Genomic DNA, 56787 nt, shown 5'->3' on the forward strand with positions numbered 1-56787 from the left:
CTGCGAGACCAGGAGCGCGTGCCGCACGAGCGCATTGTGGTCGTCCGCGAGCTCGTCCCGGAGTGCTTGCGGCAGGTCAGGGTTGCCTGCCACGCCGGCGCGCACCTCCTCTTCGGGATCACGAGCGAGTTCCAGGGCGATCGCGGGTGTGAGGGTGATGTGCTGCGCCACGAACGGCCGTGTCTCCGGCACCGCGAGCAGCGCGAGATGAAGGTCCGCGGGCGGGACCGGATGCCAGGGAGAGCAGACGGCTTTGCGGACCGCAGGATCGGGATCCGTGAGCAAGGTCCGGTGGACCTCGGAAGGCGGTGCTTTCCACCAAGTGGCCACGGCGACGCGCACCTTCACAACGGCATCGGCAGCCAGCCGAGTACGGACCTCGTCCGGTGTCCGCGAATGCGCGGCCACCTCGGAACGGACCCGTGGATCGGGATCACCCGCCAATTCGGTCAGCAGGCCGACGGGTGTCTCGTAGCCCGGCTCGATCAGTGTCCTGGCGAAGCGCCTGGCCGCTGTCGCGCGCACTTCGGCGTCGGTGTGCGCGGCAAGCCGGCGTCGCACCGAAACGGGGAGGCGCGCGTTCCGGCCGAGCGCGACCGCCGACTCGCGGCCGCCCGTCTCCAGGAGCACGGTCGCGAGTTCCTCGGTCATCTGCTCGCGGCGTCGGGCGATTTCCTCGGCTCCCCATGGTGCACGGGCGAGGCGGTGCACCATCCGGTCCGGCGCCGCCGGATTGCGCGCCAGCCCCTTGAGGACGCGCCGACGGACGAGCGTGGTGACTGCCCGCAACTCTTCCATGTGCACTCGTTCCTTTGACTCGCGACCGATGAGTGACCGCCCCTTCGAGGGCGGCCCTCGGGATCTGCCTCGTCCGGCGCGGGGTGGGCGGCAGGTGGGCGACGAGGAGGCGGTAGTAAAAGGCACCGTAGACCAGGTAGATCCACGTGTCGGCATCGGTTCCGCTCGCGGTCGCGCTACTCACCGGCGCTTTTCGTCTTGCGGGCGACGGGGCGCCCTCCCAGGCCACTGGTCTGGTCACCCTCGTCGCCTCGGTCGCCGGCATGTGGCCCCGCGTGTCCCTGCCTGCCATCGCATCCGGTCTCGCCCTGACCGGTCCCGGACTGCCGCAGGGCGGCCTCGCCCGCGGCGTCGCCTCGCTGGGCACCCTACCTGGGGCTCGCCGGGGCCGGAAAGGACGGCGCCCTGACAGCCTTCGTCATTGCGGCCTACATCCAGACGGCGGTGGCACTGGTGCTGTCGGCCGGGTCCCGCGCCGCGCCCGCTTCCGCACGTCCGGGTGCCGCAGTTGTGGCAGTGGAAGCCGCACGTAGCCACGAGGCAGGGTTCCGCCACTTCACATAATGCAGGGTCCTACATCAAAACAGGGATCTCATTCAGGAATGGACACTGGCTATAGCCTGTTAGCATCCTCAAATACAGGATCCTTCAATAATGCCGGATCCGACATCACATCTCCCCGAAGGAAAGAATGATCATGGGTATGTCCGGACGTACGGCCCTCGTCACCGGCGCCACCGCAGGCATCGGACGTGCGGTCGCTGTGCAGCTCGCGCAGGAGGGCGCCGACGTCATCGTGCACGGCCGTGATGCCGAGCGCGGTGCGGCGGTGGTCGCGGAGATCGAGGCCGGCGGGGGCTCCGCACGGTTCCTCCAGGCCGACCTCGGCAGCACCGAGGACGTGCTGCGTCTGGCCGAACAGGCCGGTGACGTGGATGTGCTGGTGAACAACGCCGGCATCTACAAGTTCCAGTCGACCGCCGAAATGACCGCGGAGCTGTTCGACCTGCAGGTGAACCTGAACACCAAGGCGCCCTACCTGCTGGTACGGGCCCTGGTCCCCGGCATGGCCGCGCGGGGCTGGGGGTCGGTGGTGAACATCGGCACCGTCGCCGCCTCGGTGGCCACCAGCCACACCGGCATCTATGCCGCGTCCAAGGCCGCGATCGAGCAGCTCACCCGCATCTGGGGGGCCGAGTACGCCACGCAGGGCGTGCGGATCAACACCGTCTCGCCCGGCCCGGTGCGCACGCCGGGCACGGATGCCGACCCGGCCACGTTGAAGGCGATCGCCGACGGCATGTCGGCCATGGGGCGTGTCGGTGAGCCCGAGGAGATCGCCGAGGCCGTCCTCTTCCTGGCTTCCGACCGCGCCAGCTACATCACCGGCGCCACCCTCGAGGTGACCGGCGGCCGGCCCGCCATCGGGCCCAAGGCCGCCTGAGCCCCGGCCCGGGGCGGGACGGATGGTCATCCCGCACCGCCCCGGGCCCCTCACCCAGCAGGATCAGCCGACTGAAGGTGATCATCGTGGGCAGCCACGCGGAGCGGCTCACCGCGCCGCACAGCACATCGCCGGGGGCCGACCGCGTCGCATGCGGCCGGCCGGGCGAGCACTCCCCGGCATCCGCCGCGCAGCTCTTCACCCGTGACACCTGCGCGGTGCGCCGGGCGCGTCGATTCGTCGCCCGCACCCTGGACGACTGGGGTGTGACCGAACGCGCCGGCGACGTCGTCCTGTGTGCCGCGGAACTCGCCGCCAATGCCTGTGAGCACACGCGGCCCGGAGCCGAGCAATTCCTGGTGAGGGTGCTGCTGTGCGAGGGCGCTGTCCGCGTGGAGGTGCACGACAGGGACCCGCGGCGGCCCGAGCCGGGGAATCCGGATGCCGGAACACCGTCCGGGCGCGGTTTGATCATCGTCAACGACCTTGCCGACGGATACGGAGTCGACGACAAACCGGCACACGGCAAAGCCGTTTGGGACCGCTTCGCCATGACGGGCCACGAGAACGTGCAGCCCTCCCGCGCTACTCCGCGACGTCGGCGGTGACTTCCGGGGCGAGGTCGGCGACACGGTCGAGGAGTTTGATCAGCTGGGCGTACTCCTCCCCGGACATCGCCTCCTGCAGTCCACGCTCCACGCTCGCGGCGAATCCGCTCGCGGCAGCTGCCCGCTCGACCCCGGCCGGGGTGAGGGAGACGAGCATGACGCGGCCGTGATCCGGTGAGGCGTGCCGCTCGACCAGCCCCTTCAGCTCCAGGTTCTTCACGATCCCGGTCATGGTCTGCGAGGTGACCAGTGCCTCGCGGGCGAGCTGGGTGCACGACTTCGCGGCACCGCCGGTCAGGTAGCCCAGCGCCGTGCACTGCGGGGAGGTCAGGTCCAGCTCTCGGATCCCGACGAACTTGCGTGCGCTCAGCGCCTGCTCCGCGCGCTTGAGGTGAAAACTCAGCATGCTCGCAGGATCGGTCGGTGCGGCCAGGGCGTCGGACGCCGCGCGCGCCTTCTTCTTCGCTGCCATCGCCGACCGCCCTGCCTCTCCTGGAGTTTTCGCCAAGCATAACGCTGAGCCAGTGTAGGAACCTCAATGGGAACAGGTCCCACCACCGCCTGCGGGCCGGCCCGGCCGCACTCCGCGGGCGAGTGGTGGGCTTCCCCCGCCCGGTCCCACAGGCCCGGCGTGCGCGCGGTCGGGCCGCGCACACGCCGGGCGCCTCACCGCCTCGCCGCCTCGCCGCCCCGCTCTCCGGCGCGCCCCGGGACCTGGGAGGCGAGTTCCGCGACGCGGTCGAGGAGCCTGACCAACTGGGCGTAGTCCTCCTCGGGTATCGCCTCGCGCAGACCGTGCTCGACCCGCTCGGCGAACCCGCCGACGGCTGCCGCCCGTTCCTTCCCCGCGGGAGTGAGTGTGACGAGCATGACCCTGCCGTGGTCGGGCGAAGGGTTCCGCTCGACCAGACCCTTCAGCTCCAGGTTCCGCACGATCCCGGTCATGGTCTGCGGGGTGACCAGGGCCTCGCGGGCCAGCTGAGTGCACGACTTCGCGGCGCCGCAGTTCAGGGAGTTCAGGACCTTGCACTGCGGGCCGGTGAGGTCCAGTTCACGCACCCCGCGGGCTTTGCGTGCCACGATCGCCTGCTCGGCGCGCTTCAGGTGGACGCTCAGCGCACCCCCGGTCGCCGCCGGCCGGACCGCGTCTCCCGGCCTCTCGCGTGGCTTCTTCGTCGGTGCCATGGCCGATCGGACCGCCTCTCTCATCTCCGCGCCCACTCGGCGCACTTCGTCGTCCCGGGACGGGTCTGCCCACGCCCCGCGCCGAGCGCCCCTCGGCTCGCACAGGACACCCACTCGTCACAGGATCCTTATCTGTTGTAGAGTCCTGTGATTATGAAATACACGACTCGACACAAGCGTACTCATACCAAGCAGCGCCCTGCATGGCTCACGCTGCTGATCGTCTCCCTGGCCGTCTTCAACGTCCCCGAGGCCCTGACCGGCGCGGGTGTCGCCCTCCCGGGCGTGGCCGCGCAGATGCACTCCAGCGCGCAGGCACTGCAATGGGTGGTGGTCGGCTTCAACGTGACCTTCGCGTCGCTGATGCTGGCCTTCGGCACCCTCGCGGACCGCGTCGGGCGCCGCCGCATCTTCCTCATAGGCATCACCGTGTTCGGTGTCGCCGCCGCGGTGTGCACCTTCGCCGGGTCGATCCTGGTCCTGGACATCGCACGGGCCGTCGGCGGAATCGGCGCGAGCGCCACCCTGACGGCCGGGTCCGCCCTCATCGCCTCCCGTTTCCACGGGGCCGAGCGGGTCCGCGCCTTCGGGATCTTCGGCACCGCCATCGGGGCGGGACTGGCCTTCGGCCCGCTCATCTCCGGCGCGGTGGACTCCGCGACGGGCTGGCGCGGCGTGTTCGCCATCCCCGCGGCCCTGGGACTGCTCGTCGCCCTCGTGGCCCGCCCCATGCTCGACGAGTCCCGCAACGCCGCGGCCCACCGGCTGGACTGGCCGGGCACCATCACCTTCACCGCCGGCCTGTTCCTGTTCATCTTCGCCCTGGTGGAGGCTCCCGCCTTCGGCTGGATCTCCCCCGTCGTCCTGGGCTCCCTGGCCGCGTTCGTCGCGCTGATGCTGGTCTTCCACGCCGTGGAGAAGCGGCACCCCACCCCCATGTTCGACCTGTCCCTGCTCCGCCATGCCCGCTTCATGGGCGTCAGCCTCGCCGCGATGGCCCTGGCCTTCAGCCTGCTGCCGCTCCTGGTGCTGCTGCCCACGTACTTCAGCGCCGTCGAGGGCTACAGCGCGCTGCACGCGGGAGGAGTTCTGCTGCTGTTCACCGCGCCCATGGTGCTCATGCCGATGTTCGCCGGCCTCGTCAACCGCGTGCTGTCGATGCGGGCCCAGCTGACCGTCGCCATGGTGCTCGTGGCCGGCGGCATGACCTGGCTGACCGTGATCGGCCCCGGCGTCGGCATCGGCACGCTGGCGGGCCCCCTCCTGGTGACGGGCATCGGCTACGGCGGCACCTTGGCGGTGCTGGACGGCGCGGCCATCTCCAGCGTGGAACTGCCCAAGGCCGGCATGGCGACGGGGATGTTCAACGCCTTCCGCCTGACCGGGGACACCGCCGCGGCGGCCGTGGGCGGATCCCTGCTCGTGAGCGTCACGGCGGCCCGGCTCACGGGCAAGGTGCCCGATCCCGACGCCGTCACCGAGCGGCTCAACGGCGGCATTCACACCACATTGCCGGCGGCGACCGACGCCTTCACCAGCGCGCTGCACGTCGTGCTCTGGCTCGGCGCCGCCCTCGCCCTGATCACCGTCCCCGTCCTGCTGCGCACCATGCGCCCTCAGTCGTCGCCCTCGCTCGTGGTGGCCCGCTCCGAAGGCGTCGCCGCCGAGGAGCCCGTGGCTGAGCAGGTGCACTGACACTCACGGAGGAACCGTGCGCACCGTCGCACCAGAACTCTCGGGCGGCGTCCTGGACGTCCAACCGCCGCACCCCGTCCGCGCCGCAACGCCGCGGCCCGGCCTGCACCGGCTCGCCACTCCCACGCGGCCGGCGCTGCTGTACGTACCGGACCGGCTCCCGCTCCAGCCACGGCCCCTGCTGGTCGCCTTCCACCAAGCCGGCGGTGCGCCCCGCGACATGCTCACGCTGCTGCGTACCGAGGCCGAGCGACGCGGGGTCCTGCTCCTGGCCCCCGGCGCCGCCCGGCTGACCTGGGACGCCGTCAGGGACGACACCTACGGCGCCGACGCCGCAGCCCTGCGCCGTACCCTGGCCGCTGTTCTCGGCCGCCTCCCCGTCGATCCCGACCGCATCGCCGTCGCCGGTTGCGCCGACGGCGCCTCGTACGCGCTCGGTCTCGGCCTGGCCAACGGCGATCTGTTCACCCGCGTCCTGGCCTACTCCCCCGGCCGCATCCCCGCGGGCCGCAGAACCGGCCGGCCCACCGTGTTCATCTCCCACGGAATCCGCGACACCCTTCCGCCCGCGGCCTTCACCGGTCGTCGCACGGCGGCCGAACTCGAGGAGGACGGGTACCACGTCGACTATGTCGAACATCCCCACGGCCACGGCACCCCCGCGGACGTCGTGAGGACGTCGGCCGAACTCCTCGACTGATCCGCCGGCGCGGGCCCGGAGGCACCGCACCCAGGTGCCTCCGGGCCGGACCGGCCACACCACCCGGGCATCCCACGGGCCCCGCGCACACCGTCCCCCGCACGCGGAACCTGGTTCCCGACTGTTAGCGTGCGCCCGTGTCCTCAGCCATAGCGCGCCTGGTCGGCGAACTCGTCACGCACATGGAGTCGGGTTCCGCGCGCGGATATCAGGCCGCGTTGCGGGAACTCGCGGAGACCGCACGCGCGGGTGGGCCCGAGAGCCTGACCGCCACTGTGGAAGCGCTCGCACCATTGCTGCCGGGCCTGAGCGGTGACTTCGCCAAGACCGCTGTCCTGGCGGGCGCCTGCGTCGAATGGGGCGCGTCTCCCATGGCCCTCGTCGACGTCCTCCCGCGACGAGCCTCAGAGGCCATGATGCTCAACGCGGTGGTACCGGAATTCTGGGAAAAAGCCGCCCCCCGCCGGAGGCCGCTGCCCGAACCGGTCAGCGCCGGTACCGCGGAATTGCTGCGGACATTGACCCGGCTCACCCGAGGGCGCCGCGGTCTGGACAAGGACACCGTGGTTCGGATCGCCATGTCCTGGTTCGACATGGAGGACTGGCTCAAGGCCCTGATCACCGTCCTGGCCCGGACGGACTTCCGCGCAGCAGTGCCCGAGGACGTCAAAGCCGAGTTGCGGGAGCATGCTGCCGCGGTCGCCCACCGCTCCCAACGTGCCGGCTGGGCAGGCGCTCTGGCCGCCGTTCTCGATGACGAGCCCCTTGTTGTCCTGGACCCTCGCGCCCGGCGGGGATACGCCCTCACGATGGGGGGCGTCGGCGACAACGGGCAGTTGCACATCCTGCTGGCGGACCGCCTCATCGGGGATCCCGGACGAGGCATGGTCACCGGGGATCGTCCCGAACGGTCCTGGGTCGACGCGGCCACCGACGGCGATCCCCGTCTCGGGCCCCACGCTCATGCGATCCGTGCCTTCCGGCTCTTCGACGGCAAGGGCAATTACGTCAGCCCGGAAGGGATCCCGGCCGACATCGAGCCTCTGGACGGCACGCGTGTTCTCGTCCTGCACCCTGCCAACGGGACGTACGGGTTCGGTGCGGGCCGGGTGTTCGAGCACATGACGCCGGCCCTCCGACTCGAACGAATCCTGGAGGCGTCCGAGGCCGAGCGCCGGCTCGGCCGTCTGTCCCCTGCAGTTGAGGACGATTTCATGGCCCGCGGATAAGGCCCCCTCGCGCAAGCCGGCCCCAACGCGATCGACGGGTGAGGTGGATAGCCTGGCTCTTATGGTTGCAGCTGAGGAGACCGGTAGCGAGCGCCGGGGCTGGGGTGCGACGCGCTCCTGGGTGGAGAAGGGGCTCGCCGAGGCAGAGCACATCGAGGACGTCGCGCGGTTGCGCGGTGGCTGGACGTCGGAGATGCGAGGTTTGACCATCTGCGGGCCCGACGGCCGACGCTCGTTGGTCCTGCGGTCCTTCGACAAGCCCTTCTTCGTTCGTCACGCGGAGGGCCTGCTCACCCGCGAAGCAGCCGTTCTGCGCCTGCTCGGCGGCACTGATGTGCCCGCGGCCACGCTGGTGGCCGTGGACGCGACAGCGGAGTACTGCGACCACCCGTCCCTGCTGATGTCCCTGTTGCCCGGGACCGTACGTCTGGGCGACCAAGGGGCCGACCGCCGCGCCGAATTGCTGGCCCGGCAGTTGCTGCGCATCCACCGGCTGCCAGTGAGCCCGGAGGCACGGCCGCGCGTGTATCAGGCATGGACCTCCCCCACGCGTGTGAGCCCGCCCGAAGACACCGCTCGGCCTGAGCTGTGGCAGCGGGCCGTCGACGTGATCCGCCAAGAGCCCCCACCGCACCAGGCCTGCTTCCTGCACCGCGACTTCCATCCCGGCAATGTCCTCTTCACGGGCGACGGCGACAGTCTGCGGATCAGCGGCGTCGTCGACTGGGTGGAGACCTCCTGGGGGCCGGCGGACCTGGACGTGGCCCACTGCTCGACGGCCCTGGCCCTGCTGCACGGGGTAACCGCGGGTATGCGGTTCGCCGACAGCTACGTTGCGGCCGGAGGGACACTGGCCGAAGACCGCGCCGCCCACCTCTACTGGCGTGTGCTCGACGCGTTGGCTTTCGCTCCGGACGCCGAGAAGGTCGCCGTCCCCTGGCGCGAGGTGGGCCGCGCCGATCTGACCCCCCTCCTGCTGACCAGGCGGCTGGAGGAGTACCTCCAGGCCCTTTTCGCGCGCTACAGCTGAAGCCCGATCGCGACCCTGCCAGAGGCGGCAGGGCCTTGCCCGCAAGGTTCTCGTCCCGCTCGGCGCATCGACCCTTCCCGAAGCCGGAACCGACGCGGCCCGGCCCCCTCCCCGTGTGCGGTCGGAGCGCCTTGCGGGGAGAGGAATTCGCTGGGCTGGTGAAGGAAGGTCTGCCACGATCAGCGGATGGGTGCATTGGACGCATGGGCAAACAGGGTTGCCGGTGGGGCCACCGTGGCGTTCCGGCCGAGCGGCTCGTCAATGGTCCCGCTGATACGCAGTCGGCAGCAGGTGGTCGTCGCTCCGGTCGATCCGTCGAAGGTGGAAGTCGGGGACATCGTCCTCGCCCGTGTCGCCGGGACGGTCTACTTGCACTTGGTGTCGTCTGTGGACCCCGCCGGGAAGCGGGTCCAGATCAGCAACAACCGCGGCCGAGTGAACGGCTGGACCAGCCACGAGCGGGTCTTCGGGATCTGTGTGGCGGTCGACGGAGTCTCCCGGTCGGGCGTTGCGGGCAAGACGCGGGCGGGCAACCCCGAAGAGTCCTCCTGAACCCGGCACTTCATTTGCACGCTTCGCGAGAAGGCCGCTTCGGAACGCACGATCCGGCGCAGCCCGGAGGCTCGGGCGCCGCCCCTGTCCGCCCATCAGGGCCTGGCTTTAAGGGGAGTTGGGGCTGAGGCAGCCGGCTGGGGCGGGAGGCGGTGCCCGGCCGGTGAGTTGGATCTGGTAGATCTACCGCGGGCGTTTGTCGGTCCTGCGCGAAGGGTTCAGTGTGGACGTTGTCATCGATGCGGCGGAGGCGAATGCCTGCTCGGCCTGGGTGGTCATCGACTGGTTCTCGGATGCCCTCGACAAGACGTACTTCCAGGACGCGTTCGTGGGGAACCTGTCGGCTCTGGCCCTCGACCCCGATGGCAACATCGCCGCCCTCTCCGACCGTTCGACGCTCTTCACCCTGGACGCGGCGACTCGCGCGCCCGTGCGTGTCATCAGGCTGCTGGACGAGAACGGCGGCGAAGCCGACTTCGAGGCCCTGGTCTTCGACCACGACGGCTCGCTGCTCATCGCCTCCGAGGGGTCGGACGTCCGGCGCTACACGCGGGACGGCACGTTCGTCCGCATACTGCCGGCCAACGACGGCCTCCGGGTCGCCCCGGCGGGACGGGCCAGGGTCAACGAGACGTTCGAGGGACTCGCGCTCCAGCCCGGCGGCCTCACGCTGGTGGCCTCCATGGAGGGCCCACTGCTGGGGGACGATCCCCGGCTCCTGCGCTTCCAGACCTGGGAACGCGACCGACTCGACGCCGAGTTCCGCATCGCGGGGCAGTACGGATACGAACGCGACACGGGTCTGGCGATATCGGACATCAACGCGACCGGCGACGGCAGGCTGCTGGTCGTGGAGCGCGGATTCGACCGGAGTGTCGGCAACATCATCCGCCTCTACCTCGCCGACCCGCGCGGTGTGAGCGACGTGAGCGGTGTCGAGAACCTGACCCGCCAGGACGACGTGCGGCTCATGGAGAAGGTTCTTCTGGTCGACATGGCCGACTGTCCGCCGCTCGGTGCGACGAACCCGCAGCCGCAGGCCAACCCGCTGCTGGGCAACATCGAGGGCATGACCGTCACGGGGCACACCCGGGACGGCCGCCTCAAGCTGCTGATGGTGACGGACGACAACCAGAGCGCGCACCAGACCACCCGGCTGTACGGGCTGACCGTCCGCCTGCCCAGCCTCTGAGACACACTCCCCCGTCCCACCCCGACCGGAGGTCCTCCGCATGTCCCCCGCACGATTACTCGCCGGTGCTCCGTCGGCCCTGGCGGTCCTCGCCCTGTCCGGCTGCTCCTCCGTCCTGGGCTGCTCCGACACGACGACGGAGCGCGGGGAGGCCGGTGTCAGTGTGCAGGTCGTGAACCTCTACGGGCAGTCCCTGCACGTCACGGCCGAGGTCGTGGACTGGCGCCTCGAGCCCCATCCGCAGGAGCCCTCCAAGGGTGATCAGGTCCACTTCCACTTCCGCTTCGACGGCGCCGACGACGGGACCGACCCCGTGGTGGACGCCTGCGCGGTCGACAAGAAGCGCCTGGTCCTGGGATGTCGGACGGTGTCCTCGTCCGAGGCCTTCGGGCCCGGCGGTGTCCCGACGGGTGATGCCTGGATCGCCGTCGAGCACCCTGAGCAGGTTGCCGGAGTGCTGGTGATCCCCAACGACCAGTCCTACGGGGGACGAACCTGCGACCAGGACCCCAAGGACGGTGGCGGTCCGCACCCTCCGAAGCCGCCCGGCGTGGGGGACCGGCTCCAGTGAGCCGGCGGGCCGGGCGCCTTGCCGTCCGGCCCCGGAGTACGGCGCGCCGGGGTCGGCCCGTGGTGGACGCCGGCTGCCGCCTGCCTTGCCGGCACGGCACCGTGACGCGGGCGGCGGCGCGGCAGCGTGGAGTGTCCGTGGCGTGTGGTGTGATGTGGCCCTGGTCGGGCTGAGGGGGAGGACATGACGCGCACAACACCGCCGCGCCCGTTGGACATCACCGCGGAGTTCCCGGAACTGGCGGCGCTCGCCAGAACGGCCTTCCGGCTGCACCCCGTCCCGGGGAAGCCGACCGTCCATGACAGCTCCGTGGGCGGGCCGCTGCTGTGGCCGGCGGACGAGCCCTGGCCGGAGTACGAGTTGCCGCGGCTACCTGACGAACCCGTCACCGCGCTTGCGGACGTCCACCTGCTGCGCGCCCTCGTGGCCCAGGCGGACGCACGGCCCCCCAGCCCCTGATCCCGCTCGCCCAGCTCTACGCCCGCGATGTGCCCGGGCTCGCCTTCCCACCGGGCACGGACCTGCTGCAGGTGCTCTGGGTGCCGTCCGACCAGGTGGTGAGCGGTTCCGACGCCGTTCAGCTCAGGTGGCGACGGTCCTCCGAGGTACGGGACCTCCTGCTCGCTCCCCCTGAGCCCGCCTATGTCCCGGCCGCCTACTGCGTGCCCGTGCCGTGCGTACTGCACCCCGAACCGGTCCGCGAGTTCCCCTCCCGCCACCATCTCGACGAGGACCTCGCCGCGCGCCTCACGGCCTGGGACAAGCAGCGGGCCAAAGCCCCCTACTGGCACGACCTGTCCGTCGCCCCCGGCTGGAAAGCGGGGGGATGGCCCGCGCACTTCACCTTCCGCGGGCCGCCGGAGCCGGATTCGGACGAACTGCGCTGCGGCGAGTGCGGCAGTCCGGTCGACGCACTGCTCACCATGACCGGCAGCGAATGGGACGCAAGCACCACCAGCTGGATTCCGGTCGAATGCGGCGACGAGGCGGAGAAGCCGGTCGGCCTTCCGTACCGGAACCCCAGGGACCCCACCCAGGTGGAGATCGGCCGCGGCTGCACCCTGCAGATGTACCACTGCGTGGGTACGCCGTCCCATCCCCCGCGGTTCGTCATGCAGTGACGCTCGAGCCGGGGGCCGGGGGCCGGGCCCACGCAGGGTGCGCTCGTCGCAGCTCAGGCGCCGTCGCGCGTGCGGGTGATGGCCAGCAGCGCCATGTCGTCGGCCCTCCGGCCACCGGTGTGCCGGTGGCAGTCGGCGAGCAGGGCGTCGAGGAGGGCGTCCGGGCCGGCGGACCGGTGTTTCGCGCACCCGTCGGCCGGGTCGTAGAAGGTGCCCTCCTCGTCACGGGCCTCGCTGAGTCCGTCGGTGTAGAGCAGCAGGGTGGCCCCATCGGGGAAGACCACCGTGTCCACGCATTCCGGTTCGTCCCGCAGGGCCGCCATGCCGAGTGGCACCATGGGCCGGCTGGGTTCGAGGTAGCGGACCGTGTCCCCCGACATCAGAAGAGGCGCCGGGTGACCGCGGTTGACGATCCGTATCTCGTTCCCCGGCCCGGGGAACTCCACCAGGACACCGGTGACGAACCCTTCCAGCTCGATCAGGCTGCCCGACTGCCGGGCCTCGAGGACAAGGGCCCGCTCCAGGCGTTCCACCAGGGCGGTCAGACTGGGCTCCTGCAACGCCGCTTCGCGGAAGGTGCCGACGCCGACCGCGACCGCCCTGACCGCCCCCGTCCCCTTGCCGCGCACGTCGCCGATGACACAACGCACGCCGAACGGCGTGTCGACCACGGAGTAGAGGTCCCCGCCGATCTGCGCGTCCGTCTCGGCCGCCTCGTAGCGTCCCGCGAAGCACAGCGGACCGATCCGCTCCGGCGGCGACGGCATGACCGCGCGCTGAACGGCGCCGGCGATGTCCCGTACGGACTGAAGTTGTGTCTTTCGGTGCTGCAGCAGCCGGTTGAGGAAGACCGCGACACCGGTCACCGTGGCGACCATGACCAGTTCGCTGTACGCGATCGCACTCCGGCGGTAGCCGAAGTACCGGAACATGAACCAGTCGACCAGGAGGGCGATCACCCCGGTGAGGATCGTGCCGCGCAGGGACAGCAAGGCCGCGGCCGTCAGGACCGCGGCGGCGTAGAGGGCGGAGGCGCTGACGGTGCGCGGCGTACTGAAGTCGATCACCGCGGCAAGGAGGATCAGCGCGGCCGGCAGCAGACGGCTCCGCTTCGCCACCCACTCCCATGCACCCGGCCTCGTCACGCGTTGCTCACCGGCTGCTTTCCGCCTTCCTCTCCGCACTTCCTCGAACGGGCGGTCACCACCGGATGACCATGTACCCGGGCCCGCCGGGCCCGCCGGGCTTGCCGGCGGGCCCGGCCGTGGTCCCGCCGTCGCCCGGTACGGCCGGTCCGGCAGGCTGCGCGCCCTCCGTCACGGCGGCGGACGTCAGGGCGACGCTCGCGGCCGTGGACCGGACCGCTCGGCCGACTCGGGGCATCACCGCGTCACCTCCTGGACGGGCCCGCGGCAGCGGACAGCTGCGAACCCAAGAATCACCCGGGGTGACACCTGACGCACCCTCAGCGGCCGACCGGGTGAGGGCAGGCCCCCCGAGGGGCGTGGCACGCCATGTAGCCTGGGCCGACCTGGCCCTGCTGGAAGAACGGGACTGACGCCGTGGAGCTCGTTTTCGCCGGCCGTGTCATCGAGTGGCGTGGGCCGGCACCGTATTACTTCGCCGTCGTGCCGGACGACGAGTGCGGGCACATCCGTGAGGTGGCGGCGATGGCCAGCTACGGCTGGGGCGTGATCCCGGTCGAGGCGCGCATCGGCGAGGTCACCTTCACTACCTCTCTGTTTCCCAGGGACGGCGGCTACCTGCTGCCCCTCAAGCTCGCCGTGCGCAAGCCTGAGGGCATTGTGGCCGGCGACGACGTGGCCGTGGAGATGACCGTCCGGCTCTAGCCCCGGCAGGTCCGAGCACAGGAGAGGTGCGCGACGCATGGGACGGTCGTTCAGCCGCGGCGCGGTTTGGCGCTGGATCGCCGTGGTGGCCGCGGTGGCGGTGGCCGGTGGGTTCGTGGTCCACGAGACACGCACGCACCGCGAGTCCGCCGCCGTCGACGCGCGGCTCACCCAGTTGCAGGCGGACCGGATCACCTCCGCGCTGGACGCGGAGGTGGGCCGGCACACGTCGCTCCACCGCTATCGCACCTGTACGGACGAGGAAACGCCCTCCGTGGAGCTGCATTACAAGGTGCCCGCCACCGCCTCGGTCCGCACCGAGGTGGCGCGGACCGCACGGCTCGCGGGGTGGAATGCCGCATCGTGGGACGGTCTGGGCTCCGGCTACTTCGCCCTGAACATCGACAAGCGGTTCAAGGGCTGGCACAGCACCCAGTCGTTCATGAACCTCCACAGTGGCGACCTCATGGTGAGCCTGGAGACCGCCGACCACGACGGGTGCCTGTAGCCGCGCCGTACCCCCGTCACCAGGGGCCGTGCTGGAGCAGGCCGAGGGTCAGGGCGGCCGCGGCGGTGGCGAGGAACACGATGCCGCCCACGATGTTGCGGGAGCCCACCCGCAGGTGGGCGATGATCGCGCCGACGAAGTAGAGCACGAGGCCCGAGGCGGCGAGGGTTCCCAGGAGAGGCACGGCGAGCCCGGCGAGCAGCCCGGCGGTGCCGGCCGCCAGCAGCATGCCCAGTACCGGGACCCACTTGCGGTCCAGGCCCTTCATGTCCGCCTGTGTTTTGGGGTATTCGTGGCCGATCAGGTAGGTGACGGCGGCGGCGCCGTTGAAGACCGCGCCGAGGACGGTGACCGTGACGTAGGCGGCGAGCACGATTCTCCGCTTCTGTGGGGGCACGGCCGCCGCGCGCCTCTCCTCAAGGGTGTCTGGCACGACAACGCAACGGCGGTCGATGCCCGGCATCGATGGCCCACCGAGTGTGCCACCGATCGCCAACGCCCGGTAGGCACCGCGGAACACCGCGCGACAGCGCCCGCCGGGCCGGAGCCCGGCGGGCGCGTGGCCCGGCGTCAGGGCTGGAGCCACCAGGGGCTCGAGTAGGCGACGCCCAGGTCGTTGCAGGCGTGGCCGGACGGGCCGGGCTGGGCGTTGGGCTGGGAGGGGTCGGAGATGCGCAGCACGACCCAGTTGCCGTCGGCGGCGTTGAGCGGGACGGTGAACTCGGCCAGGCTGCCGGAGGTGGTCGGGACGACGTCCACCACGGTCGGCGCGTTGGAACCGGGCCGCAGGACTTGGACGTTGAGGGGCTTGCCGGCCCAGTCGGGGCCGCGGTCGAGGTCGACGGCGAAGCGGACGTCGCCCGAGGCGAGCGACAGGACGCCGCCCATCCGGACGCCGTTCGCGGTCGCGTCGAGGCGCAGTCCGGAGTAGCGGGTGGCGAAGAAGCGGCGGGCGCGCATGGCTTCGAGCACACCGGCGCGGGTGTTCTCCGTGACCCAGAGCCCGGCGCGGCCGACGCCCTCGACCTTGCCCCACTCGGTGCCGTGGTGGTCGCTGACGCCGGTGATGCCGGTGCGCCAGCCCGCGTTGAGAACGGCGTTGAGGTGGGAGGACTTGCGGTCGGACCAGCCGTCGAAGAGGTAGTCGTCGCCGCGGTTGAACATCTCGACGCTGACCATCTTGTCGCGGACGGCGGCGGAGTAGGAGAAGTCGTTGAAACGGCCGATCTCGCGGCCCGGGTGGTTGAAGCCCGCGACGGCGTCGCGGCCGCCGATCCAGTTGTAGAGGGAGCCCATGGAGCTCGCGCCGCCGAGGTCGACGAACTGGTCGGTGAACCAGACGTTGGCGTGACCCAGCAGCGGGTGCGACCACTCGAAGCCGCGGATCGCGGTGTAGTTGCCGGGATCGTTGGCCGCGTCGGCGAGCTGCCGGGTGCGGTCCCACTCACCCTTGGACAGGCCGTTGATCGCGAGGAGGGTGGTGTGGTCGGTGAGGGCGGCCACGTCGAGGCCCGCGTCGCGCATGGAGGCGAAGGCGAGGGCGGGGTCTCCGTCGCCGTCGGACATGAGCGTGTGGTTGTGCAGGTCGGCGTGGACGAGTCGGGTCCCCTGGGTGACCAGTGAGGCGCGGGAGGCCCCGGCCCGGTTCGTGGCGGGGGTGTCCGCGGCGGTACGGGTGCCCGCCGCCTGGGCCGTGCCGGGCAGGGACGCGGCGATCAGCAGGCCGCCCGCACCGGCGAGGAGGGAGCGTCGGCTGGGTCCGTGAGAGTGCGTGTGCGCCGTGTCGGCGTGGGGTTCACTCATGGCGGCCATGACAACACCTTGGCAGGAGCATGGCGAAAATTTGGCGTTCCCGAGGGGTGAACGCCACCCGCCCGCCCGATGTTCGCCTCAGGTACCCGTGCCGATGGCGTCCTGGCGGGCGACGAACCGGGCCCGGCCGCCCTCGACGTGGTAGAGGAACCAGCCGCCGTCCGGCGCGGTCTCCAGGTACTGCGACTGGCTCTCGTAGCTGAAGCGGCGGGTGATGCCCTGCCAGGGGACCCGCAGGAGTTCCGCGCGCAGCGACTCGCGCCGCCCGTCGCCGCCCGGCGCGGCCAGGCCGTGGGCGGCGAAGCGGACGGCGTCGTATGCCTCCGCGGCCCAGGGGCCCGGCGCACCGCCGTGCCGGGCCCGGTAGGCGGCGGCGAACGCCCGCAGCCGGGGGTCGGCCGCGTCGGCGTACCCCGTGCTGATCCACCAGCCCTCGCCCGCGCTCAGGAAGGCCGCCGACAGCACGTGCTCGTCCGCGACGCGCACCCCCCGGTGACCTGCCGCCTTGAGCGCCGCGGCGCAGGCCGCGGCGCGGGACGGGGTGGCGCCCGCGAAGAGGGCGTCGTCGGGGTGGGCCGCGATGTCGCGGGCGGCGGCACCGAATCCGTCCCCGGCGGCGACCTCCAACACGTCGACGCGCCCGTCCAGGTGGCCGTGGACGGTGACGATCTGGACGGTGGGCAGGCTCTCCTCCTCGTCGGCGAGGTCGTAGACGACTGCTGTCCGCTGCGGGTGGACCACGCGGTTGAGGTAGCGCAGCACGGCACCGGGTCCGGCGGTGCGGGTGGCGCGCAGCACCAGCGTGCTGGTCGTGTGGACGACGTTGAGCTGCGTGCTGTCGGCGCGGGTCACCAGCAGGCAGAGGCCCGCCTTGGTGCACACCGGTACGGCAGCGGGCACGGCTTCATTGGCGCCCGCGCCGATCACGGCGTGCACGTCGGGATCGGCGGCGAGCCCGGCGGCGCCCGCGGCGGAGCCGGCGGCGGTGCCCCGGTCGTCGACGGCCCGCAGGGCCAGGTCGAACGGCCGGTCCGCGCGGCCGTTGTGCTCGGCGACCGCGATCCCCGCTCCTCGTTCCTGGGACCGGACGGCCTCCGTGGAGCGGTCGCCGAGGAGTCCGATGACACGCGTGGGCAGCGTGCGCCTCCCGGCCCCGCTCCCCGTGCGCGGGCGTCCCCACTGCCACCAGGCGGTGCCGCCGCCGAGCGCGCCGACGCCGAGCGCGGCCGACGCGACGATCAGGCGCCGCCGGGACGTCGCGGGCGGAGGGTCGGCGACGGCGGCGGACAACTCGGTCGGTTCCGGCACCGGCAGGTCCAGGACGCGCCCGGCGCGCTCGGCGACCACGGCCGGCAGTCCCCCGGGCAGCCAGGAACGGGAGTCGAACGAGCCGAAGAGGTCGCGCAGCCGGGCCACGGTGGGGCGCTCGTCGGCGCTCTTGGCGAGGCAGGCCCGCAAGGCGGCATCGAGTTCGCGGGGCAGGCCGGCGAGGTCCGGTTCCTCGTGCACGGTCCGGTAGAGCACGGCGGCGGCGCCGCCCGTGCCGAACGGCGGCCGCCCGGTGAGGGAGTGGACCAGCACGCAGCCCAGGGAGAAGACGTCGCCGGCCGGTCCCACCGTCGTGCCCCTGGCCTGCTCCGGGGAGAGATAGCCGGGAGAGCCGATGACGGAGCCGTCCGCCGTGAGCGCCGTCGCACCCACGGCCCGCGCGATGCCGAAGTCGATGAGGCGCGGTCCGTCGGCGGCGAGCAGCACGTTGGCGGGTTTCACGTCCCGGTGGACCAGGCCGGCGCGGTGGACGTCGTCCAGGGCCGCGGCCAGCGCGGCCGCCAGCGTGCGGACCTGGGGCACCGGCCAGGGACCGTGCAGGGCGAGGGCCTCGGACAGCGGGAGGCCGGGGACGTAGGCGGTCGCGAGCCACGGTGAGCGGGCGTCGGCGTCGGCCGTGAGGACCGGGACCGTCCACCGGCTCGACAGCCGCGTCGCCAGTTCCGTCTCGCGGCGGAACCGCGCCAGGAAGTCCGGGTCCTCCGCGTACTCGGAGCGGATCACCTTCAGCGCCACCCAGGCGCCGTGCGGCGACCGCGCGAGGTAGACGACGCCCATGCCGCCGGCGCCGAGCCGGGCCACGAGGCGGTGCCCGCCGACCCACGACGGGTCGGTGGCCAGCAGCTGGTCCATGGCCCCTACTGGTTCCCGGTGTTCGGCAGGATCGTCCCCACCTGGCGGAAGCGTCCGCCGCGGACCTGGTGGACAAACGTCTCGGTGCCCATGTTCTGCGTCGTGACCGCGTACTGGTGGTAGTCGCTGAACGCGTAGGTCCGCGCGACACCGTGGTACGTCGTCTTCTGGAGCCGTGCGGCGAGCGCGGGCCGGGCCGGACGCCCGCCCCCGGCCGGCACGGTGCGGGCGAACTCCTGCAGCAGCATGCGGACGCTGTCGTAGGCCTCGGTGGCGTACGGCTCCGGGGTGCCGCCGTAGCGCGCCTTCCAGGCGGCGGTGAAGCGCACGGCCTCCTTCGTCTTGAGGACGGCCGGGTCGACGGCCGACGTGACGACGTACCAGCCCTCGCCCGCGGCGCCCGCCAGGCGCGGGAAGTCCGATCCGTAGAGCAGGTGGGACATCCACCGGGGGCCGGTGAAGCCCGCCCGGGCCAGTTGCCCGGCGGCGCGGACGGTCGCGTCCAGGGGCGCCAGGTAGACGAAGTCCTGGACGCCGCGGGACAGCAGTTGGCGCACGGCCGCGGGGCCGTCGTCGGTGTCCTCGGCAACGACCCGCGGCAGCACCTCGGCCCCGAGGATCTGGCGCCACGAGGTCACCACGACATTGCCCTGGTCGTGCATGACGGACCCGCCGGCCCGGTCGATGACGACCCCGGCCCGGCCCACCTGGCCGGAGGCCAGCGCGCTCAGCGCGATCGCCGTTCCCCCGGCCTGGTGGGGCATACCGGTCTGGAAGCTGACCGCCGGGGACGACACGAAGAAGTCGCTCTGCCCGGTGGTACTGGAGACATGGGTCAGGTTGGCGGCCCCGTACACGCGTGAGGCGGCCCGCATCGCGATCTCGCCGGTCGGCCCGAACACGGCGAACACGGCGCGGTCGGCGGCCAGTTCATGGGCGACCGAGGTGGCACGGTCGACGGTCCCGTCGTCGTCCAGGACCTTCGTCCGCACGGTGAAGGCGCCGCCCGCGGCGGCGTTGTGCTCGGCGACGGCCAGTTGCGCCGCCCGCTCGCAGGTGCGGCCCAGGCCGGCGTCGGGCCCGGTGCGGGTGACCTGGACACCGAGCACGTACGTGGGCTTCGTGGCCGCCTTCGCCTCCGCGCCGGTCCCGTCGCGTCCCGCCGCCCACAGCGCCGCCCCCGAGCCGCCGCCCGCCAGCAGCAGCGCCCCTCCGGCGACCAGCAGCCGGCGGCGGGAGGCGAGCCGCTTGCTCCGGGTGCGCGAGGCGTCGTCGGGGCCGTCCAGCACCGTGGGTTCGATGTCCGGCAGCGCGAGGCTCTCGGCGGAGCGTTCCGCGACCGTGCGGGCGACCGGGTCCGGCAGCCACGCCGAGGGCGACGCGGGGGCGTCCTCGGCGAGCCGTGTCCGCAGTTCCGCGGGCGTGGGGCGGGTCTGGGGGTCCTTGGCGAGGCAGGCGTCGAGCACCTCGCGCAGTTCGCCCGCGACACCTTGCAGATCGGGCTCGTCGTGGACGGTGCGGTACAGCAGGGCGTCGGGGGTGCCGACGCCGAACGGGGGCCGGCCGGTCGCGGCGTACGCGAGGACACAGCCGAGCGCGAAGACGTCGCCCGCGGGGCCGCTCCCCTCGCCCCGGGCCTGCTCCGGGGCGAGGAAGCCCGCGGTGCCGATCACCAGGCCCGAGGCGGTGAGCGCTGTGTCGTCGGTGGCCCGGGCGATGCCGAAGTCGATCAGACGGGGGCCGTTGACGGCCAGCAGGACGTTGCCCGGCTTCACGTCGCGGTGCACCAGTCCGGCCCCGTGCACGGCGCCCAGCGCCTCGGCCAGCAGCGCCCCCAGGACCCGCACGGCGGACGGCGGCAGCGGGCCGTGCTCCCCCACCGCCTCGCCGAGCGAGGGGCCGGGTACGAAGGTGGTCGCCAGCCACGGCTCGGGCGCCGTGCCGTCCGCCCCGAGGACCGGGACCACCCAGGGGCTCCCGACGCGCCGTGCGAGCTCGGCCTCCCGGGCGAACCGGACGCGGAACTCCTCGTCGGCCGCGCTCTCCGCCCGGATGACCTTCACGGCGGCCAGCCCACCGGCCTCGGACCGCCCCAGGTAGACCACGCCCATGCCGCCGGCGCCGAGCCGCCGCAGCAGCCGGAAGCCCCCGACCGCCAGGGGGTCGGAGGGACGCATCGCCTCACTCATCGCCCGCGCCTTCCGCCTCGTCGCCGGAGACCGGCGCGTCCTTCCCCTCGGCGCCGGGCGTCTGTGCCGCTGTCGCCCTCCTGCCCAGGCGGTCGATGTCGGCGGTGACGTATCCGACGCCCGCGAGGGCCTGCTCGGTGACCGCCGTCGTCTCCGCCTCGCTGCCGCCGGGGGCGTGCCGTACGGTCGCGGCCACCGTCACCGGGCCGAGCCGGTGCTTGAACCAGTCGAAGCGGCGGGGCCTGCTGTCGCCGTCGGCGACGTACTCGCCGAACTCGGTGAGGTTGTCGTCGGACGTGGCCGTCCGCTGCTCGGTGAACGGGTCGCCCTGCGACGCCATGCCCTGCACCCGCTCGGTGGCGGTGAGTTGCTGGGTCGGGCAGCGCAGGGGCTCCTCGAGCGAGACCGCCATGTCCCTGCGGGCCTCGACCACCGAGGCGTGCACGGTGACCGTCAGGGACACGAAGACGGGGCCCTTCCCGCCGGCCGCGGGCCGGACGAAGGAGCGCGTCAGGTCGGCGAGAACGGTGGGCGCGAGCGGCTCGCGGCGCCAGATGCAGTCGTCGCCGAGGACGGTCCACGTGGCGGGCCCGGTCTCGTAGGGGTCCCGCCTGCGGTATCCGGACCCGAAGTAGTCCGGTCGCACCGTGAGTCCGCGTACGAACGCCGTCGCCTCGGACCGGGTCCTCGGTGCCGCGCTCTCGGCCAGGGTGAAGGGTTCGTTCGCCGCCGTCGCGGACGGGGCCGGGCTCGCGCTGCTGCGTCCGCTCGGGGACGCTCCGGAGGGCGAGGCGGTGGCCTCGTCCGTCCCGCCCCCGCTGGTGCAGCCCGCGAGCAGCAGTGCCCCTGCCGCCGCGAGCAGCACCGGCTCACGTCTGTTCACGCACACCCGTCCCATCGCGTTCGCCGTACGCCTCGTCGGTTGGCCGTCGCATGCCGTTCGCATGTGCCATCATGCGCCAACTAGGCTTGTCCAGCTACGCGTTGGGGTGAACAGTGGTGTCCGCACCCGCTCACGGGCCGGGGATCAGACCCGCGTCGCCGACCGGTTCTGCCACGCCTGCTCCAGCGCCCGGGCGTAGAGTTCCACGGGTTGCAGGCCCGCGACGCCGTACGTCCGGTCCAGGACGAAGAACGGCACTCCCCCCGCGCCGAGTTCGGCCGCGAGCCGCTCGTCGGAGCGGACGGCCGCGGCGTACGCGTCGGGGTCGGCGAGCACCTCGCGCGCCTCGGCCGCGTCGAGTCCCGCATCGGAGGCGAGGGCGATCAGGGTCTCCCTGTCGTACACCGAGCGCTCGTCCGCGAAGTTGACCTTGAAGGCGAGGTCCCGCAGCTCCGCCTGGCGGCCCCGGTCCTTGGCGAAGTGCAGCAGGCGGTGCAGGTCGAAGGTGTTGCCGTCGACACGGCCGCCGATCCGGAAGCCGAGCCCTTCGGCGCGCGCCTCGGACGCGGCGTGCTCCTCCCGGGCGATCTGCTGCTCGCGGGTGCGTCCGTACCGGGCCGCCACCGCGTCGATGACGGGCGTTCCGCGATTCTCGGCGTCCGGATTGAGCTCGAACGACCGGTGCACCACCTCGACCTCGTCGCGGTGCTGGAAGGCGGCGAGCGCCCGCGCGAAGCGCGCGTCGCCGATGTAGCACCAGGGGCAGGCGATGTCGGTCCAGATCTCGACGCGCATGTGTCCGTGACTCCATGAGTAGACGTTCGGTCCACTACAAAATAGACGACCGATCGGCTATACCCAAACGGAAAAACAACGAGCAATTCGGCGTATCCGGGATGACGGTCCCGACGGCACGCGTTCCCAAGAAAAGCGTCACACGTGGATTTCAAATGATTTGCCCCCATATGCACGGGCCGGTCCCCAGGAAGACACACGGCGCAGACAGGGCACCGGACCTCCACCCCGACCCCCGCAGAGGTGTCGCTCGTGCACTCGACCCGTCTTGGCAGGCGCTTCCCCGTCCTCGTCCTCTCCGTCGTGCTGTTCTCCGGTCTGCAAGCGGCACTGGCCCTCGCGCACATCCACGTCATGGGGCTGCCCGAGTACTCCGTGCTGCTCCCTGTGGTCGCGGGCGCGCTGCTGCCCTTGCGGCAGACCCTCGGCGTGGGCCTCCTCAACCTCGCCGCGGTCTGCGCGGTCTACGGGGGGCTCCGGCCGGACATCGGGCTCGCCGGGCAGCTCACGGTCGTCGCCGCGCCGGCGGTCGCGCTGGGGCTCGGCATGGCCGTCTGCCGCGTCCGGCTCTCCCGCGAGAGGCGCCTCGAACGAGTGATGATCGCCCGCGACAGGCTCGGCCTGCTCAGCGAGGCCGGCAGGCGGGTGGACAGCACCCTGAGCGTGACCCGCACAGCGGAGGAACTGGCGGACGTGGCGGTGCACGGCTTCGCGGACCACGCCGCCGTGGACATCTTCGACTGGGTGCTGCGCGGCGAGGACGACACCGCCGGCGCCCGGGCGGGCGACAGCGCCCTGCGCCGCACGGCCTCGCGGTCCGGGCCCGAGCCCCTTCCGGGGCTAACGGCGGAGCCGGGCGAGGCCGTCACCCACCCGCAGGGGTCGGCGCCGGCCCGCGCCCTGACGACGGGCGAACCCGTACCGGCCCGGGCTCACGGTGCCGCTGGCGCCGCGGACCCGGCCCCCTCCACGCTGTCGGTTCCCCTCCGCGCCCGCGGGATCACCGTCGGCGTCGCGCTCTTCACGCGCTCCGGGCACCGGGCCGGCTTCGACGCCGACGACGTACTGCTGGCCCGGGAGATCGGGGCACGGGCCGCGGTCTTCGTGGACAACGCCCGCCGCTACACCCGTGAGCGCGACACGTCCCTCGCGCTCCAGCAGAGCCTTCTGCCGCAGGTGGCCGCCGAGCAGTCGGCGGTCTCCGCCGCCACCCGCTACCTGGCCGCGGACTCCCGCGCCGGAGTGGGCGGCGACTGGTTCGACGTCATCCCGCTCTCGGGGGCCCGGGTCGCCATGGTGGTGGGCGACGTGGTCGGCCGCGGCCTCAACGCGTCGGCGACGATGGGCCGGCTGCGCGCCGCGGTACGCACGCTCGCCGACATCGACCTGCCGCCCGACGAACTCCTCACCCACCTGGACGACCTGATCATCCGCCTCGGAACGGACATGGAACGCGCCGCGGCCGCCGGCCACGGCGGAGCGCGGGCCGGGGAGCTGGCGGCGACCTGCCTGTACATGATCTACGACCCGGTGTCGCGCAGCTGCACGGCCGCCCGCGCCGGCCATCCCCCGCCCGCCCTGGTGCGCCCCGGCGCGCCCGCCGAATACCTCGACATCCCCGCCGGTCCCCCGTTGGGCGTCGGCGGACTGCCCTTCGAGACCGTCCAGCTGGACGTGCCCGAGGGAAGCCTGCTCGCCCTCTACACCGACGGTCTCGTCGAATCGGCGGAAGACGGCCTGGAGGTGGGGCTCGAACGCCTGCGGAAGGCCCTGTCCGAACCGGTCGACTCCGCGGAGGACGCCTGCGACCACGTCCTGGACCTGCTGGTCGGCGACGCCCCGAGGGACGACGTCGCCCTCGTCGTCGCCCGCACCCGGGAACTCGGCGCCGACCACGTCGCCGCCTGGGACGTGTCACCGGATCTCGCCGAGGTCGCGCGCGTCCGCGACCTCGCCGCGCGCCGGCTGGCGGGCTGGGGCCTGGAGGAGCAGGCGTTCACCGCGGAAGTCGTCATCAGCGAGCTGGTCACCAATGCCGTCCGCTACGGAACGGGCCCCGTGCACCTGCGGCTGATCCGGCAGGACGCGCTGATCATGGAGGTGTCGGACGGCAGCAACACCGCTCCCCATCTGCGCCGGGCCCGGGTGTTCGACGAAGGCGGACGCGGGCTGTTCATCGTGGCGCACCTCGCCGAACGCTGGGGTACACGGCAACGGCCCGACGGAAAGACCATCTGGGCCGAACTGGCGCTGTAGAAGGGCCGCCGCCGTGCACGGCGACCCCCTCCTCGGCTCCCGGCCGCACGGCAAGGAGTCGGGCGCCTCAGCGCTGTGCGACGCGGACCTCCACCTGGCCGTCGGACGAGATCCGGCAGTCGAACCGGGGCTGCGGCGCGGTCGCCGGGCCCTGCACGTTCTCTCCGTCCGTGAGCCGGAACCGGCTGCCGTGCCAGGGGCATTCGAGGCACCCTTCGAGGATCTTGCCCTCGTGCAGGGGCCCGTCCATGTGGCTGCACCGGTCGGCCAGGGCGTAGAACCGCCCGTCGTCCCCGTGGACCACGACGACGGCGACCTCGTCGGCCATGCGGCGCACCGGCTCGCCTACGGGGAACTCGTACGGCATCCCGATACGGTGCCAGCCCGGCTCGACCAGTACGGGCACCGCCTCCGCGTGGTTGACGCCGGCGCCCTGGCGGTAGGCGAGATGGCCGCCGAGCACACCTCCCACCGTGGCGACGGCCATGCCGCCGAAGCCCAGGGCCTTGCCGAGGAAGGGACGACCCGTGAGCCGGGCCGTCAGGGAACCGGCGTACGCCGTGACGGCGGCGAGGTTGGCGACCGCGTGGACCAGGCCCACGCGGGCCTGCCGGGGACGCTGCTCCGCCCAGTCCACCCATCCGGCGAGAGCCGCCGGCCCGGCGGCGACCAGGCCCACCGCCACCAGACGGCGCGCGGCACGGCTCTCGCCGGGGAGCAGGTCGAGGATCCCGGCGGAGCTCCAGGCACCGATCGGCACCTGCACCAGCACCGGGTGCAGGGGGTGGCCGAGCCACAGGCCGCGCAGCACGTCCCGTCCACGGCTCAGGGGAAGGGCCCGCACCGCCTTGCGGACGACCCCGGCCGGGCCGTCCAGCCACGTCGCCCCTTCGAGGGTGTCCATCGCGTGCGGGAGCACACCGCCCGCGGTGCCTTGCGTTGTCGTCGTCAGCATCGTCGGCCTCATGGGGAGCGGCCTTCCTCTGCGGTCCGGGACGAACCCGGTGTCGGGTCGCGCGGGGACGAGTGTCCGCCGCGCCGTGCGCTCAGCGGGCGGTCCGCCACGCCCCGCTGAACGGCGGGGCCCGGCTCGGCCCTGCACACCGCCAGGCCGGGCCACGGGGGCGCCTGCCCAGCGCCCGGCGGTCCATTCGGCCGGCGCCGTCCGGACCCCGGCCCGGTGGCCCGGGTCCTTGAGCGGATCGGGGCGTCTTCGCGGGCGACACGGTCGGTGCCGAGTGCACGACGTACTGCGACGCGCGGCTGTACAGGCTGCGCGTCCGGGGGCCGCCGGGCGATCTCAGCGGGCCCGTCGCCGACGTCCCTGACGGGTCATCAGCCGACGCGGCCCGGCACATCCCGGACCGGAGGCGAGGGCGATGTGAGCACTTTCACACTCAGTGTCCGCTTGGCTCACAAGGCGCCCATAGAAGCGCAATTGACATTCCAAGATGGGAATTAATGCTGGATGCCCCTTTCATGCCTCTTGGGGGCGCGTTACCTTCGGCGCAGTACGTGTGTCCACCACCGGTCCGGTCCGCCGGCTGGGAGTGCTCGCAGGGAGGTCTTCGCACTTCATGCACAATCTCGCGGGTTCCTGGGGTCACGCCTCGTGGTCCCTGGGTCATTTGCACTGGTACGGAGTGGCCGTCGGCTCCCTCCTCGCCATCAAGCTGCTGCTGTCCGTACGCCGGCGGCGCCGTCCGGACCTGACGTTCGAGGAGCCGGTCAGCCGCCTGCGCATCCACGGTGTGGTCACCGCCTACAACGAGGCCCCCGAGATGCTCCGCCGCTGCCTGGAGTCGATCCTGGCGCAGACCTTGCCGCCGCACTCCCTGACCGTCGTGGACGACTGCTCCGCGACCCACACCGCCGGCGCCCTCATCGAGGAGATGCGGCCCCTGTTCCAGCGCGCCGGGGTGCGGCTGGACTTCATCCGCTTCCCCGCCAACCGCGGCAAGCGCCACGGCCTGGCCGCGGGCTTCCGGCAGGAACCGCGCGCCGACGCGTACCTGTGCGTCGACTCCGACACGGTGCTGGACCAGCACGCCGTCGCCGAGCTCGCCGAGCCCTTCTCCAAGCGCCGTGTGCACTGCGTCACGGGGCTGGTACTCGCGCACAACCGCGGCATCAACCTCCTCACCCGCCTCATCGACATGCGGTACGTCAACGCCTTCCTCGGCGAGCGGGTCGCGTACTCCCGGCTCGGCTCGGTGTTGTGCGCCTGCGGGTCGCTGGCGCTGTACCGCGGGTGGGTGGTGCGCAAGTACCTCGACGACTTCCTCGACCAGCGGTTCCTGGGCCGCCCCGCGACCTTCGGCGACGACCGGCGGCTGACGTACTACTGCCTCACCGAAGGGCTCTCCCTCATCCAGCCCTCCGCGGTCGGCTACACCGATGTCCCCGAACGCCTGGGCCACTACGTCCGCCAGCAGATCCGCTGGGGCAAGTCCTTCATCCGCGAGGGGTTCCTGCTGTTCGGCAAGTTCCGTGTGCGGCGCATGTACTGGTGGCTCAACCTCGTCGAACTGGTCTCCTGGGTGGCCTTCACCACCGCGCTGTTCGCCGCGCTTGTCGCCATCTTCATGCACCCGCAGGGCTGGACCCTGCTGGTCGGCTACGTCACCTACATGTGCGTCATGGCGTGGATCCGCTCCGTCCACTACCTGCGCGGCGCGGCGCAGGTGGGCATCGTCGACCGCGTGCTGACGTTCCTCGCCGCCCCGCTGTACGCGCTGCTCAACCTCGGACTGCTGCTGCCGCTCCGGCTCTGGTCCCTGGCCACGCTGCGCAGCACGAACTGGGGCACCCGCGCCAAGATCGAGGTCGGCGGTGTCGGAGCCGACGCCCCCGACATGACCGCCCCCGGCCCGGCACCGCAGATCGCCTTCCCGGAACAGCGGACGAAGGACGGCCGGGACGCGTGGGCCGGCACCTCCCCCCAGGACCACTTGGCCCCGGGCGGCGCCTCGTAGCCGCCACGGCCCCCGTTGCCCCGCCGCCCCGCGAAGAAGACCGAAGAACGCCGAGCATGCCCCCTGCATCGCCCCTCCACTGCGCTAGGAGCCTTCGTGGGTTCTGCCCGCCCCTCCACCGGTTCAGGCCGCCCCGGCCGTCCCGCTCGCCCGGCCCGGCCCGCGGACTCCGGCCCGCGGCAACCGCGACGGCGTGCGTGGGGAGCGCTGAAGCTCCTCCTGCTGGTGGTCGTCGTGGTCGCGGGCGGCACGGCGATCTACCCCGCGTGGCGTGACGCGCACCAGCCGCCGCCCGAGCTGACCGTGCGGTACAAGGCGGGCACGGCGACCGCCACGACGGCTCGGCCGTGGCTGGAGATCGTCAACACCTCCGACCGGCGTGTGCGCCTGGGCGACGTGGCGTTGCGCTACTACTACACGGCGGACGGCCCCTCCCCGTACGCGTTCAACTGCGTCCAGGCCTCCATGGGCTGCTCCGACGTCGTCGGGAGGTCCGTCGCGGCGGACGCCCCCGCCGCCGGCGCCGACCACTACCTGGAGATCACCTTCTCGAAGGCCGCCGGCACACTGGCCCCGGGCGCAAAGAGCGGGGCCATCGGGCTTCAGCTGTACCGTCCCGGCGGCGGGGAGCTGGACCAGCGCAACGACCGCTCCTACAGTCCCGCCCACGACACCTTCCAGGCCTCGGAACTGGTGACCGGTTACCTCAAGGGCAAACGTGTCTGGGGCGACGAACCCAGTGGTGGCGCCGCGGCCGGCCCGTCCCGGTCCGCGACGGCCCCCGCGTCCGCGCCCGCCGCGCGGCCCGCGCCGCCCTCCGGGATCGTGTTCGACGACTTCCACTACAGCGGCCCCCACGACCCGGCGCTGCACGCGCACGGCTGGCTGGTCCGCACCAGCGAGGGCGGTCCCGGCATCCGGAACACCTGGTCGGCCGACGGGGTCAGCTTCCCCGCGGACAAGGACTCGCTGAGCGGCCAGGTCCTGCAACTGCGGGCCTCGACCGACGGCACACGCCAGGGCACCACCCAGGCCGAGGTGCACACCACCGGCATGAAGATGGTGACGGGGACCTTCGCCGCCCGCATCCACTTCACGGACCGCCCCACGAGCGGCGGCAACGGCGATCACATCAACGAGAGCTTCTACATGATCTCGCCCCACCACCGCGCCCGGTACAGCGAACTCGACAACGAGTACCAGCCGAACGGCGGCTGGGGCGCCCCAGGCCCGAGGCTCGACACGACGACCTGGCGCAGCGCGGCCGACGGCGACCGGGTCACCCGCGCCACGACGGCCGGCCTCGGCGGATGGCACACGATGATCACCACGGCGGCGAACGGCGTGGTCACCTACAGCATCGACGGCAAGGTGCTGTTCCGCACCAGTGGCGCGTACTACCCGACCGAGGCCATGTCCGTGAACTTCAACACCTGGTTCGTGGACCTGCCGTTCACCGGGAAGCGGACCTGGGACATGCAGGTCGCCTGGTTCTACCACAAGGCCGGGCAGGCCCAGTCCCTGTCCCAGGTGCAGAAGGCCGTGAGCGGCCTCGCGGGCAGCGGCACCAGCTGGGTGAACACCCTCGCGGCGTCCTGAGCCGGTCGCCCACCACCCGCGCTCCGGCCCAAACAACTTTGAGCGGGCGGGCAGTTGCCGCAGACTTCGGTGAGTGCCCGCACCCCTTCTCCCGCACAAGGACTTCCGCTGGTTCCTGACCGCGCGGTCGGTCTCCCTGCTCGGCAGCGCCATGGCGCCGGTCGCGCTGGCGTTCGCGGTGCTCGACGCCTCGGGGAGTCCCGGGGACCTCGGCATCGTCCTCACCGCGCACATGGTGCCCCTGCTCGTGTTCCTGCTGGTGGGCGGCGCGACGGCCGACCGCCTCCCGCGCCGGACGGTACTGATCGCCGCGAACCTGGGCTCGGCCCTCACCCAGGGCGCCGTCGCCGCGCTCCTGCTGACGGGCCGCTACGCCCTGCTGCCGGTGGCCGCCCTGGGGTTCCTCAACGGTGTCCTCGCCGCCTTCACCACCCCGGCGCTGCGCGGCATCGTGCCCCAGCTCGTCCCCAAGGACGCGACCCGGCAGGCCAACGCGCTGCTGGGCTCCGTGGGCAACGCCACGAAGATCCTCGGACCGGGCCTGTCGGGCACGCTCGTCGCTGCCGTGGGCGGCGGCCCGGCCATCGCCTTCGACGCGCTCACCTACTTCCTCGCCGCGGTGTGCCTCACCCGGCTGTCCCCCCTGTCCGGTCCGCCCGGAGCCCGGCGCTCCGCGGGCCTGCTCGCCGACATCCGCAGCGGCTGGGCCGAGTACCGGAGGATCCGCTGGGTCTGGACGGTGTCGCTCGCCTTCTGCGTGATCAACCTCGTACAGGTCGGCACCTGGCAGATCCTGGGCCCCGTGCTCACCCGGCAGGTCGACGGCGAGGCGGCCTGGGGCTTCGTGCTCAGCGCCCGCGGCGCCGGACTGCTCGTGATGAGCGCCGTGATGTACCGGCTGGCGATCCGGCACCTGCTCCGCGTGGGCCAACTGGCGGCCGTGCTGGGCGCACTCCCCCTCCTCGTGCTGGGCGCCCGCCTGCACGCCCCCTGGCTGGTCGCCGCCGCCTTCACCGCGGGCCTCGGGTCCTCCGTCGCCTCCGTCGGCTGGGACACCTCGCTGCAGGAACACGTGCCGCAGCACGCCCTGTCGCGTGTGTCGTCCTTCGACGACCTGCTGTCCTATCTGGCCATCCCCGTCGGCCAGCTGAGCGTGGCCCCGCTCGCCGACCGCTTCGGGGGGTTCCGGGTGACCGTGGCGGCCGGTGTCGTCTACGCCGCGGCGGCGCTCGCTCCTCTCGCGTCCACCGCGGTGCGCCGCCTGCCCCACGGACGACCCGCACTCGCCGCCGCCGAAGCGGTCGGCAAGTAGCCCGGGAGATGTGACGCGGACCACAGGCCGGTCATCGAACTTCCGCCTTCCTCCCGCGTCCTGTCGCCGACACCGCACCACCGGGCGCCCGGCGCGCCGCGCCCGGGCGACACGAGGAGACGACATGTCCGAGACCCACGAGACCTCCGGGACCCCCGGCACCGCTTCCGGCTCGCCGGCCGGCGACCCGCTCGGTCTTCCCGCCCTGCTCCGGCCGGCCATCGAGGCCGCGATCGAGGAGTCCGACCGCCGGGCGGACATCCCCGCGGAGCTGTACGGGACACTTCGCGACGCGGGAGCGTTCCGCCTGCTCACACCCCGGGCACTCGGTGGGTCGCAGACGCCGCTGACCACCGCGCTGAAGGTGTACGAGGAGTTCGGCCGTATCGACGCCTCCGTGGCGTGGCTGGTCTGGAACGCCAACTTCGGCTTCGTGGGGGCGCTGCTGGACGAGTCCGCGACGGGGCGGATCTGGGGCCAGGAGCGGGAGCCCGCCTTCGCGAACTCCGGGATGCCCGGGACGGCCGTACCCGCCGAGGGCGGCTACCGCGTCTCCGGCCACTGGAGGATCGTCAGCGGCATCAACGCCGCGGAGTGGCTGGTGGCGGTCGTCGTCGTGATGGAGGACGGCGCGCCCCGCATGACCGCCGCGGGCGCGCCTGATGTGCAGATGTGCGTCCTGGGCCGGGACCAGTGGTCGGTGAAGGAGACCTGGGACGTCAGCGGTATGCGCGGCACCGGCAGCAACGACGTGGTGGTCGAGGACGCCTTCGTGCCCGCCGACTTCCTGTCGCCCCTGGACGCGCCCCTCAGGATCGACGAACCGCTGTACCGGGGCTTCCTCCCCGCGCTGGTCCTGCCCGGCTGCAGCGCGGTCGTCCTCGGCGTCGCGCAGGCGGCCCTCGACGAGACGATCGCGCTCGTCTCGACCAAGAGGAACTCCACCGGCGCGACGCTGGCGGAGTCCCCGCGCACCCAGTACGCCGTGGCCGACTGCCAGGCGGCGCTCCAGGCCGCACGGCTGCTGCTGGGCTCCGTCGCGCAGGCACTCGAGGACGCGGCCGGGCGCGGGGACGTCCCCACGCTCGGACAGCGGGCGGACCTGCGTGCGGCCATGACGCACGCGGCGCAGGTCAGCCGCCAGGTCCTGGTGACGGTGTACGAACTGGCGAGTTCCACCCCGCTCTACCGCGGCAACCGGCTGGAGCGCCTGTTCCGCGACGGCATGGCCGCGCTCCAGCACGCCAACCACTCGGCGCTCGCCATGGAGGCCGCAGGCCGCGTCCGCCTGGGCATGGACCCGGGCGTCGGCCTGTTCTGACCCCGCGCCCCACGCGGGGGGCCGTGGCCGGTCCCCACGACCGGCCACGGGCTCCTGCTCCGGCGTTGGTCCACCTGACCTGCACGCATGGTTCGCCAGCATCTGCGTCCATGTCCGGATCCGAGAACGTCCTCGACTGGTTGCAGAGTTGGTACGCCGCACAGTGCGACGGCGACTGGGAGCACACGTGGGGTGTGACGATCGGGACGCTGGACAACCGGGGCCGGACCGTCAGGATCGACCTCGAGGAGACGGCCCTCGAGGATCGCGCACATCCCCGGCAGCGGATCACTCGGGGGGAACACGACCGGGTGATCGCCTGGACGTCCGAGAAGGTGTTTCACCTCGTCTGCGGGCCGGGGAACCTGACCGAGGCACTCGCGCTCTTCCGTACCTGGGCAACCGATGACGCCGTGCGAAGGCCCTGATCCGATGGCCTCCACCCCCGGGCGGGCAGGACATGCCGCACCAGGGTCACTCGTAGCCCCCTGCCCTCAGCCATCGGCTCAGCGCGAGGGCGTCACGGGTCAAGGACAGCGTCTCGGCGCGCGTTCGCTCGGCGTCCTCGGGCGGTCCGGGCCGGACCGACACGCCGTCGCCGGGCGCCCCACCGAGGAGGTGGAGACGGGTCCGCTCCCGGAACCAGGCCGCGAAGCGGCGTACGTCGCGGGGCTCGGGCCGCCCTCCCGACTCGCGCCAGCGCCGGGCGGGTTCCGCCACCGCGCGCGGCTCCAGCCCGGCGAGCCAGCCCTCGACGAGCCGGGCCGCCGTGGCGGCGTCCTCGTCCAGTGCCTGCCGCCGTTTCGTACGGCTCGCCCACAGCTTCATCAGCCCCCCACACCCGGGCACCAACTGTAGGGACCGCATCCGTTCAGGAACAGATCTCCGGGTACGACGGGCGGACGGGGTCTCCGGCTCCCCGCGCGGGAGCCGGAGACCCACCGGGGTCAGTCGGTCCTGCGCTGCGCGGTCAGGCCGGCCGGTGCGCCGGTGACGGTGAACTGGGAGCCGGGCTCGATCAGTACGCTGCCCTGCGCCGAGTTGGTGATCGTGACATTCGTCAGGGCGGCACTGCCGCGGGCGCCGCTCATCGCGAGGATGCCGGAGCCGTTCACGGAGTTGTCGATGCGGACGTCGGTGAGCTTGACGCCGGGCATCGTGCCGCCGCCGGTCTTGAACTGGATGCCGTCGTACGTGGAGTCGTGGATCTCGGTGTCCCGGATGGTCACGCCCGGGATGTCCGTGCCCTGCGCGAAGAGCGTGATGGCGCCGAACTCCTGCGCCTCGCCCCAGAACGCGCCGCCCGTGCGGTACAGGGCGTTGCCCGAGATCGTGGTCTGGCCGGAGAAGGGGATCGGGTCGTGGTCGGTGGCGAGCATGATGCCCGGGTAGTTCATCGTGTCGGAGACGATGTTGTTCTCGATGGTGTTGCCGTACCCGCCGTACACCGCGATGCCGTTGGCCCGCCAGGGCAGCTGGACGGTGTTGTTGCGGAAGTGGTTGTCGTGGCCGACGTCGACGGACGTGTCCTTGACGTACTTGCTGGCCCAGACCGCCAGCGCGTCGTCGCCGGTGTTCCGGAACGAGGAGTTGTAGACGGTGGAGTTACGGGTGCCGTTGGCGAAGTTGATGCCGTCGGCATAGGTGTCGCGGACCCGCACGCCAGTGAACTCCAGGCCGTCGCCGGGGCCCCACAGCTCGGGGATGTTCGAGTAGTCGCGGCCGACCCAGACGCCGACGTTGGCGTGTTCGATCCAGACGTTGGTGATCTTCGTGTTCTTGCCGAAGCGCCCGTTGAGGCCGACGCCGCCCTCGGCGTTGCCGTCGCCGCCCCGGATGGTGCCCGAGCCGAAGATGGCGATGTCGGAGATCTGGGTGTTGTCGTCGATGTCGAAGCCGAAGTTGCCCTCGTGCGGGTGGTTGATGCCGCCCGCGTTCTGCGGCGGGGTCAGGGTGTAGAGCTGGGAGTGCCACATGCCCGCGCCGCGGATGGTGACGTCCCTGATGCCGACCTGGTTGTACTGGCCGCGGTTCAGCGGGTCGTCGGTGAGGATCTTCTGCTCCTGGCGCCACTGCCCGGCCGGGATCCACACACAGGAGATCTGGCCGTTCTGGTCGGCGGTGACCGCCCGCTGGATGGCGTCGGTGTCGTCGAGCCCGTCGCCGGGGACGGCCCCGTACTCGGTGATCGAGGTGCAGTTCGCCGGCTTCGCCGCCGCCGGGGCGACCTGCTCCAGGTCGATCAGGTCGATGACGTAGTAGGCCGCCGAGTCCCCCGCGTCGCGCTGGAGGCGGAACGTCGTGCCCTGCGGGTAAGTCCGCGGCAGGAGCGCGTGGGACTCGTCGAAGAGCCGCCGCGCGTCGCCGCCGGGCCGGTTGGTGAGCCCTTCCGGGTCGTCGGTGCTTCCGTACAGCCAGCTGTGCTTGGACGACAGCGACAGCTTCTGCACGAAGGTGCCGTCGGCGTAGAGGCTGATCGTGGCGTCGGCTCCCCCGCCGCCCGGGGCGTCGGGGACGGAGTTGCGCACGACGACGGAGTTGGTGGACGTGGTGGAGGTGAACTCCACGTACTGGCCCCCGGAGTCGAGCCGGACGGACTTGCGGCCGGAGGACTCGGTGGCGAAGTTGGTGTGCCCGAAGGTCCGCTTGGCGTCCGCCGTGAGCAGGGTGCCCTGATAGCGGCCGTCCTCCGCCTCGTACTCGGTGTACGGCACGGCGGCGCCGCGTCCGACCACGAGCGACTTGGCGAGCACGTTGTTGTCCTCGTTGGTCTCGGCGACCACGCCCGTGGCGTCCGCGGTGGCGGTGAGGGTGGCCCCGCCGGCGGTCGCCGTCCATGTGCCGCTGATGGACACGTTCACGGTGGCGCCTGCCGCGACCTGGCCGGTCGTGCCGTTCAGCGTGGTGGTCCCGGCCTGGAGGCGGGTCACCGAACCCGCCGCGGCGGCGGTCGTGCCGCGGTTGTGCACGGCGACGGTGAAGGAGACGGGCGTGCCCACGGCCGGATTCGCGGGGCTCGTGGTGATCCCGGCGACCTCCAGGTCGGGCCCGGGTGCCTGGCTGACGACCAGTCTGCTCGCCGCGTTGCGGCTGTTGTTGGTGTCGTCCAGTTCGGCGACCGTGTTGCGGGGGTCGACAACCGCGGCGACCGCGTAGCTGCCCGCCGCGCGGGTGCCGGTGGAGACGGCGACCGTGGCGGAGGCACCGGGGTCGAGCGCGGGCACGGTGGCACTGCCCGCGGCCGTCCCCTCGACGCTGACGTCGACGGTCGTCGCCGCCGAACGCGCTGTGCCGGCGTTGCGGACACCGGCGTTGACGGTGACCGCGTCCCGCTCGGACGGGGCGGCCGGCGACCAGTCCAGGCTCGTGACGGTCAGATCGGGCGCGGGCGCCGCCGTGCCGACGACCTGGAATTCGGCGACCTGTCCGCCGGGCGCGCCGGTGTTGGAGAAGAACCGGAGCCGCACGTCGGCCCAGCGGCCGCTGACCGGGATGGTCACCGAGTTGCCGCTTCCGGGGCTGAAGGCGTAGTCGGCGCGGTCGCGCAGCGAGGTGAAGCCGCTGTCGGACGCCGCACGGCCCAGCACCTGGATGCCCTGGGTCCGCGCGCCCCACACCGGGTCCGGGTTGAGCTTGACCACGACGGCGGTGACATCGGCCGGGGTGCCGAGCTTGACGGTGAGGTCCGCGGGGTGGCCTGCCGCCTCCCAGTACGTGGAGGTCGAGTCGTCGGTTGCGTTGGCGGCGACGTAGGTCTGCGTCGACGAGGTGGCCTCGACCGGCTTGTTGCGGGCCAGGTTGGTGCCGGTGGGCGGCGGTTCGGTGCCGCCGTCCTCCTCGCCGTACACCTCGAGCTCCGACAGTTGCGCGGCGTTCCACCCGGTGTTGCCGGAGATGCTGACGCGGACGTACCGGGCGTCGGCGGTGGACGTCAGGTCGACGGCGACGGTGTTGGCCTGGGCGGGGTTGAACACGCGTCCGGCCGATGCGGAGAGCGTCCCGAAGGCGGAGCCGTCGGTGCTGCCCTGGAGGGCGAGCGTCTGGGTGCGGGTCTCCCACCCCGTGGGCAGCTTGAGCACGACCCGGTCGACGGTCCTGGTGGCACCGAGGTCGACCTGCACCCACTGGGGGAACGACCCTGTCGGGCCCTCCCAGTAGGAGGCCTGGGTCCCGTCGGTGGTGTTCCCCGCCGGATACGCACCGAGGGAGCCGCCCGCCGTGGCGGGACGGCCCAGTGCGAGGTTGACGTCGGCGGCCGCCGCCTGCGCGGCCGGTGCGGCGGCCTGGGCGGTGGAGGCGAAGGGCAGCGGTGACAGCCCGACGGTCATGAGTCCGGCCAGGACGGCGCCGGACAGCGACCGTCGGCCGAGGGGTCTCCATCTCATGGGGGTCCTCTATTCCGTGGAGGGGGGAACGCGGCAGGAGGGCGAGATGTGGCCATGCACGGCACTTGAGTCAGACAGTCGACTTCTTGCGGAAACTGCGTCATCAGGTTTCTCGGACGTCTCGGATTTGTCAACAGCGCGTAATATCACGGCCGTTGCCGCGATCACGGCCTTGCGTGCCGCATCTTCCGCTTGCGTGCGCCGACTGACACACCACCACCGCACGGAACGGGGACGATCCCCCTGGACGGCCGCACTGACGGGACGCACCCCCTTCGCACGGCCGCGGAATCAACGCAAAATATTGAGTGCCTTACGTAAGATCAATGCCGCCCGAGCGACATGGACTTCGGGCACATGCTTGTGCCAGCATCAGCGGCCGACAGTCCCGGCCTTCCCGTTTGGGCGAGGCCGCGGATCTCCCTGCCGGCAGGTAAGGGGGTCCCTTGCGAAGGAGACCCTTGTGCCTGACGTTCCTCCTGCCCCTCAGCCCGCGCAGTGGTCCTGCTACCTGCGCGCTGTCGTGGACATCGCCTTCCCCACCCGCACCCTGCGCGTCGCGCCCGGCACAGCCCCGCGCGGCGTGCCGGGTCTGCCCTACCCGCTCGCCGGCGGGCAGACGATCCACATCGTGACCGCCTTCGACCCGGCCGGACGCGCGACGCCCCCGGAGGCCAACCTCCGTGCGCAGCACGCCCTGCACGACCACATCCGCGCAACCGGCCGGCAGTGGTGGCCGGCCGTCGGTGGGGACCGGGCCGGCACCCACAGCGAGGTCAGCGCGGCCGTCGCCGGCTGGGACGACCTGCAGGCCAGGGCGCTCGGCCGACAATTCGGCCAGGACGCCGTCTTCGCCTGGTCACCGACCGCGTGGCGGCTGCTGGCCTGCACACCCGCCGTACTCGACGCGCCCCCGGCCGACTGGCACGCGACACTCCTGCGGCCATGAGGAAAATGCGGTGGCGGCGTCGAATCGCGGCGGCCCATCATGCGGGACATGAACGATCAGCCCGAGCGATGGACCCAGGCGACGGTGTACCCCGACATGTGGGCCGATCCGGACGCCGATCCCCGCAACAACGAGGACAGTCCTGAAGGGGAGTCGGCGACGCTCCAGGACTTCCTGGCCAACTACCGCCTGACCCTGCGGATGAAATGCGAGGGCCTGAACGCGGAGCAACTGGCCCGCCGGTCGGTCCCGCCCTCGACGATGTCGCTGCTCGGCCTGGTCCGGCACCTCGCGGAGGTGGAACGGGACTGGCGGAACTGGGTCAGCGACGGCGAACCGCTGCCGAAGCTGTACGGCGCGCGGGACGGCGACTTCGACGGCGCGGTCGCCGATCAGGCCGTGGTCGACGCCGCGTTCGCCGATCTGGGGCGGGAGCAGGCGGCGACGGACGCCGCACTGGCCGCGTACCCGTACCTGGGCAGCCGGGTCGGGAAGGAGAGGATCGCGGTCCGCGAGTTGATGGTGCACCGGATCGACGAGTACGCCCGCCATTGCGGACACGCCGACCTGCTGCGCGAGTGCGTCGACGGCAGGGTGGGCCAGTGACGGGCGCGCCGGGCACCGCTCTCGGCGTACCGGCCCGGCAGCGCCGACGTCACTGATCCGCCCCGTCACGTCCGCCCGGGGTGCGGGCGGGACAACCCGACGAGTGAGGGACCGACTTGATTTACACCATCCGCGAGTACATCCCGGCCGACGAGACGTCCTGGCTGCGCTGCCGGGTGGTGTCCTTCCTGGGCACGGCCTACTTCGACGACGTCCAGCCCTCGAAGCGGACGTCCCCGGTCGCCGCCCTGGACCTGGTGGCGGTGGACGCCGCGGGCGCGGTCGCCGGGATCATGGACACCACCCTCGACGGCGAGTCGGCGACCATCGGCACCGTGGCGATCCACCCCGACCACCAGCGCCGTGGGCTCGGGCGGCGACTGCTCGCGCTGACCCGCGACCGGGCCCGCCAGGCGGGCGCCTCGACCCTGGACGCGTGGACACGGGACGACGAGGCCACACTGCACTGGTACCGCGCCATGGGCTTCGCCGAGAGCGACCACTACCTGCATGTCTACGCCAGCTACCGCAGCGGCAACGGAGAACCGGACCGCGCCATCGCCGCGCGTCGCCCCGGTCTGCTGCCGATGACCTCCTTCTCGCACGCGCGGCTCGCCGATGCGGCCCGGCTGCGTGGCGAGTTCGCCCGCGTCCACGTGTGCCGCCGGTTCTCCCAGTCACTGTGACCGCGGTCGCAGGCCCCGCTCAGCCGGTGGTCGCGTCCGGCGCGTCGAGCAGGACGCACTGGTCGAAGTTCATGCAGCCGCACTCCAGGCAGTCCGCGACGGCCCGGCGCAGGGCCTGGGTCTCTGCGATGTGCTGATCGAGTTCGGGCAGTTTGCGTTCGGCCAGGTCCCGCCACTGGCGGGTGGCGGAGGGCGTGGTGTCGTCGCCCAGCAGCCGGGTGATCTCGGCCAGGGTGAACCCGGCGCGCTGCGCCATCTTGATCAGGGCGACCCGGCGCACCGTGCTCGCGGGCCACACACGGCGGCCCCCTTCGCGGCGCGCGCCGGGCAGCAGGCCGCGCTCCTCCCAGTAACGCAGCGCCGAAGTGCGCACGCGGGCCTTGGCCGCGAGCTCGCCGATGGGCAGATGGCGCATGCCCGCCCCTTCCTGGTCCCGCCTTGACTTCAAGCGTGCTTGAAGCACGAGTGTGACCCGCATGGTCTCAGCACAGCAGGATCGGCCGCTGCCCGGCCCGTACCGCGCACTGTTCGCCGACCGGACCTTCCGGCGGCTGATGCCGGTCTTCGCGCTGTCGGACCTGGGCGACGGCATGAGCGTCGTCGCCGTCGCGTGGCTGGCGCTCGGCCTGGCCCCGGACGGCGGCCGGGGCTCGCTGGTCGGCACCGCTGTCGCCGCGTACGTCCTGCCCGGCGCCCTGGGCGCACTGGTCCTGGGCCGGTGGGTGCGGCGCCTGCCCGCCCAGCGGCTGCTGGTCACCGACGCGGCGCTACGGGCGTTGCTGCTGGGGGCCGTTCCTCTCGCTCACGCGGCGGGTGTACTCACCCCGGCCGTGTACGTCGGGCTCCTGGCCGCCTCGTCGCTGCTCCACGCCTGGGGCAGCGCGGGCAAGTACGCGCTGTTCGTACCTCTGCTCCCCGCCGGCCGGCGTGCGGTGGCCAACAGTGTGCTCAGCACGAGCCTGTGGAGCGCGACGACCGCGGGCCCGGCCCTCGCGGGTCTGCTGGTGGGCGTGATGTCCCCGGCGTGGATCATCGGCATGAACGCGACAACGTTCGCCCTGCTCGCCGTCCAGGCCGGCCGCACCACCACCGCTCCCCCGCCCCAACCGGAGCCGGAGGGCACCGCACGCGGGCTGAGCATGCTGTGGCGGCAACCGGAACTCCTCGGCCTGCTCCTCGTGACCTGGGTGTTCAACCTCGCTTTCGGCCCCGTCGAAGTCGCCCTTCCCCTGTTCGTCTCCGGCGACCTCGACGCCGGTGCGGGGCTGCTCGGCGCCTACTGGGCCGCTTTCGGGATCGGAGCCGTCGTCGGCGCTCTCGCGCTGGGCGCGGCCGGACGTCCACGCCTCCCTCTCCGGCCCGCGATCCTGGGCATCATCGCGGGCCACGGTGTCGGCATGCTCCCCTTCGCCGTCACGCGCAGCGCCGTTCCCTCCCTCATCGGCTTCGCCTTCGCCGGACTCGTCTACGGCCCCTACTCCGCCTTGTCGTTCACCCTGATCCAGGACCGCGCGCCCGCCGGCTCGCTCACCGCGGTGCTGGCCGCACGCAGCGCCGTGCTCCTGACGGCCTCACCCGTGGGCGCGGCGCTCGGCGGCCTGCTCCTCGACCGGACCAGTGCCCCCGCCGTCCTCGTCGGCTGCGGTGCGCTGATGATCGCCGTCGTGCCCGTCAGCGCCGTGGCGCTGCGGCTCTTCGGAACGACCGCGCAACGCATGTGAGTGATCGTTCGCGCACACGTGCTCGTGGAGGCCCGGTCATGCCGCGGCCTACAGTTTTTGATGTACCCGCCGTCCCGCCGGGCTGTCGCCCGCGCGTCGTGGTCCGGTTCTGCGCCGAAGGAGGCCGCTCGTGGCCAGTGCGTTTCAGGAGCGCAAGCTCAGGGGGATGTTCGCCGCGTTCGACGCGGACAGCGACGGCTATCTGTGCGAGGAGGACTTCAGGGCGCTCGTGGCCCGCTGGAGCCGGCTGCCGGGAGTGGGCCCCGGGACGGAGCTCCGGACGCGCGTGGAGACGCTGCTGATGAAATGGTGGGCAGCGCTGCTGGACGCCGGTGACGCCAACGGCGACGGCACGGTCGACATGCAGGAACTGCTGTCGCTCGTCGACAGGCTGCCCGCCATGGTCGGGGACGTCACCGCGACCGCGGAGACCGTCTTCGACGCCGTGGACGCCAACGGCGACGGCCGCATCTCGTCGGAGGAGCACCAGCGGCTCGTGGAGACGTGGAACGGGCAGCCCGTGGAGATGACGGGCATCTTCGAACTGCTCGACCTGAACGGCGACGGCCACCTCAGCCGCGAGGAGTTCGCCATGCTGTGGCGCCAGTTCTGGATCAGCGACAACCCGGTGGAGCCGGGCAACTGGCTCTGCGGCCGGATCCCCGTCGGCTGACCGTCCATCGGCTGCTCCGCGCCGTCGGCCGTACCGCCGAGCGGTACGGCCCCGGTGCCGTGAAGCGTCAGTTCGCGGTCTTGAGGAAGGCCGTCAGGCTGTCCAGCAGCATGGTGGTGCCCTGCTCGGCGAAGTCCCGCTTGTCGGCGGTGTCGCAGGTCTGGGAGACCACGATGCGCGTCAACCAGGCGTCCTGGTCGGTGAGTTCGACGGTCATGAGCGCCTGCTCGTCCTCCCCGGGCACGTCCATGCCCATCACCAGGCGCCGGTTCTCCTCGACCTCGACGAACGAACCGGTCAACGGGAACTGCCCGCCGTCCGGCGTGACCATCGTCGCCTTCCACGTCCCACCCGGCCGCGCGTCCATCTCGACGGATCCGGGGGCGGCGTAGGACCACTGGACGTAGTCCTCCGCCCTGGTCCAGGCGTTCCACACCGCCGCCACAGGAGCCTCCAGGGTCCGCTCCAAGGTGTAGGAGAAACCCTCGGCCGTCGTCTGTTCCGTGGTCATCTCATGCTCCCTGTCTCACTCTTGCCGGGTTGCCGCACTGTAGACACGGGCTCGCGCCGAAAGTCATCGGCCCTGACGGCAACGCGTCACGCGTCATCGCGCCCGAGTTCGGACTTTGCCTTTTGTTGACCATACCGCCATGCGGCCTCCCTGACGTGCCGTCACGAGAAAACTCCTGATCATGCTCAGTGCCGCCGCGCTGACCGTGGCGCCCGCCTCGCCCGCCGAGGCCGACCGCGCCCACGCGGAGTTCGGGCAGGCCCGCCTGACGGGCTTGGCGCCCCTGCCCGCGGAGACGTTCGTGCCGACCGCACGCTGACCGGCGCCGACTTCGACGTCGCATCGCGCGGGCCCACGACGGCACGTACTGGATGGGCGACGAGTTCGGCCCGTTCCTGCTGCACTTCTCCTCGAACGGCCGGCTCCTGCAGGCCCCGGTCCCGCTGGCCGGTGTGAAGGCGCCGGAGAACCCCTACCTGAACGGCGAGCAGCTCACCATCCTCAGCAGCAAGGGCCTCGAGGGCATGGTCCGCTCGGTCGACGGGCGCCGGCTGTACCCGCTCCTGGAGGGCACGGTCAACGGCGACACTCCCGGTGACCTGCGCTTCAACGAGTTCGACCTGCGTGCGGGCCGGTACACCGGCAAGCGCTGGACCTACCGCCTGGAGTCGCCGGCGAACGCCATCGGCGACGCCATCGCGGTCGACAGCCACCGCTTCCCCGTCATCGAGCGCGACGGCGGGCAGGGCGACGACGCCCGGTTCAAGCGGATCCACCTCGCGGACACGCGGGACCGCGACCACGACGGCGCCATGGACAAGACCCTGGTGGCCGACCTGCTGAACATAGCCGACCCCAAGGGCATCGACGGCTTCGGGACGACCTTCCGCTTCCCGTTCACCACGATCGAGGACGTGGTCCTGCTCGACGACCGGACGCCGGCCGTCATGAACGACAACAACTTCCCGTTCTCGTCCGGCCGTACCCCGGGCAAGGCGGACAACAACGAGTTCATCACCATCCGGCTCTCGCACGGACCGGACGCCGACTGGCGCGCGTTCGTCCGATCACGCGCGGGTCCCGTCCCGGGCCCTCGGGCGACCGGAGGGCCCGGGACGGATCGTGCGACACCTGCTCGCGACGTGTCAGGCGGCGGACTCGGGCGAGCCGACCGGTCCCGACAGCAGACGGGCGTTGACGCGGTCCGGCCTCGGCCAGCGCACGTCGTGGACCCAGCCCAGCTTCTCGAACATCCAGATCAGGCGCGCCGACGGGTCGAGCTGGCCCGGCAGGACGCCGTGCCGCGCGCCCGTGGGGTCGGCGTGGTGCGAGTTGTGCCAGCTCTCACCGAAGGACAGCAGGGCGAGCGGCCAGAAGTTGGTGGCCTTGTCGCGGCTGATGAACGGGCGGTTGCCCGCGACGTGGCAGACCGAGTTCACCGACCACGTGACGTGGTGCAGTAGCGCCATCCGGATCACGCCGGCCCAGAAGAACCCGGTCAGCGCGCCGGTCCACGTGCCGGTGACGAGCCCGCCGACGAGCGCCGGCACCAGCAGCGAGACGGCGGTCAGCAGCCCGAAGAGCCTGCCGATCACCTGCATGTCGCGATCGGCGGCGATGTCCGGCGCGAACCTGGTCCGGTTGCTCAGCTCGCGCTTGAGCATCCAGCCGATGTGGGCGTGCAGCAGCCCCTTGACCAGTGCGCGGGTGTCGGAGCCGTAGCGCCAGGGCGAGTGCGGGTCGCCCTCGCGGTCGGCGAAGGCGTGGTGGCGGCGGTGGTTCGCCACCCACTGGACCGGCGAGCCCTCGACGCCGAGCGAACCCGCGACGGCCAGGGCGATCCGCAGACCGCGCCGGGCCTTGAACGAGCGGTGCGTGAAGAGGCGGTGGTAGCCGACCGTCAGGCCGAAGCCGGAGACCAGGTAGGCGACGACGGCCATGGCGATGTCCAGGGCGGACAGGCCCCAGCCCCACACGAACGGCACCACGGCGATGAGGGCGACCGGCGGGCCGACGACGAAGAGCCACATCGCCACCCCCGCCGCGGCCGTCTGCGGGGCGTCGAGCAGCGGCCTGGCCTCCGCCGCGGTCTCGGCGTCGCGTTCGGCGACGGCCTGTTCAGCACGGTCAGCGTCGCTCGGGTTCATGGGTTCCTCGCCGTTGCTCGAGCCATTTCGGAGGTGATGCCGGACCGACGGGATCATGCGCATCCGTGCGCACGGCCAAACGTGCCCGCCAGTCCACGCAAAGGATTCCACCGGACGGCATCGGCGCAGGTCGTCGCCGATGTCCAGGGTGTGAACGGCGCTGGACCGAAAATCGCTTGACACGCCTCGTGACGTTCCAATCGCCTCATCCTGCCCACCTTTCTACGCGTTCACCTCCTGTGTGTGAACCGCATGCCGGACCTGGACACCGAGGGGCGCGCCGACCATCGCCACCGCACCGCCTGCCGGGCTGCCTACCAACCGCCGAGGGCGTGCGAGCGTGACACGCCGAAAGGACGTCAGCCGACATGTCGCCACACGCTGCGGCGTTCGCCCGGTGATGTCGCGACCCACCCCCATGTACCGCCGGATTGACCCGGCTCACACGTGGTGTCACTCCCTGGCCGACCGCCCCCTTCCGTCACCTCTTTAACCGGTGATACGGTCGTGATCAACCTCGGGCCCGGAGCCTCCTCCATGGAGGCAGGTTCGGCACGTCCCGGCGCACGTCTTCTTCTTTGGATGGGAAACCTGTGAAACGAGCTCTGACCGTTCTTGCCGCCTGCGTGCCGCTGGCCGCGGCGGGGTATCTGCCGACCGCGTCGGCGGAGTCCGGGAACGCCATAGGTGCCTCGGCGCCCACCTGTACGACGGCATCCGTGAAGGCCCCGGCCGGTACCAGGGTGGAGTCCGCGACTGCGGTACGCCAGGAGGGAGGCACCGTTCACGGAACCGGCGTCCTGGGCGGCACGGTCACCGACGTCCCCGCCTACTGCGAGGTGACGGTCACCGTCACCCACCCCGGGGACAACGACCACGCCAGGATCCGGACCTGGCTGCCCGTGAAGGGCTGGAACGGCCGCTTCCAGGCGCTCGGCGGCAGTGCCTACGCGGCCGGTGACAACGGCGTCGGGATGGGCACCGCGGTCAAGAACGGCTACGCCGTCACCACGACCGACGCGGGCGTCGGCGACGTGCTCGACGTCGGCTGGGCGCTCAACGGCAACGGGAAGGTCGACACCGCGCTGCTGAAGAACTTCGCGGACCGTTCCCAGCACGAGGCGGCGGTCGTCGGCAAGCAGGTCGTCGACGGCGTCTACGGCAGGCGTGCCGCCTACTCGTACTTCAACGGCTGTTCCACCGGCGGGCGCCAGAGCTACATGGAGGCCCAGCGCCACCCAGGCGACTACGACGGCATCCTCGCCAAGGCGCCGGCCGTCAACTGGGACGAGTTCGAGGTCGCCACCCTGTGGCCGCAGGTCGTGATGAACAACGAGAAGACCTACCCGACGGCCTGCGAGTTCAAGGCCTTCACCGACGCGGCCGTCAAGGCCTGCGACACAGCCGACGGCCTCGCGGACGGTCTGGTCAACGACCCGTCGCGGTGCGACTTCGACCCGCGCCGGCTGATCGGCACCAAGGTGGTCTGCGACGGCAAGGAGCTGGAGATCACAGCCGCCGAGGCAGCCGTGGTCCGCAGGATCTGGGACGGCCCGCGCACCCAGTCGGGCGAGAAGCTGTGGCCCGGCGTCCCGGTCGGAGCGGACCTGTCGGCGCTGGCCGGAGTCACCGCGCCCGACGCGAACGGCGACGTCAAGGGCGAACCCTTCCCCGTGCCCCGCTCCTGGGTCACCCTGTGGGTGGAGAAGCAGCCGTCGTTCGACGTCTCGACGATCACCTACAGCCGGTTCGCGCAGCTGTTCCGGCAGTCCGAGGCCGAGTACGACAAGGTCATCGGCACCGACGACCCCGACCTCTCCGCCTTCCGCGACTCCGGCGGCAAGCTGCTGAGCTGGCACGGCCTGGCGGACCAGTTCATCCCGGCCCAGGGCACGGTCGCGTACCGCGAGCGGGTCGAGGCCATGATGGGCGGCACCAAGAAGGTCGACGACTTCTACCGTCTCTTCCTCGCGCCGGGCACGAACCATTGCGGCCTCAACGCGGGCGACGGCACGACCGACGACCTCGGTGCGCTGAGGACCTGGGTCGAGCACGGCAAGGCCCCCAGGACGCTTCCCGCCACCCTGCTCGACTCGGCCGGGCAGAGTGTCAGCCGGGACCTCTGCGGCTACCCGAAGGTCTCCCGCTACGTCGGCACCGGTGAGCCGGGCACGGCCTCCGGCTTCCGCTGCGTGGTTCCGTCCCGGCACTGACCGCGCCGCGCACCCGGAGGGTCCGACGGCCGGGCCTCGTGCGACGCCGTCCCGGCCCGCGCCCTGCGGCGCGGGCCGGGACGGTGGCACGGCCCGGGCGACTCTCCCGATGGCTGCGGGAGGAACCGGTCGGTAACCTTGGGGTGAGCCGACACGATCCACGGCTCCCCCGCACGGGGAGCACTACCGGCGGAAGAGTTCATGAGCGACCGCGGCGTTCCGGACGCTGCCGGCGGCATGGGCGAGGAACTGGCGGCGGCTCTGCACGCTGCAGTGCAGTGGGCCGTCCCCGGTCTCGACGCCGTGGCGGCGGCCGTGTACCTGTTGACCCCCTCCGGCGAACTGCGCGCAGCCATGATCGGCGGCAGTCCGCCGTCAGTCTTCACACTTCCCGGCCGGATGTCCCCGGACGCCATCTATGCCTCCGCCCGGGCGCTGGCCCGGCACGGAGTGGCGGTCCTGGCCGAGCCGGACCCGCTCGCCGAACCGGGGCACGGAGCGAAGCCCTACCCCTACATCGTGGCCTCGGTCCCCCTCGAAGGGGCGGGACGCCGCTTCGGCTCCCTGACCGTGCTGCGCACCGAGGACCGGGGCGCCTACGAGGACACGGACTGCCTGCGGCTCTCACGGATCGGCGAGCGACTCGTCCTGCTCCTGTCCGACCTGCTCGCCCGTGGTGCCACGATCGCCCCCGGAAGCCTTCCGGTGCTGGTCCCGCTCTTCGGCACCGAGCCCCGGGCCGAGCCCGGCACCAGGGCACGGTGGGGCGTCCCGGGCATGTTCGGCTCCGCGGGCCTGACCCTCCTGTACGCCGCGCACCGCCTGGCCGACATGCTCAACCGGGCGACCACCATGGACGATGTCACCGCGGCGGCGGACTTCTGCCTGATGGCACCGCTGCACGCGAACGCGTTGGCCTTGGTCTCCGCCGTCGAAGGACGTCTTTGGGTCCGGGGCCACAGCGGGGACTCCTCGCACCTGGTGCGCGCAATGCACGGCAGCGGAATCCACTCGGGCACGCCCGCGGCCCGGGCGCTGCAGGGACGGGCGCTGTTCCTCCCGGATACGTCCGATGCCCATCCGCACGACGGCGGCCAAGCGCGGGCCGCCGCATACCTGCCGCTCGTCGGCAGCCGGCACGTCGTGGACCTGCCCATGTCCGACGCCGCCCCCGTCGTCGGGGTCTGCTGCTTGGCGTTCGACGGCCCGAGAACGTTCCCGCCCGAGGAGAGGGCCGTATTGACCATGATGGCCGGGCTGCTGGGCTCGGCGGTCAAACGCATCGAACTCGGCGCCAGGCACGAGGCACTCGCCAAGAGCATGCAGAAACTCCTCCTCCCCGCCACGCTCCCCGAGGTGCGCGGCCTGACCGTCACAGCCCGTTACCGAACCGCTGACGGCGCGGGCGAAGTGGGTGGCGACTGGTACGACGTGATCACGATGCCGGACGGCCGCGCGGCGCTCGTCATCGGTGACGTCGAGGGGCACAGGATGGAGAGCGCCGCCGTCATGGGCCAGTTGCGCGCCGCGGTTTCCGCGTACGCCACCGAGGGCCACGGGCCGACCGCACTGCTGGAACGCACGGACCGGCTGCTGTCCCGGCTCGGGACCGAACTCCTCGCCACCTGCTGCGTGGTGGTCCTGGACACGGTGACAGGGGAGACCAAGGTGGCACTCGCCGGACACCCGGCGCCGCTCGCCCGGCTGCCCGACGGCAGCCTCCTTCACATGAGGGCCCCGGCCAATGTGCCGCTCGGTGTCCACGGGCGGAATCCCTACCGTTCGGCGGAGTACGTGCTCCCGCCCGGCACGGCGCTCGTGCTCGCCTCGGACGGACTGCTCGACCCGGAACACGACGACGTCCTCGCACGCCTCGACACCACCGGCCGGCAGCCGGGCACCGCCTTGGAGGAACTCGCCGACCGGCTGCTGGACAGCGCACCCCGACTCCGCGACGACGCGGCGCTGCTGCTGGCCGGCTACGAGGGAGAGGGCGACCGCACGACGCATCGCGCCGCGCACCTGCACGTCCAGCGCCGCGACCTGCACGGGGTGGCGGCGGCTCGCGGCTTCGTGCACCAGCGGCTGTGCGACTGGGGACTGGTGGGACTGTCGGACGACCTCGTGCTCATCACGTCGGAACTCGTGACGAACGCGCTCATCCACGCCGGCAGCGACGTCGACCTGCGACTGCGGTCCTTCGGTGACCACATCCGTCTTGAGGTGCTCGACTCCGACAGCGATCCACCGGTTCCCACCGCCTACTCACTCACCGACGAGGGCCGCGCGAAGGCCGAGCACGGCCGCGGTCTGTATCTGGTCGACGCACTGTGCCGTACGTGGAACACCTCCACGTGCGGCCTCGGAAAAACCGTGTGGCTGGAGATGGACATCCCGGGTGCGGAGCAGCGGCGCGGCGGCTGAGCCGGCGTCGCCCGAAGGTTCCTCGGCCCGCGCCGCGGACCGGCTTGCGGGCTTCGTTCCGCGTTTCGGCGTTCAGCTCTTCACAGCCCTCCATCGTGTCGCGATTGCTTTATGTAATCCATCTCTCATGCTCAGGAACACGCGATAACTGCTACAGTCATGTTGCAGATCATCGCCGGCGGCGTTCACGACGCCCTGCGGCGCCCGCCCGTCACCCCGTGGCCGCGTACACCCCCCGAAAGGTCCCTCCCCCATGCCCGAACCACAGCACGCGAAGGCACCCCGCTCGCCCGGTGTCGCCGCGGCCATGAGCGCCCTGATCCTCGCCGTCCTCCTGGCGGCACTGGACCAGACGATCGTCTCGACCGCGCTGCCCCGGATAGCCGAGGACCTCGGCGGCTTCGACGACATCGCCTGGGTCAGCGCGGCCTACCTGCTGGCCTCGACGGCGGTCACCCCGCTGTGGGGCAAACTCGGCGACATGTTCGGTCGCAAGCGCCTCTACCTGGCCTCGACCGTCGTCTTCCTCGTCGCATCCGTCGCCTGCGGCCTCGCGCGGAATCTGCCCGAGCTCATCGGCGCCCGCGTTCTGCAGGGCGTCGGCGGCGGCGGCATGATCGTCCTGACCTTCGCCCTCGTCGGTGACATCGTCGCTCCCGGCGAACGCGGCCGCTACCAGGGCATGTTCGGCTCCGTGTACGGCGTCGCCAGCATCATCGGCCCCCTCCTCGGCGGCATCTTCACCGACCAGCTCTCCTGGCGCTGGGCGTTCCTGATCAACCTCCCCGTCGGCGCGCTGGCCGTCGTCATTGCCGCCCGGTCCCTTCCCACCGGGCGACGGAACGCGGCGACCGCCCGCATCGACCATCTCGGCGCCCTGACGCTCGCCGCCGTGGCCACGGGCCTGGTGCTGATCACGTCCTTCGGCGGGCGCTGGGGCTGGGGCTCTCCCGGCATCATCGGCCTGATGATCGGCACGCTCGCGCTGGCCGCGCTGCTGGTCCCGGTCGAGCGCCGCGCCACCGCCCCCGTGCTCCCGCTGCCGATGCTCACCTCGCGCACGGTGGTTCTCTCCTCGCTGACCGGTTTCGTGGCGAACGCCGCCATGTTCAGCGTGCTGGTGTACCTGCCCACCTACCTGCAGATCGTCGACGGGGTCTCGGCCACCCTCTCCGGAATCCACATGCTGCCGCTCGTCGTCGGCCTGGTCATCAGCCAGTCCCTCGCCGGACGCTGGTCCGCCCACGTGGGGCGGCTGCGTCCCATCCTCGTCGCGGGCATGCTCCTCAACATCGCGGGTCTGCTCCTGCTGTCCACCATCGGCGCGGGCACCGGCACCGCCGTCCTCAGCCTCTACTTCCTCGTCACCGGCGTCGGCATCGGCATGGTCCCCATGGTCGTCCTGACCACCGTGCAGAACAGCGTCCCGGCCGCCGACCTCGGCGCCGCCAGTGCGGTCGTCACCTTCGCCCGCTCCATCGGTGCCGCCTTCGGCGTCGCCGTCTTCGGCGCCCTGCTGACCGGCAACTTCACGGGCCGGCTGGAGGGCACCGCCGCCGACGGCGCCCTGGACCCGTCCCGCCCCGACACCATCGCCCAACTGCCGTCCGCCGTACGCGACATCGCTCTCGACGCCTTCGCCCGCGCCACCGGGACCGGTTTCCTGTGGATCACGCCGCTGGTCGCCGTGGGAGCCGTGTTCACCCTCTTCCTCAAGCCGGCTTCAGGGCGAAGCGAGACCGCGCCGAAGGCGACGCAGCGCAAGGGCGAGGAGCGGATGACAGCCGCCTGATCGCGAGCCGTCCCAGCGGGAGTCCGCGAACTCCCCGACGGCGGCCATCTCTTGACCGACCTGAGGCGCGCGTCACATGCGTCCGTGTCACAGTCCGGCGGCCTCATCCGTCCATGAGGTGCAACCGCCAGCAACGACACAGGAGTGCACCATGGAAGCCAGGCTGAACATCATGGCAAGCCCGGTCGCGGCCAAGGCCATCAAGCACATCATCGCCGCGGGTCAGGCGCTCGCCGAGTCGACCCTGCCGGCCGCGACGCGCGAACTGGTCAACATCCGCGCCAGTCAGATCAACGGCTGCGCCGGATGCATCGACATGCACACCAAGGACGCCGCGGCCGCGGGCGAGACCGCGGTACGCCTCAACATGGTCGCGGTCTGGCGCGAGGCCACGGTCTTCACCGACGCCGAGCGCGCCGCGCTGGAACTGACGGAGCAGGGCACCCGCATCGCGGACGCCGCCGGCGGCGTCCCCGACGAGGTGTGGGCGAACGCCGCCAAGCACTACGACGAGGACCAGCTCGCCGCCCTGGTGACGCAGATCGCCGTCATCAACGCCTTCAACCGCGGAAACGTCATCACCCAGCAGCCCGCGGGCGACTACCAGGTCGGCCAGTACCACTGACGGCACCACCACCCGGCGCGCACCCCGGGTCCGGTCCCGCGGAGGGCCGTACCCGGGGTGCGCGAATGGACAACGCGTCCTGGCATCGCCACACTTCGGGGGCGAACGCGCGCGTCGGGGGGGATGAAGCCGTGAAGCAGCTGTGGGACAGGACGGTCCCACCGGTACGCATCCGCTACCGGTTGACGCCTTTCCAGCGTGTGCTGCCCGTGCTGCCCGTCACCGTGGCCGCCGGTCTCCTGGGGCTCTGGTCCTGGTCGCACGGAGTGCCGGTCGGCCAGTCCTTCGGGCCACCCGTCGTGCTCCCGATCGCGATGCTGGTCTTCTCACGTCCCTACGGGATCACGCTCACGCCCTCCGCGGCCGTCGTGCACAACCTCTCCCGCCGGACCATCCCGTGGGCCGACGTGCAGGCCATCGGGACCGAGTGGGTCTTCGGCGCCCGCTCCGTCGTGATCCATGAGGCAGGGGGCCGGAGTACCCGCCTGCGGGCGCCGCTCACCGGGTTCCTCATCCGGGACCGGGCCTTCGAGGAGAAGTTCCACACCATCGGCAGATGGTGGCTGGACCACCGCGGACCGGACTGGGCTCCCGCCCCGCCACGAGCGGCATGGAGCGGTGACGCGCCGGCCCCCGGCGACAACCCCTTCGCCCCTCCCCGCAACCGCTGACAGGCGACACGCCGGACGCCCCGGGGGCCGCGGCTGACGGCGGCCCCGGAGGACGCCCGTCCTCCGCCCGTCCGCGGCGCCCTTCCGCACGCGGCTACCACCTCACGTGAGCAGCCGGTACACGGGGCGGAGCGGCGCGCCGACAAGTCTCCCCGATCGGCCGGTTCTCCACGTACGATCACCCGATGGCCGACAAGACCGAAACCACGCCCGGCTGGCTGTCTCCCGAGGATCTGGAGCTGACCCGCGCACGTATGCCGATCCTGTACGTCGACGCCGTGCCCGTGCGGGTCGACGACAGCGGAGAAGTCACACATGTCGGTCTCCTGCTCCGTATCGGGCCGGACGGGACCGTCAGCCGTGCCCTCGTCTCCGGCAGGGTCCTCCACCACGAGCGCGTCCGCGAGGCGCTCGTCCGCCACCTGGAGAAGGACCTCGGCCCGATGGCGCTGCCGCGCATCCCGGCGTCCCCCCAGCCGTTCACCATCGCGGAGTACTTCCCGACGCACGGGGTGACGCACTTTCACGACCCCCGCCAGCACGCGGTGTCCCTGGCCTACGTCGTCCCGGTGGTGGGCGACTGCCACCCGCGCCAGGACGCTCTCGACCTGGTCTGGTTCACCCCCCAGGAGGCGTCGTCCCCGCACCTGCAGCAGGAAATGCCGGGCGGCCAGGGAATCCTGCTCAAGCAGGCCCTCGCGCACGTCGGCTGCCTGTCCTGACACCCCGGGGGCGGCGGCTCCGTCGCCCCCTCTTCGTGGCTCCCGCCGACGAACGCACATCCGATGTTCCATGTAACGACCATTTACATCAAGGGCGGTGTTGCCGGGGCGGACCACCGTGTGCCCGATCCTGCACCCTGGCGCACTCGCGCCTCGCACCATCGGGACTTACATGTCTGATCTGCCTGAGTCGTCCGGCACCACGCACGACGCCTGCCGTCACGCCGGCATCGGCCGCCGCGGGTTCCTCGGTCTCGCCGGAGGCACGCTCGCCTCGGCCGGACTCGCCTCCCTGCTGGGTGCCGCGCCCGCGAACGCCGCACCGGCCGTCCAGCCGGACGCGCCCCTGCGCTTCGCGCTCGTGACCGACACTCACGTGAACACCGACTCGCCGCAGACCACCGTGTGGCTGACCCAGGTATGGGCCTCGATCGCCGCCCGCACCCCGGACCTCGTCCTGCACTGCGGGGACATCACCGACACCGGCCGTCCCGACGAGTTCGAGCGCTACGCCGAGGTGCTGCCCGCGGCCCTCCACGGCAAGATGCACTACTCCCCCGGCAACCACGACGTGCGGTGGGACCCGTCCGCCAAGGAGCAGTACCACAGCCACTTCGGCCCGTCGCCGTACTCGTTCGACGCGGGCGGTGTGCACTTCATCGGCTTCGACCCCACCCAGGTCCTCCAGGAGCCCGGGCACTTCGGCCCCGGCGGCCTGGAGTGGCTGGAGGCCGACCTGAAGCGCCTGCGCCCCGGCACGCCCGCGGTGCTCTTCCAGCACTTCCCGATGGGCAACACCTTCTACTACGTCGACGACCAGCCGGCCGTCCTCGACCTGCTCGCCGACCACGACGTCCGCGGCATCTTCGCCGGCCACATCCACAAGGAGGTCGTGAGCCGGTTCAACGGGCTCACCCAGATCGGCCTCAACGCGGTCCGCAACGGAGCCCTGTACTACTGGGTGGAGCGCACCGCGGCCGCCGACGGCACGCCCGTGCTGCGGGTGAGCCGGGTCAACGTGGCCGCCGACGGGACCGAGACCGAGGTGCCCGTCGCGGACATGCCGCTGGCCGGCGACGGCCTCGGCCGCCCGCAGCGCCCGCGCGGCGTCCGCCTGGGCAGCGTCGCCGGCGGCCTGCTGCCGGTCTCCGTGCGCCTGGACGGGGACGCCGCCCCGGCCCAGGTCGCCGTCGACCTCTACCCGCAGACCGTCTTCGGCGGCGCCGCCACCCCCGTCTGGAAGCCCCTCACCCCCGAACCCGGCTCGGACCGGCGCTGGGAGGGCACCGTGGACGTCTCCTCGGTGGTCCCCGGCACCCAGCGGCTGCGCCTCCAGGTCACCGCGGCGGACGGCACCTGGTGGGAGGACACCGCCCTGTTCGAGGTGGAGCGCGGCGCCGCCGACCCGAAGGCCCGCTGGGAGTACCAGCTGCCCGGCTCGGTCCAGGGCGGCATCGCGGCGTTCGGCTCCGGTGACGAGCAGACCGCCGTCGTCGCGTCCAGCAGCGGCGACGTGGTGGCCCTGCGTCCTCGTCACCGTTCCTCCGCGACCCGTCTGTGGCACACGCAGGTCGGACCGGTCTACCGCCGGCCGGCGGTGGACGCCGCCTCGCGCACGGTCTTCGTCCCGTCGGCCGACCACCGGCTCTACGCCCTCGACACCGCCGACGGCGGCCAGAAGTGGGCCTTCGACGCGGGGGCGCCCGTGCTGAGTGCTCCGCTGGTCACCGAGGTCGGCGGCCAGGAGCGGCTGTTCGTCTCGGCCGGCCGCACGCTCTTCGCACTGGACGCCGCGAGCGGGGACACCCTCTGGTCGGTGCCCGACCGCGGATTCTCCTCCGGCCGCGCCGCGAGCGACGGCACCCGCGTCTACACGGCGGCCGACGACGGCTGGGCCCGCGCCCACGACGCGGTGACCGGTGCGGCCCTGTGGTCGTTCTCCATGGCCACCGGCACCGAGAACCACATCGCGCTCTACAGCGGCTGGGACAACGTCGTCGCGGTCGCGGACGGCGTCGTGATCGTCGGCTCGGTCTCCAGCTCCTGGGCGCTGGACGCCGCCACCGGCGCGCTGCGCTGGAAGCTGGCGGGCAGCGCCATGTACGCGCCGACACTCGTCCTCGGCGACGGCACCGCCCTGTTCACGACGGAAACCGGGGTCATGTCCCGCGTCGAGCTGGCGACCGGCAAGGTGCGCTGGAAGACGGACCTGGCGGTGCGCGTCTTCAACGCCGGTGCGGTGGTCGCCGACGGCGTGGCCTGGGCCCAGTCCGCGGACGGCAAGCTGCTCGGCGTCGCGCTGGAGGACGGCTCCCGGCGGGGCCGGCTGCAGCACAGCCTGGTCTACTGCTTCAGCACCCCGGCGACCGTCGGTGACGTCCTGGTGGTCGGCAACCAGAACGGCCTGGTCACGGGCATCGAACTGCCGTAGTTCCGGAGGATGTCCGGGCCCGTTCCCTCGCGGGGGGCGGGCCCGGCATGTCAGGCGCGGCGGCGGGACCCGATCGTCGGTTGTGACGTCACGTCACCAGCTTGCGGCGCTTCGCGCACAGGCCCGACTCGGCGGCCCTGAGGCCGCCGTAGTCGCGCCTGGCAGTTGAACCACGGGTCGTTGTTCACTGTACGCGCCATTCATCACAGGGGAACCATGTCCACGACTCCGCTGCGAAAATCTTTGGCCCAGGCTGCCGCGGGCGCTGCACGGCTGCACCGCCGCGTGCCCGTTGCCTCCTGTCACGCCGAAGCTCCAGGCACCATTGGGCGGCGAGACCAAGGCCCGCAGCGGTGAAAGCCGACGGGAGCAACAGCACCGCGCTCGCCACATCACGCTCCGCGACATCCCTTTCGCGTCCGCTCTGCCCGGTGTTCGGGAAGGCGTTCGGGTCCCACCCCTCAATCGCCTTACCGCGTCGCAGCGATCATCATGACGCGGCATCGTCCAGCAGGTGCGGACCGTTGTTGCGGACGTTGTTGACGGCGGTGGACACCGGGCGGGTGACCAAGTGGCCCTCGGCGGGGGCGGTGAGCAGGGCACGGAGTTCGTCGGGGTCCTGGTGCTCCGGGTCGAGCCAGGCGTCGTAGTCGGCGGCGCCGATGGTGAGCGGCATCCGCGGGTGGACACGGCCGGCGGCGTCGGTGGCCTCGGTGGTGATGATCGTGCAGGTCGTCCACCACGCGCCGGGCTCGTCGTCACCGGCGACCTCGCGGTCGCGCCAGAACTCGTACAGCCCGGCGAAGGCCATGCCCTGCCCGTGGCCGCCCTCCGGGCTGATGAAGTACGGCTGCTTGTGGGCCTTGGTGGTGTCGGTCGCCGGGACGGCCTGCCACTCGTAGAAGCCGTCGGCGGGCAGCAGGCAGCGGCGCTTGGCGAAGGCCCGGCGGTAGGCGGGCTTCTCGTGCACCGTCTCCATCCGCGCGTTGATCATCTTGGACCCGACGCTGAGGCTCTTCGCCCACGACGGCACCAGCCCCCACCGCAGTGGCCGCAACTGCCGCTCCAGCGCCCCGGTCCCCCGGTCCACGCCCTCCAGGACGGCCCACACGTCATCGGTCGGCGCCACGTTCCAGTTCGGCGCCACCAGGGCTTCCGGATTCCACTCGGTGACCCGGAACTGCTGGACCAGGTCTTCGGGACGTCGTGTCGAGACATATCGGCCGCACATGCCCCCACCCTGCCACGCCGCTCGGACAGCGGACCACGCAGGCACGACGCCTTCCCCTGGGTGGGCGCGGGCCGGCTGCCTCCGGCAAGCCGGTCAGACGTCGGCACGCTAGTACCCGGTCGTGTTCAACCACCGCAGCGCCCGGACCAGTTCGGCGCCGACGTCGTCACAGTGCGTGATCAGGTCCCGGCCGGCGGATGTGTCGAGCAGGCCTTCACCGGGCGGCAGGGCCGGCAGAGCCTCGTGGCAGGCGAACTCGACGGCGAGGTTGCGGGAGGCGAGGTAGCCGAGGCCGTGGCGTCGAACAGGTTCGGTCAGTCCCGCAAAATACCGGCGGTGGGCGTCCTCCGCCGGGTCGGACCAGAAGGAGTCCTCGACGAGCCGGTCAAGGTGGCCGGCAAGTCCTCGCGGGCAGTCGACCATCGCCTCGATCTTGTCCGGGTCATGCGTTTCGAGCACCTCGCCGAAGGTCAGCAGGCCCACGACGGTCTCCAGTTGGACGAGCTCGCGCACCTCCGGGTCCACCTCGGACGTGAAGAGCGGTGCACGGCGCAGCTCGGTCGTCGCCTGGTCGTACCGGCGGGCCGACTGCTCGTCAGGGGCTGACGCCGCGGCCAGGAACATCGATTCCAGGACGGAGACGTCGATGCCCCACTCCGCGTCGAGCGTGAAGTCCAGCAGCGGCGCGCGCAGCCGCCACAGTGCCAGCGCGGCGGCTTGGCGTTGCCGGTCGGGAGTGAGAGCAGCCGATGTCACTGCGTCCGGCAGGTCCTTGCGGTCCATCGGCTCCCTGACCTCTGCCTTGGTGCCGGGCAGCCCACTGTCGCGGCGAGGGGCCCCATGATCGCATGGGCGGGCCACGCGACCGACGGCTCGGCGCACTGAGAAGATCCCGGCATGGAGTTCGACGACCCGGCCGACGTGAGCCGCGAGTGCTCGGATCGGCTCGGTGAGAGGGCCGGACGTCAGTTCGCCGCCATGGCCCGCCGCGGATTCCGGCTGATCCGGCCCACGGACACCGCCGAGCCCACCGGCCGGTGCCGGCTCGGCGGGCCCGCGCTGCTCGACCCCGGGACCCCCTGGCCCGAGCACGACGGCATGCCGCTGTCCCTGCACGCCGTGCTGGACACGGATGCCCTCGCCCCGTGGCTGGGGGACGAACTGCCCGTACGGCCGGGCCTGCTGAACTTCTTC

The 56787-nt window shown here is 72.0% G+C and carries 51 protein-coding genes and 1 pseudogene (2 of these 52 running past the window's edge); 34 read left to right on the plus strand and 18 right to left on the minus strand.

The features are described 5' to 3' along the window. Nucleotides 1-798 carry the 5' portion of a hypothetical protein gene (locus ACIP9H_RS06280; RefSeq protein ID WP_401581655.1) on the minus strand. 660 nt of this gene lie to the left of the window's left edge, so 798 of the gene's 1458 nt are visible here — the first part of the coding sequence; it begins with the start codon at nucleotides 796-798; the stop codon falls past the left edge of the window. Nucleotides 799-1495: 697 nt separating this feature from the next. Between ACIP9H_RS06280 and ACIP9H_RS06285 the strand changes: the two genes are divergently transcribed. Continuing rightward, a complete protein-coding gene (locus ACIP9H_RS06285; RefSeq protein ID WP_401581658.1) occupies nucleotides 1496-2242 on the plus strand; it encodes an SDR family NAD(P)-dependent oxidoreductase in 747 nt (248 codons plus the stop codon). 86 nt (nucleotides 2243-2328) lie between these two features. Next, the gene (locus ACIP9H_RS06290; protein WP_401581660.1) at nucleotides 2329-2850 is read left to right on the plus strand and encodes an ATP-binding protein; all 522 of its coding nucleotides are present in this window, start codon (nucleotides 2329-2331) and stop codon (nucleotides 2848-2850) included. On the opposite strand, the gene ACIP9H_RS06295 is transcribed toward ACIP9H_RS06290, so the two are convergent. Both ACIP9H_RS06295 and ACIP9H_RS06300 read right to left on the minus strand, forming a co-directional pair. Further along, on the minus strand, nucleotides 2828-3322 hold the full coding sequence (locus ACIP9H_RS06295) for a MarR family winged helix-turn-helix transcriptional regulator (RefSeq protein ID WP_401581663.1): 495 nt from the start codon (nucleotides 3320-3322) through the stop codon (nucleotides 2828-2830). The genes ACIP9H_RS06290 and ACIP9H_RS06295 overlap by 23 nt on opposite strands. A 194-nt stretch (nucleotides 3323-3516) precedes the next feature. After that, entirely contained in the window at nucleotides 3517-4035 is a 519-nt protein-coding gene (locus ACIP9H_RS06300; protein ID WP_401581666.1) for a MarR family winged helix-turn-helix transcriptional regulator, read from the minus strand. Nucleotides 4036-4188: 153 nt separating this feature from the next. On the opposite strand from ACIP9H_RS06300, the gene ACIP9H_RS06305 reads away from it, so the two are divergent. The 9 genes from ACIP9H_RS06305 (at nucleotide 4189) to ACIP9H_RS06345 (ending at nucleotide 12125) form a co-directional block, all read left to right on the plus strand. Then, a complete protein-coding gene (locus ACIP9H_RS06305) occupies nucleotides 4189-5730 on the plus strand; it encodes an MFS transporter (RefSeq protein ID WP_401581669.1) in 1542 nt (513 codons plus the stop codon). Between the two features lie 16 nt (nucleotides 5731-5746). Continuing rightward, entirely contained in the window at nucleotides 5747-6430 is a 684-nt protein-coding gene (locus ACIP9H_RS06310) for an alpha/beta hydrolase (RefSeq protein WP_401581670.1), read from the plus strand. A 137-nt stretch (nucleotides 6431-6567) separates the two neighbouring features. After that, a complete protein-coding gene (locus ACIP9H_RS06315) occupies nucleotides 6568-7659 on the plus strand; it encodes a hypothetical protein (RefSeq protein ID WP_401581672.1) in 1092 nt (363 codons plus the stop codon). A gap of 61 nt (nucleotides 7660-7720) precedes the next feature. Then, nucleotides 7721-8689 carry a phosphotransferase family protein gene (locus ACIP9H_RS06320; protein ID WP_401957822.1) on the plus strand — a complete coding sequence of 323 codons (969 nt, stop codon included), beginning with the start codon at nucleotides 7721-7723 and terminating at the stop codon, nucleotides 8687-8689. 186 nt (nucleotides 8690-8875) lie between these two features. Continuing rightward, nucleotides 8876-9241, plus strand: coding sequence for a S24 family peptidase (locus tag ACIP9H_RS06325; protein WP_401581677.1), 366 nt, complete (start codon nucleotides 8876-8878; stop codon nucleotides 9239-9241). A 223-nt stretch (nucleotides 9242-9464) separates the two neighbouring features. Then, the gene (locus tag ACIP9H_RS06330; RefSeq protein WP_401957825.1) at nucleotides 9465-10433 is read left to right on the plus strand and encodes an esterase-like activity of phytase family protein; all 969 of its coding nucleotides are present in this window, start codon (nucleotides 9465-9467) and stop codon (nucleotides 10431-10433) included. A 40-nt stretch (nucleotides 10434-10473) separates the two neighbouring features. After that, nucleotides 10474-11004, plus strand: a complete 531-nt coding sequence (locus ACIP9H_RS06335; protein WP_401581680.1) for a hypothetical protein — start codon at nucleotides 10474-10476, stop codon at nucleotides 11002-11004. Between the two features lie 183 nt (nucleotides 11005-11187). Continuing rightward, entirely contained in the window at nucleotides 11188-11463 is a 276-nt protein-coding gene (locus ACIP9H_RS06340) for a hypothetical protein (RefSeq protein WP_401581683.1), read from the plus strand. A 29-nt stretch (nucleotides 11464-11492) separates the two neighbouring features. Then, nucleotides 11493-12125 carry a hypothetical protein gene (locus ACIP9H_RS06345; RefSeq protein WP_401957830.1) on the plus strand — a complete coding sequence of 211 codons (633 nt, stop codon included), beginning with the start codon at nucleotides 11493-11495 and terminating at the stop codon, nucleotides 12123-12125. A gap of 53 nt (nucleotides 12126-12178) precedes the next feature. Here the strand turns inward: ACIP9H_RS06345 and ACIP9H_RS06350 are convergent, their stop codons facing one another. Further along, nucleotides 12179-13243, minus strand: a complete 1065-nt coding sequence (locus ACIP9H_RS06350) for a PP2C family protein-serine/threonine phosphatase (RefSeq protein ID WP_401581688.1) — start codon at nucleotides 13241-13243, stop codon at nucleotides 12179-12181. A gap of 444 nt (nucleotides 13244-13687) precedes the next feature. Between ACIP9H_RS06350 and ACIP9H_RS06355 the strand changes: the two genes are divergently transcribed. Then, nucleotides 13688-13975, plus strand: a complete 288-nt coding sequence (locus ACIP9H_RS06355; protein ID WP_401581693.1) for a DUF1905 domain-containing protein — start codon at nucleotides 13688-13690, stop codon at nucleotides 13973-13975. A gap of 37 nt (nucleotides 13976-14012) precedes the next feature. After that, complete coding sequence (locus ACIP9H_RS06360; RefSeq protein ID WP_401581696.1) at nucleotides 14013-14483, plus strand: hypothetical protein; 471 nt, start codon at nucleotides 14013-14015, stop codon at nucleotides 14481-14483. 16 nt (nucleotides 14484-14499) lie between these two features. On the opposite strand, the gene ACIP9H_RS06365 is transcribed toward ACIP9H_RS06360, so the two are convergent. The 6 genes from ACIP9H_RS06365 to ACIP9H_RS06390 all read right to left on the minus strand — a co-directional run bounded on the left by ACIP9H_RS06365 (nucleotide 14500) and on the right by ACIP9H_RS06390 (nucleotide 22343). Continuing rightward, a complete protein-coding gene (locus ACIP9H_RS06365) occupies nucleotides 14500-14856 on the minus strand; it encodes a DoxX family protein (RefSeq protein ID WP_401582383.1) in 357 nt (118 codons plus the stop codon). A 197-nt stretch (nucleotides 14857-15053) separates the two neighbouring features. Continuing rightward, nucleotides 15054-16286, minus strand: a complete 1233-nt coding sequence (locus ACIP9H_RS06370) for a CehA/McbA family metallohydrolase (protein ID WP_401957834.1) — start codon at nucleotides 16284-16286, stop codon at nucleotides 15054-15056. Between the two features lie 87 nt (nucleotides 16287-16373). Next, complete coding sequence (locus tag ACIP9H_RS06375) at nucleotides 16374-18476, minus strand: bifunctional serine/threonine-protein kinase/ABC transporter substrate-binding protein (RefSeq protein ID WP_401957837.1); 2103 nt, start codon at nucleotides 18474-18476, stop codon at nucleotides 16374-16376. Between the two features lie 5 nt (nucleotides 18477-18481). Beyond that, entirely contained in the window at nucleotides 18482-20665 is a 2184-nt protein-coding gene (locus ACIP9H_RS06380) for a bifunctional serine/threonine-protein kinase/ABC transporter substrate-binding protein (RefSeq protein ID WP_401957840.1), read from the minus strand. Beyond that, nucleotides 20658-21548, minus strand: coding sequence for a hypothetical protein (locus ACIP9H_RS06385; protein WP_401957843.1), 891 nt, complete (start codon nucleotides 21546-21548; stop codon nucleotides 20658-20660). Before ACIP9H_RS06385 ends, ACIP9H_RS06380 begins: the two co-directional genes overlap by 8 nt. Nucleotides 21549-21692: 144 nt before the next feature. Continuing rightward, the gene (locus tag ACIP9H_RS06390) at nucleotides 21693-22343 is read right to left on the minus strand and encodes a DsbA family oxidoreductase (RefSeq protein ID WP_401581707.1); all 651 of its coding nucleotides are present in this window, start codon (nucleotides 22341-22343) and stop codon (nucleotides 21693-21695) included. 252 nt (nucleotides 22344-22595) lie between these two features. On the opposite strand from ACIP9H_RS06390, the gene ACIP9H_RS06395 reads away from it, so the two are divergent. After that, entirely contained in the window at nucleotides 22596-24599 is a 2004-nt protein-coding gene (locus ACIP9H_RS06395) for a SpoIIE family protein phosphatase (RefSeq protein ID WP_401957845.1), read from the plus strand. Nucleotides 24600-24666: 67 nt separating this feature from the next. Here the strand turns inward: ACIP9H_RS06395 and ACIP9H_RS06400 are convergent, their stop codons facing one another. Continuing rightward, the gene (locus ACIP9H_RS06400) at nucleotides 24667-25554 is read right to left on the minus strand and encodes a Rieske 2Fe-2S domain-containing protein (RefSeq protein WP_401581712.1); all 888 of its coding nucleotides are present in this window, start codon (nucleotides 25552-25554) and stop codon (nucleotides 24667-24669) included. Nucleotides 25555-26176: 622 nt separating this feature from the next. Here ACIP9H_RS06400 and ACIP9H_RS06405 point away from each other — a divergent pair. From ACIP9H_RS06405 to ACIP9H_RS06425, 5 genes are all read left to right on the plus strand, one after another. After that, the gene (locus tag ACIP9H_RS06405) at nucleotides 26177-27574 is read left to right on the plus strand and encodes a glycosyltransferase (RefSeq protein WP_401581715.1); all 1398 of its coding nucleotides are present in this window, start codon (nucleotides 26177-26179) and stop codon (nucleotides 27572-27574) included. A 96-nt stretch (nucleotides 27575-27670) separates the two neighbouring features. After that, nucleotides 27671-29173, plus strand: a complete 1503-nt coding sequence (locus tag ACIP9H_RS06410; RefSeq protein WP_401957849.1) for a cellulose binding domain-containing protein — start codon at nucleotides 27671-27673, stop codon at nucleotides 29171-29173. A gap of 73 nt (nucleotides 29174-29246) precedes the next feature. Continuing rightward, nucleotides 29247-30485, plus strand: coding sequence for an MFS transporter (locus tag ACIP9H_RS06415; RefSeq protein ID WP_401581719.1), 1239 nt, complete (start codon nucleotides 29247-29249; stop codon nucleotides 30483-30485). Nucleotides 30486-30609: 124 nt separating this feature from the next. After that, entirely contained in the window at nucleotides 30610-31806 is a 1197-nt protein-coding gene (locus ACIP9H_RS06420) for an acyl-CoA dehydrogenase family protein (protein WP_401581722.1), read from the plus strand. Nucleotides 31807-31916: 110 nt separating this feature from the next. Then, complete coding sequence (locus tag ACIP9H_RS06425; protein ID WP_401581724.1) at nucleotides 31917-32234, plus strand: immunity 53 family protein; 318 nt, start codon at nucleotides 31917-31919, stop codon at nucleotides 32232-32234. Between the two features lie 46 nt (nucleotides 32235-32280). On the opposite strand, the gene ACIP9H_RS06430 is transcribed toward ACIP9H_RS06425, so the two are convergent. Further along, a complete protein-coding gene (locus ACIP9H_RS06430; RefSeq protein WP_401581727.1) occupies nucleotides 32281-32634 on the minus strand; it encodes a hypothetical protein in 354 nt (117 codons plus the stop codon). Between the two features lie 119 nt (nucleotides 32635-32753). After that, nucleotides 32754-36191 carry a CARDB domain-containing protein gene (locus ACIP9H_RS06435; RefSeq protein ID WP_401957853.1) on the minus strand — a complete coding sequence of 1146 codons (3438 nt, stop codon included), beginning with the start codon at nucleotides 36189-36191 and terminating at the stop codon, nucleotides 32754-32756. 463 nt (nucleotides 36192-36654) lie between these two features. On the opposite strand from ACIP9H_RS06435, the gene ACIP9H_RS06440 reads away from it, so the two are divergent. The 3 genes from ACIP9H_RS06440 (at nucleotide 36655) to ACIP9H_RS06450 (ending at nucleotide 38432) form a co-directional block, all read left to right on the plus strand. Next, entirely contained in the window at nucleotides 36655-37140 is a 486-nt protein-coding gene (locus ACIP9H_RS06440) for a DUF3293 domain-containing protein (RefSeq protein ID WP_401581733.1), read from the plus strand. Nucleotides 37141-37179: 39 nt separating this feature from the next. Continuing rightward, nucleotides 37180-37746 carry a DinB family protein gene (locus tag ACIP9H_RS06445; protein ID WP_401581736.1) on the plus strand — a complete coding sequence of 189 codons (567 nt, stop codon included), beginning with the start codon at nucleotides 37180-37182 and terminating at the stop codon, nucleotides 37744-37746. Nucleotides 37747-37862: 116 nt separating this feature from the next. Further along, nucleotides 37863-38432, plus strand: coding sequence for a GNAT family N-acetyltransferase (locus ACIP9H_RS06450; protein WP_401581738.1), 570 nt, complete (start codon nucleotides 37863-37865; stop codon nucleotides 38430-38432). A gap of 19 nt (nucleotides 38433-38451) precedes the next feature. Here the strand turns inward: ACIP9H_RS06450 and ACIP9H_RS06455 are convergent, their stop codons facing one another. Continuing rightward, entirely contained in the window at nucleotides 38452-38847 is a 396-nt protein-coding gene (locus ACIP9H_RS06455; protein WP_401581741.1) for a MerR family transcriptional regulator, read from the minus strand. A gap of 61 nt (nucleotides 38848-38908) precedes the next feature. Here ACIP9H_RS06455 and ACIP9H_RS06460 point away from each other — a divergent pair, with 61 nt between their 5' ends. Together ACIP9H_RS06460 and ACIP9H_RS06465 are read left to right on the plus strand one after the other, a co-directional pair. Then, on the plus strand, nucleotides 38909-40153 hold the full coding sequence (locus ACIP9H_RS06460) for an MFS transporter (protein ID WP_401581744.1): 1245 nt from the start codon (nucleotides 38909-38911) through the stop codon (nucleotides 40151-40153). 130 nt (nucleotides 40154-40283) lie between these two features. Next, entirely contained in the window at nucleotides 40284-40826 is a 543-nt protein-coding gene (locus ACIP9H_RS06465) for an EF-hand domain-containing protein (RefSeq protein ID WP_401581747.1), read from the plus strand. 67 nt (nucleotides 40827-40893) lie between these two features. On the opposite strand, the gene ACIP9H_RS06470 is transcribed toward ACIP9H_RS06465, so the two are convergent. Continuing rightward, nucleotides 40894-41337, minus strand: coding sequence for an SRPBCC domain-containing protein (locus tag ACIP9H_RS06470; RefSeq protein ID WP_401581749.1), 444 nt, complete (start codon nucleotides 41335-41337; stop codon nucleotides 40894-40896). A gap of 181 nt (nucleotides 41338-41518) precedes the next feature. On the opposite strand from ACIP9H_RS06470, the gene ACIP9H_RS06475 reads away from it, so the two are divergent. Both ACIP9H_RS06475 and ACIP9H_RS06480 read left to right on the plus strand, forming a co-directional pair. Next, the gene (locus ACIP9H_RS06475; RefSeq protein ID WP_401581751.1) at nucleotides 41519-41656 is read left to right on the plus strand and encodes a hypothetical protein; all 138 of its coding nucleotides are present in this window, start codon (nucleotides 41519-41521) and stop codon (nucleotides 41654-41656) included. Between the two features lie 52 nt (nucleotides 41657-41708). Next, nucleotides 41709-42242, plus strand: a pseudogene (locus ACIP9H_RS06480) (esterase-like activity of phytase family protein); the annotation flags it as partial. Between the two features lie 240 nt (nucleotides 42243-42482). On the opposite strand, the gene ACIP9H_RS06485 reads toward ACIP9H_RS06480, so the two are convergent. Continuing rightward, entirely contained in the window at nucleotides 42483-43484 is a 1002-nt protein-coding gene (locus ACIP9H_RS06485; RefSeq protein ID WP_401581754.1) for an acyl-CoA desaturase, read from the minus strand. A 593-nt stretch (nucleotides 43485-44077) separates the two neighbouring features. On the opposite strand from ACIP9H_RS06485, the gene ACIP9H_RS06490 reads away from it, so the two are divergent. The 7 genes from ACIP9H_RS06490 to ACIP9H_RS06520 all read left to right on the plus strand — a co-directional run bounded on the left by ACIP9H_RS06490 (nucleotide 44078) and on the right by ACIP9H_RS06520 (nucleotide 54362). After that, complete coding sequence (locus ACIP9H_RS06490; RefSeq protein WP_401581757.1) at nucleotides 44078-45697, plus strand: tannase/feruloyl esterase family alpha/beta hydrolase; 1620 nt, start codon at nucleotides 44078-44080, stop codon at nucleotides 45695-45697. A gap of 201 nt (nucleotides 45698-45898) precedes the next feature. Beyond that, nucleotides 45899-48121 (plus strand): SpoIIE family protein phosphatase, encoded by a 2223-nt coding sequence (locus ACIP9H_RS06495; RefSeq protein WP_401581760.1) that lies wholly within the window; start codon nucleotides 45899-45901, stop codon nucleotides 48119-48121. A 253-nt stretch (nucleotides 48122-48374) separates the two neighbouring features. Further along, nucleotides 48375-49913 carry an MDR family MFS transporter gene (locus ACIP9H_RS06500; protein WP_401581763.1) on the plus strand — a complete coding sequence of 513 codons (1539 nt, stop codon included), beginning with the start codon at nucleotides 48375-48377 and terminating at the stop codon, nucleotides 49911-49913. Nucleotides 49914-50064: 151 nt separating this feature from the next. Then, entirely contained in the window at nucleotides 50065-50538 is a 474-nt protein-coding gene (locus ACIP9H_RS06505; protein WP_360907705.1) for a carboxymuconolactone decarboxylase family protein, read from the plus strand. Between the two features lie 131 nt (nucleotides 50539-50669). Continuing rightward, entirely contained in the window at nucleotides 50670-51209 is a 540-nt protein-coding gene (locus ACIP9H_RS06510; RefSeq protein WP_401581765.1) for a hypothetical protein, read from the plus strand. Nucleotides 51210-51394: 185 nt separating this feature from the next. Further along, a complete protein-coding gene (locus ACIP9H_RS06515) occupies nucleotides 51395-51931 on the plus strand; it encodes an NUDIX hydrolase family protein (protein ID WP_401581768.1) in 537 nt (178 codons plus the stop codon). A gap of 172 nt (nucleotides 51932-52103) precedes the next feature. Next, nucleotides 52104-54362 carry a PQQ-binding-like beta-propeller repeat protein gene (locus ACIP9H_RS06520; RefSeq protein WP_401581770.1) on the plus strand — a complete coding sequence of 753 codons (2259 nt, stop codon included), beginning with the start codon at nucleotides 52104-52106 and terminating at the stop codon, nucleotides 54360-54362. A 490-nt stretch (nucleotides 54363-54852) separates the two neighbouring features. Here ACIP9H_RS06520 and ACIP9H_RS06525 read toward each other — a convergent pair whose 3' ends face one another. Both ACIP9H_RS06525 and ACIP9H_RS06530 read right to left on the minus strand, forming a co-directional pair. Beyond that, nucleotides 54853-55593 (minus strand): SOS response-associated peptidase, encoded by a 741-nt coding sequence (locus ACIP9H_RS06525; protein WP_401581773.1) that lies wholly within the window; start codon nucleotides 55591-55593, stop codon nucleotides 54853-54855. Nucleotides 55594-55701: 108 nt separating this feature from the next. Beyond that, nucleotides 55702-56376 (minus strand): hypothetical protein, encoded by a 675-nt coding sequence (locus ACIP9H_RS06530; protein ID WP_401581775.1) that lies wholly within the window; start codon nucleotides 56374-56376, stop codon nucleotides 55702-55704. Between the two features lie 114 nt (nucleotides 56377-56490). On the opposite strand from ACIP9H_RS06530, the gene ACIP9H_RS06535 reads away from it, so the two are divergent. Beyond that, nucleotides 56491-56787 carry the beginning of a DUF1963 domain-containing protein gene (locus ACIP9H_RS06535; protein ID WP_401581777.1) on the plus strand. It continues 501 nt past the right edge of the window, so 297 of the gene's 798 nt are visible here — the first part of the coding sequence; the start codon lies at nucleotides 56491-56493; the stop codon falls past the right edge of the window.

This window comes from Streptomyces sp. NPDC088732, assembly GCF_044751205.1.
Taxonomy (GTDB): domain Bacteria; phylum Actinomycetota; class Actinomycetes; order Streptomycetales; family Streptomycetaceae; genus Actinacidiphila.

Bases quoted from the DNA above. Each gene is read 5' to 3' on its own strand.
- ACIP9H_RS06285 (WP_401581658.1), top strand. From the start codon at position 1,496: ATGGGTATGTCCGGACGTACGGCCCTCGTCACCGGCGCCACCGCAGGC.
- ACIP9H_RS06295 (WP_401581663.1), bottom strand. From the start codon at position 3,322: ATGGCAGCGAAGAAGAAGGCGCGCGCGGCGTCCGACGCCCTGGCCGCA.
- ACIP9H_RS06300 (WP_401581666.1), bottom strand. From the start codon at position 4,035: ATGGCACCGACGAAGAAGCCACGCGAGAGGCCGGGAGACGCGGTCCGG.
- ACIP9H_RS06305 (WP_401581669.1), top strand. From the start codon at position 4,189: ATGAAATACACGACTCGACACAAGCGTACTCATACCAAGCAGCGCCCT.
- ACIP9H_RS06320 (WP_401957822.1), top strand. From the start codon at position 7,721: ATGGTTGCAGCTGAGGAGACCGGTAGCGAGCGCCGGGGCTGGGGTGCG.
- ACIP9H_RS06325 (WP_401581677.1), top strand. From the start codon at position 8,876: ATGGGTGCATTGGACGCATGGGCAAACAGGGTTGCCGGTGGGGCCACC.
- ACIP9H_RS06335 (WP_401581680.1), top strand. From the start codon at position 10,474: ATGTCCCCCGCACGATTACTCGCCGGTGCTCCGTCGGCCCTGGCGGTC.
- ACIP9H_RS06340 (WP_401581683.1), top strand. From the start codon at position 11,188: ATGACGCGCACAACACCGCCGCGCCCGTTGGACATCACCGCGGAGTTC.
- ACIP9H_RS06360 (WP_401581696.1), top strand. From the start codon at position 14,013: ATGGGACGGTCGTTCAGCCGCGGCGCGGTTTGGCGCTGGATCGCCGTG.
- ACIP9H_RS06370 (WP_401957834.1), bottom strand. From the start codon at position 16,286: ATGAGTGAACCCCACGCCGACACGGCGCACACGCACTCTCACGGACCC.
- ACIP9H_RS06375 (WP_401957837.1), bottom strand. From the start codon at position 18,476: ATGGACCAGCTGCTGGCCACCGACCCGTCGTGGGTCGGCGGGCACCGC.
- ACIP9H_RS06380 (WP_401957840.1), bottom strand. From the start codon at position 20,665: ATGAGTGAGGCGATGCGTCCCTCCGACCCCCTGGCGGTCGGGGGCTTC.
- ACIP9H_RS06390 (WP_401581707.1), bottom strand. From the start codon at position 22,343: ATGCGCGTCGAGATCTGGACCGACATCGCCTGCCCCTGGTGCTACATC.
- ACIP9H_RS06400 (WP_401581712.1), bottom strand. From the start codon at position 25,554: ATGCTGACGACGACAACGCAAGGCACCGCGGGCGGTGTGCTCCCGCAC.
- ACIP9H_RS06405 (WP_401581715.1), top strand. From the start codon at position 26,177: ATGCACAATCTCGCGGGTTCCTGGGGTCACGCCTCGTGGTCCCTGGGT.
- ACIP9H_RS06420 (WP_401581722.1), top strand. From the start codon at position 30,610: ATGTCCGAGACCCACGAGACCTCCGGGACCCCCGGCACCGCTTCCGGC.
- ACIP9H_RS06425 (WP_401581724.1), top strand. From the start codon at position 31,917: ATGTCCGGATCCGAGAACGTCCTCGACTGGTTGCAGAGTTGGTACGCC.
- ACIP9H_RS06430 (WP_401581727.1), bottom strand. From the start codon at position 32,634: ATGAAGCTGTGGGCGAGCCGTACGAAACGGCGGCAGGCACTGGACGAG.
- ACIP9H_RS06435 (WP_401957853.1), bottom strand. From the start codon at position 36,191: ATGAGATGGAGACCCCTCGGCCGACGGTCGCTGTCCGGCGCCGTCCTG.
- ACIP9H_RS06445 (WP_401581736.1), top strand. From the start codon at position 37,180: ATGCGGGACATGAACGATCAGCCCGAGCGATGGACCCAGGCGACGGTG.
- ACIP9H_RS06455 (WP_401581741.1), bottom strand. From the start codon at position 38,847: ATGCGCCATCTGCCCATCGGCGAGCTCGCGGCCAAGGCCCGCGTGCGC.
- ACIP9H_RS06460 (WP_401581744.1), top strand. From the start codon at position 38,909: ATGGTCTCAGCACAGCAGGATCGGCCGCTGCCCGGCCCGTACCGCGCA.
- ACIP9H_RS06470 (WP_401581749.1), bottom strand. From the start codon at position 41,337: ATGACCACGGAACAGACGACGGCCGAGGGTTTCTCCTACACCTTGGAG.
- ACIP9H_RS06475 (WP_401581751.1), top strand. From the start codon at position 41,519: ATGCTCAGTGCCGCCGCGCTGACCGTGGCGCCCGCCTCGCCCGCCGAG.
- ACIP9H_RS06485 (WP_401581754.1), bottom strand. From the start codon at position 43,484: ATGAACCCGAGCGACGCTGACCGTGCTGAACAGGCCGTCGCCGAACGC.
- ACIP9H_RS06495 (WP_401581760.1), top strand. From the start codon at position 45,899: ATGAGCGACCGCGGCGTTCCGGACGCTGCCGGCGGCATGGGCGAGGAA.
- ACIP9H_RS06500 (WP_401581763.1), top strand. From the start codon at position 48,375: ATGCCCGAACCACAGCACGCGAAGGCACCCCGCTCGCCCGGTGTCGCC.
- ACIP9H_RS06505 (WP_360907705.1), top strand. From the start codon at position 50,065: ATGGAAGCCAGGCTGAACATCATGGCAAGCCCGGTCGCGGCCAAGGCC.
- ACIP9H_RS06515 (WP_401581768.1), top strand. From the start codon at position 51,395: ATGGCCGACAAGACCGAAACCACGCCCGGCTGGCTGTCTCCCGAGGAT.
- ACIP9H_RS06520 (WP_401581770.1), top strand. From the start codon at position 52,104: ATGTCTGATCTGCCTGAGTCGTCCGGCACCACGCACGACGCCTGCCGT.
- ACIP9H_RS06525 (WP_401581773.1), bottom strand. From the start codon at position 55,593: ATGTGCGGCCGATATGTCTCGACACGACGTCCCGAAGACCTGGTCCAG.
- ACIP9H_RS06530 (WP_401581775.1), bottom strand. From the start codon at position 56,376: ATGGACCGCAAGGACCTGCCGGACGCAGTGACATCGGCTGCTCTCACT.